This is a genomic window from Acinetobacter sp. UBA991, assembly GCF_002292065.1.
GTDB classification, from domain to species: domain Bacteria; phylum Pseudomonadota; class Gammaproteobacteria; order Pseudomonadales; family Moraxellaceae; genus Acinetobacter; species Acinetobacter higginsii.
The window spans coordinates 1-57671 of record NZ_DBBF01000035.1; the positions used below are offsets into that span (position 1 = coordinate 1).

The window sequence follows — 57671 nt, forward strand, 5'->3', positions numbered from 1 at the left end:
ATGCTTAACTTCCTAAGCCCCAACGATAATAAGGAGAAAAACATGCAAGCTGTAGTTTACCATAGCCGAAGTATCCAAGCATGGGAGCAGTGTTGGTTTGCTCAGCAAAACTCATCTTTAGGGCTCATGCAGCAAGCGGCTTGGACAATTACACAACAGTTAATGCAACAATTTCAGCAAAATAAAACTCAAAAGATCGCAGTTTGGTGCGGGCAGGGTAATAATGCGGGTGATGGCTATTATATTGCTGCGTTTCTTAAGCAATACGGATTTAGCATTACGGTATTTGCAACAGAACTCGGACAATCCGTGGATTTAAAACAAGCCGCAGATTTTGCCCAGTCTCATCAAGTCGATATTCAAAGTGTTGATTATCTTTTATCTGAAAATGCTGTCCATCAAGAACTGCCCACTTTTGATTGTCATATTGATGCTTTATTTGGCATTGGTCTCAACCGAATGCTAGATCCAAACTGGCAAGAAATTATTCAATTGTATAATGCACAAACAGGCTTAAAAGTCTCAATCGATATTCCTAGTGGTTTACAGGCCAATACAGGACAAGCTTTGCCTTGCGCAGTACAAGCCGATCAAACCTTTACGATCTTAGGCTACAAAGCAGGTTTGTTTACGGGTCAAGCTAAGCAATATGTGGGGAAACTACATTTGCTGAGTTTGATTCCGATTGACCAAGAATTAAAACCACTTGCTTATCTGTCACCTGAAAAAATCGTTTTACCCAAGCGTCAAGCCTTTGGACACAAAGGTAATTATGGGCATGTGCTTGTTGTTGGTGGTCATGCAGACATGGGCGGTGCAGTGATTATGGCGGCTGAAGCGGCGTTTCATGCAGGAGCTGGTAAAGTCAGTGTCATTTGTCATGTAAAACATCATCAAGCCATTTTGGCACGTTCACCAAATATTATGGTGCGAGACATTAATGCCTTAGATCAGCAAGCCATTCAGCAGCTATTAATGCAAGTGGATGCAGTCTGTTTTGGTATGGGCTTAGGTCGAGATGAATGGGCAGAGCAAATATATTTACAATGGTTTGATTTACTCAAGCTAAACTCACATTTAGAGGTTGTACTTGATGCAGATGGCTTGTGGTTTCTGGCCAAGCATCCGCAACAATTAAACCAGCATCTCTATGCAACGCCACATTCAGGTGAGGCAGCAACACTCTTGGGGTGTACTGCTGCGGATATAGAACAAGACCGTATCGCTGCCATTCAACAGTTACAACAAAAATATGCAGGGAAATGGGTGTTGAAAGGTGCAGGTAGTTTAATTTTAGAAGAACAATTATTTATTTGTACGCAGGGTAATGCTGGAATGGGAACTGGAGGAATGGGAGATGTGCTGGCAGGTATGATTGCCAGTTTAAAAGCTCAATTTCATCAACAGATTGCATTGCATGAGATCGTCAGCCTACATGCACAGGCAGGCGATCTGCTGGCTGAAAAGGGTATGAGGGGATTACAAGCGCATGACATGGCAAAAATGATATATAAAGTCGTGAATCAAAAGGTTTAACGGCGTCTGCTACTCGAACGGCTACGGCCGCGTGCCATACCACCTAAAGCATTGAGTACTGCCATTTTACTCATACTACCTGACGCATGAGCATGACAAATTGCTGCGGCAAGCGCATCTGCTGCATCCGCTTGAGGTTGGATGGTTAAATTAAGCAAACGCATCACCATGAGCTGAACTTGTTCTTTTTCTGCTGCGCCGTAACCGACAACAGACTGCTTGATTTGACGTGCTGTGTATTCTGCGACTTGTAAATCTAGATTCACCAGTGCAGCAATTGCCGCACCACGGGCCTGACCGAGCTTAAGAGCCGAATCGGGGTTTTGTGCCATGAATACTTGTTCGACCGCTGCTTCTGTTGGACCATGAAATTTAACGATACGTTCGACACCCGCAAAAATACGTTTCAAACGTTCAGGCATTTCTTGTGTTTCAGTACGAATGGTTCCTGCATCAACAAACCGCAGCTTATTGCCATCTTTTTCGATAATTCCATAACCTGTTAAGCGTGAACCAGGGTCAATACCAATAATTAATGACATGCAGCACTATATAAATGAAAGGGTGATGATATTGTTACATAATGGGCTTTTTACTGCATAATATTTTTGTAGAATTTTGAATTATAAAGAAATAGTTGTTTTATTGAACGAATCTTAATTGATTTATTGAATATCTGAAAATTGAGAACTCATTTGCAAGATTAACTCAGGCCCATTGAATAAGAGTGAGTTTTGATCACTTTGTGTGTAATTTAGACATTAATTGATAAATTAAGCGATTTTTATAAAAATAATTTGCATTGTGGGGAAGATGTGCGTATAAAGCTAACTCGTCGGTGCGGGATGGAGCAGTCTGGTAGCTCGTCGGGCTCATAACCCGAAGGTCGTTGGTTCAAATCCAGCTCCCGCTACCAACCGAATTAAATTAGTTATGCTCTGTGATGTATTTAAGGTTACTGTCTAAAAAGAATAGACAGTAATAAAGTTAGCTGAAATAACCCTAAATAAAGCTAAAAATTATTAGATTCTAGAAATGTAGCTATCCTCTCTCATCTATCTAGTGTTATAGTAAATCAAAATCGATCACTTGAGCTCAGAAATGAGTGATTTTGTGTTGAAAATTATTAATGAATGGCGTGTAGCCAAAGCCAGTAATGGCAATGAAATTTGTGTGAGAATCATCCCTTTAAAGCGTCAGCAAAATACGCTGAATGGTTTTAAATGGGTAGAAGTAGGAAAGAAGATCCTGTTGGAATCAGGTCAAGAAATTGACTTTAATTTGGACGGGAAAAGCTTTTATACCGATGTTAATCAACTTTATCGATTGACATAAATGGTTCACATACTTGTAGTATCTATTCAATAAGGATAGATTGTATTAAATCATGATGTAAAAATTTTGATTTAATTCATAAATGAACAAAGTTTAAAAGGTTTAAAGGTATGTCTGATACAGTTACTGGTACTGTTAAGTGGTTCAACGAAACTAAAGGTTTTGGTTTTATTCAAGCTGACTCTGGCGAAGATGTTTTTGCTCATTTCAGCGAAATCCAAAGCAAGGGCTTCAAAGTATTGAATGAAGGCCAACGCGTTTCGTTTGTTCTTGGTCAAGGTAAAAAAGGCCCACAAGCAACTCTAATTACTGTTATCTAATTACTTTAGACCAGTGAAAAAAAAGCTCACAACAGTGGGCTTTTTTTGTGGCTAAAACAATTTGAACTGAGTGAAGATAGCGAATATTTGAGAGTAAAAGAAAATGAAATAATATGTTAAAAATTTATATAAAAATCATAATTTAGAATTTAGATGAAAATATTTAAATTTAAGTGTATGAAAATTAATTAGAAAAATTATTTTCTGTTTATTCGTAGTCTTGAATAACCTGCGGAAAAAAGACGTAGGGAGTAGGATTGATAGATAGAGATTGCGTGAAAAATGTAAAGTCGTGTATAGTGAAAGCTAACTAGAAGAATAACGCTGTTGATTCAGAAAATCTTGCATCTCATATAGTTGTAGATAAACCTTTCGTTTTATCAGATTTCCTCTCAGAGTTTATGATTCCAAGTTGCTCGCTGCTAAGCGCCCCAAATTTTTTAAAATAGGTTTAAATATATGTCTAATACTGTGACTGGTACAGTTAAGTGGTTCAACGAAACTAAGGGTTTTGGCTTTATTCATGCAGACTCTGGACAAGACGTTTTTGCTCATTTCAGCGAAATCCAAAGCAGTGGTTTCAAAGTACTACATGAAGGTCAACGTGTGTCTTTTACAATTACTGAAGGTAAAAAAGGCCCTCAAGCAAGTGGTATTACTGTCGTTGCTTAAAACTAAGCGCGATATTTAAAAAAAAAGCTCACTTTGGTGGGCTTTTTTTATGTCTTGATGTAAAGCAGGCTCTTTTTTAAAATTATTTTGTATTAAGTGTCGATTTTTGTCATAAATTCACCATTTGGTTGAAGAATTGCACTAGCGAGATATACGACTTTTTGCTAATTTATTCCTATTGATTTGTTAGGCAAATTAATAAGTGTAGTACATTTAATGAGCGTTAAAGTTATGGAAAACTTGGAGCCGTATGCTCAAGGGTTTGAGCAAGAAGTTCATGTACATTGCAAGAGATCTTTAGGTACATTGTTATTCAGCTTTGTGGTATTGATTGCAACTAGCCTATAAGAGAGAAAAGCACCTTCGGGTGCTTTTTTAATTTCAATTATTGATTTTTATTGAATCACCTCATTTTTATCGTCGATGCTTGAAGATCTGGGCACATCAAATTTAATTGGTTTTCATAATCTGAGTATATTGATGGAATGTTCGGCTACGGATATACCTATCAAAATTATTGAAAGATTCTGGTTTTGTTACTCAATTTTTCTGCGATAAGCTGCTTGCATTAATCGGTAAAAAATTGTTTTAGGTGAATTTAGAATGTTTGGTGACATAGAGAAACCAGCGCATTTAGATGATGTTGTTTTTAAAGAAAGTAAAGCATATAAAAATTCGAGTGAGTGGAATTGGGTTAATCCGAAACACGGTCAATTTGATCATCCTGCAAACTATTATGAGAGTTCTTTAGAGGACTGGCATTGTTTTGATGCTTTATCAGCAGATCAAGAATGTGATGTTGTTGTGATCGGTGGTGGATTGTTAGGTGCCTCAACAGCATTGCATTTGGCTGAGCAGGGTGTTGATACGATTCTGGTTGAAAAGAATCGCATTGGCTCCGCAGCATCAGGTCGAAATGGTGGGCAGCTTACTCCAGGTTTGGCGCGTTGGGAAGCTGAGGAGATGATTAAGCGCTTTAGTTATGAAGATGCCAAGAGACTTTGGCATTTTACCTCTACGGAAGCAATGTCTTTAATTGATCAAATTGCTGAAAAGTATGCTGTAAATTTGGCACGTAAACGTGGACATATTACCGCTGCGGTACATGAGGGACATTTGATTGCCTTGACTCAAGGTGCAGATGCTCGGAAATATTTGGGTGAGGATCACACGAAAGTGGTGGGTGAGTATGAATTAAAAGAGTTGATCAAGTCCAACCTGTATAAAGGTGGTTTGGTCGATAACTTGGGTGGCCATATTCATCCATTGGCACTTAACCGTGCTTTGGCACATGGCTTCTGTAAGAATGGCGGGCGGGTGTTTGAACAAACGGAAGTATTGTCGATCGCTGAACAAGCTGATGGAGTTTATGTACAGACGGCATCGGGTGTGATTAAAGCACGTAAAAGTGTCGTGATTGCAGTACATCACAATGCATTTAAGTTACTCCCTGAAAAGAAACAAACAGCAATTCCATTTCATACTTATATTGCAGTTACGGCGCCATTAGACATGCCAATGACTGAATTATTACCACACGATCATCCTGTCTACGATACGCAATTACAGATTGATTATTATCGTGGTGTTTCTAAGAATAGATTGCTTTTTGGTGGGCAAGGTACAGGCATAAGTTGGGCAGTAGGCAGAATGAATCAATATTTATTAGGCCGAATTAATAAAGTTTTTCCGCAGCTTGAAAATGTCGAAATGGACTTTTGCTGGAGTGGTGTCAGTGATTTGACTATGAATGGCGCAACTGATAATCGAAAATTTGGCAATAAATTTCCAATTTATGCGGTACATGGTTGGAGTGGGCATGGTGTGGCGCAAACCGTCCGTATAGGTAAAGCAATTGCAGATGATTTTTCAGCTAAGAACACCGATTATGCAATGCTCACTAAAATTCAGCACAACGATATTTTATTTGGTCGTTTATTGGCGCCCTTAGCGATTCCAATGTCAAAAGGTTGGTATGGTGTTACTGGAATGCTCAATCCTGGCAAAATGGTTTCGTTTTAATATTCGATTTTCTTCATTTCTAATAAAAAATGTCTCCACCCTGTGAGACATTTTTTATGTTTCTTAAGCTTGAAAGATGAGTGGTGTATAAATGACTTATTCGACTTCAATTTGTTCTATATATGAATAAATATAATATGTTAGGCTAAATAAAAAAGGATGAAGTCCATGGATATTATACAAGTTAAAGATTTTTCAGCGGCAACGGGGTACACGCAAGCTATTATGGCAATGGATGAGTGGGTGGATACACGACCTTACTTTTATATTATCAAAGAGCATTACTTGATTGATCAGGCTATTCGGTTGGAATACATCATTATTCAATAAGCGTATCTTTATTCTATTGGATAAGTTTGTGAGTGAAAAAGTATGGGTTACATCCTTATGCAGCCCATGCTTTTTCGCCTAAGTTCTTTTTGTTTCAAATCATAGACATAATAATCGACATTATTTTGTTATCTTTGCCTTTTCACTTTATCAGAATTCAAATTATGAAAAAGATCTTACTCTTAGGTGCAATTGTAGCCTCATTGGCGGCGTGTTCAGCAACACCAAATAAAGATATGACCCCGCCAAAAATTGGTATGGCGAACCCTGCAAGCAAATATTGCGTAGAGCAAGGTGGTCAGTTGGAAATTAAAAATGAAGCCAATGGTCAGGTTGGGTACTGTAAGTTACCAAATGGACAAGTAGTTGAAGAGTGGGAGTTGTTCCGCGCAAGTCAGCCAAAATGCCTAGCAGATGAAGCGACAAAGTTAATTGGTCAGTCTGGATTAAGCGAAGATCAAATCAAACAAAAAACTAAGTCTGAGATTGTTCGCAGTGTAGGACCAAATCAGCCTGTTACTATGGATTATCGTGAAAATCGTGTAACAGTAACGATTGATCCGCAGTCTAAGAAGATTATCCAAGCGACTTGTGGCTAATCGATAGAGATTATTGAGGCTCTCAATTAGATCAAATTTAATTGGGAGCTTTTTTATACAAGCTATCATATCAGACTTGATAAATTGAGAAATGTACCCATCAATTAGATTATTGAGTTTATTTTATTTGTTGTGTCAGGATTGATTCTTCAAGATTGCACAAGGTTTTAATTTTCGAGATTTGACATGAATCTACTTCTTATCGTGGTATTTGGCACAATTGCCGAAGTTTTAGTTTGGATTGGCGTGGGTGACCTCGTTGGAAGTATGTGGTATGTCTTTTTCTGGTTCATTATCGCATTCTTCATTGGCTTGAATATGGTTCGTTCAAGTACATCGAGCATCATGCCTCAATTGCAGCAAATGCAGATGACAGGCCAATTAGGCGGTGATCCAGCAGTCACCAAGAAATTGGCGCTAGCGATGTCTGGTTTTCTATTGATGGTTCCTGGTTTAATTTCTGATGTATTGGCAGTGTTGGTTTTAATTCCACCTGTTCAAACGGCGTTTCGTAATGCATTGATGAAAACGATGGCAAAACGTCAGCAAGCCATGATGGATAAAATGATGGGAGGCATGGGCGCTGGTAGTGCTGCAGGGCAGAACCCATTTGCTGATCTGATGCGTCAGATGCAGGATATGCAGAATCAACAAGGTGGTGGTCAATATAGAGACTCAACCATTATTGATGGCGAAGCGCGTGAAGTAAAACCTGATCAAAAGAAAATTGAGTTTAAAGACGTAAACTGATTTCAATTGGTTTAAAAAAGCACACCAATAGCGTGTGCTTTTTTATGTCTTATCTTTTTGCTCTTGTGGATTCTGAGCTGGTTCTGGAGTGGCAGGCAGATCGGCTTCTTTGTTTTGTGGCTGATAGTGGCTTGGTTGAAGAGTTGTAATCTCATTTTCGGACTGTTTGTATTTACGGCTACGATTTGCACGTTCTCGAAATCCACCTTTATTAATTAATTCGGTCATGATGTATTCCACAGTTTCAAAAGATTATTTTATCAAATTATGTGAAAGATCAAAATAATATTAAGAACTTAAAGATTTGTTTAAAATCGAGATTCTAATCAAATTGTCATAAAAAATTGTTAATTTGAATGAATAGGTCAGAAAACTAGATTGAATTCTCAGTTTTTTTTTCATAGGATAAAAGTGCAACATTTGAAATTGTTGTAAAAAGAAAATAAAAAATAAGTGGTAGGAGGAATTAATGATGTTATATCAATATCATTGTGCATGTTGTGACAAGGTTGTTGCATCAACTGATAAAGAGTGTCCACATTGTGGCTCTCATCATATCCGTAGTCCGTATGGTCTATGGATGTTCTGTGTTGCCGCATGTCTAGCCGTTGTCGTTGTTATTAAGCTTGCGCATTTGTATACGCAACATCATCAAGAAGATCAGCCCGTTCAAAGCAATTCACTGTTTGAGATGTTTAAGCAAGATAATACAGATTCTGCTAAATAATTTTGGGGTAAATAAAAAAGCTCGCATTTGCGAGCTTTTTTATAGAAGAGCACTATGGATTACAATCCAGCTGCATCTTTAAGGATTTCAACTTTATCTGTTTTTTCCCAAGTAAAGGCAGAGTCTGAACCTTCGCGGCCAAAGTGGCCATAAGCTGCAGTTTGCTTATACATCGGTTGAATCAGGTTCAACATACGTGTAATACCATACGGGCGTAAGTCAAAGTGTTCACGTACAAGTTGAATAATCAACTCATCTGATACTTTACCTGTATTGAAGGTATTAATAGAGATCGATGTTGGCTCTGCTACACCGATTGCATAACTTACTTGGATTTCACATTTATCTGCTAAACCAGCAGCAACAATGTTTTTTGCCACATAACGACCCGCATAAGCAGCAGAACGGTCAACTTTCGATGGATCTTTACCAGAGAAAGCACCACCACCATGACGTGCCATACCGCCATAAGTATCTACAATAATCTTACGACCAGTTAAACCACAGTCACCTACAGGGCCGCCAATTACAAACATACCTGTTGGGTTGATATGGAATTTAGTGCCTGCATGGAACATTTTAGCTGGGATGATTGGCTTAACGATCTCTTCAATAATCGCTTCTTTAAGCTGAATTTGAGAGATTTCAGGATCGTGTTGTGTTGATAATACAACTGCATCCAAACGAACAGGTTTGCCATTTTCATAAGCAAATGTCACTTGGCTTTTCGCATCTGGGCGTAACCACGGTAATGTACCTGAACGACGTAATTCTGCTTGACGCTCCATTAAACGGTGCGCATAAGAGATAGGAGCAGGCATGAGAACATCAGTCTCACGGCTTGCATAACCAAACATTAAACCTTGGTCGCCAGCACCTTGATCTTCTGGCTTTTGACGGTCAACACCTTGTGCAATCTCAGGAGATTGTTTACCGATCATGTTGATGACGGCACAGGTAGAACCATCAAAACCTAAATCAGAATGGTGATAGCCAATACCATTTACGGTTTGACGTACAATCGCTTCAAAGTCCACATTTGCTGTTGTTGTGATTTCACCAGCAAGAACAACCGCACCTGTTTTTACTAATGTTTCACAAGCGACACGCGCATACGGGTCTTCTTTTAGGATTGCATCTAAAATTGCATCGCTAATTTGGTCAGCCATTTTGTCTGGATGACCTTCGCTTACAGATTCTGAAGTAAAAACAGCATACTCGCGCATGAACGTCCTATCATTGGTATTTTCAAAAAGACAGAGTATGTTACATCGACTTGACGCAGAGGACTAGCATAAGCTGACTAAAAAGCATGAATTTATTTCATTTTCATTATGTTTTTATTGATATGTGTATCAGGGAAACTGATATTAATGCCTTTTTATATGAATAAATCTGTAATTTAGGGCCTAAAATTGTGTCTAGCGAAGAAGTGTGTTGTCTATCACATGAACATTTGCTCCCAGAATCCCAAATGAATGCGTGAAAAATAAGAAATATCGTGTATTGGACTTTACCCACTGGCGTTTTTTTAAGACAATAGTCGCATCTTTTGAAAGATGATTTCTCATCTTCTCTCATCTTATTTGATTTAATCGGATTCTGACTTATGACAACCCCTTTAAATGAACGTCGTATTGCAAATGCAATTCGTGTCTTGGCAATGGATGCTGTGCAACAAGCAAACTCAGGGCATCCAGGTGCACCAATGGGGATGGCAGATATCGCTGATGTTGTTTGGCGTGAATTTTTAAATCATAACCCGACGAACCCACAATGGGCGAACCGCGACCGTTTCGTATTGTCGAATGGTCATGGTTCAATGTTGCAATATGCATTATTGCATTTGACTGGTTATGAGTTATCTATTGAAGATTTAAAACAATTCCGTCAATTACATTCTAAAACACCAGGTCACCCTGAATATGGCTATGCACCTGGTATTGAAACAACAACTGGCCCATTAGGTCAGGGTATTGCAAATGCAGTTGGTTTTGCATTAGCTGAAAAAACTTTGGCAGCGCAGTTCAACAAAGACGGTTTAAATGTTGTTGATCACTTCACTTACTGTTTCTTAGGTGATGGCTGCTTGATGGAAGGTATTTCTCACGAAGTATGTTCACTTGCAGGTACTTTGGGTCTTGGTAAACTTGTTGCGTACTATGACGACAATGGTATTTCAATTGATGGTGAAGTAGAAGGTTGGTTCAGCGATGATACTGAACAACGTTTCAAAGCTTATGGCTGGCAAGTTCTTCGTGTAGATGGTCATGATGCTGATGCAATCCGTCAAGCGACTGTAGAAGCAAAAGCTGAAACTAATAAACCAACCATTATCATCTGTAAAACGATTATTGGTCTAGGTTCACCAAATAAACAAGGTAAAGAAGATTGCCACGGTGCGCCATTGGGTAAAGACGAAATCGTTTTAACTCGTGAAGCATTAGGCTGGAAAGAAGATTCATTTGTTATCCCTGAAGATGTTTATGCAGCTTGGGATGCAAAAGCAAAAGGTCAAACCTCTGAAGCAGCTTGGAATGAATTGTTTGCTCAATACCAAGCAAAATATCCAACTGACGCAGCTGAATTATTACGTCGTATTAATGGTGATTTACCTGTTGAATTTGCTGCACAAGCAGATGCATTCATTGCTGAAACAAATGCAAAAGCAGAAACCATTGCAACACGTAAAGCAAGCCAAAATACTTTACAGGCATTCGGTCCATTACTTCCTGAATTATTAGGTGGTTCTGCTGACTTGGCGGGTTCTAACTTAACGCTTTGGAAAGGTTGCCAAGGCGTACAAGAAAACCCAGCGGGTAACTACGTGTATTACGGTGTTCGTGAATTCGGTATGACTGCAATTGCGAATGGTGTGGCTTTACACGGTGGTTTCGTTCCTTACGTTGCAACATTCTTGATGTTTATGGAATATGCGCGTAATGCAGTACGTATGTCTGCATTGATGAAGCAACGTGTGATTCATGTTTATACGCATGACTCGATCGGTTTGGGTGAAGATGGTCCTACGCATCAACCAATTGAACAAATTGCATCGTTACGTGGTACACCGAACCTAAATACATGGCGTCCATGTGATACAGTTGAAGCTGCAATTTCTTGGAAGTCTGCTCTTCAACGTAAAGATGGTCCATCTGCACTTATTTTCTCTCGTCAAAACTTACCATTCCAAGCACGTAATGAAGCTCAAATTCAAAACGCTGCAAAAGGTGGTTATGTACTTGCTGAAGAGAAAGGTGAATTGAAGGCAATCATCATTGCAACAGGTTCAGAAGTTTCATTGGCAATGGAAGCATATGCACAACTTGAAGGTGTGCGTGTAGTGTCTATGCCATGTGCTGAAGAGTTTATGAAGCAAGATGCTGCGTATCGTGAAGCGGTATTGCCTGCGCATATCCGTGCACGTGTAGCGGTTGAAGCGGCTCATGTGGATTACTGGTGGAAGTTTGTTGGTTTAGACGGCAAAGTGATCGGTATGACCACTTACGGCGAATCTGCGCCAGCAAAAGACTTGTTCCAATTCTTCGGTATCACCACTGAAGCGGTTGTTGCTGCGGTTAAAGAATTGACTGCTTAATTGAATTAAGTCGTATAAAAAAGCGTCCTGATTAAGGGCGCTTTTTTTATGATGATTAAATGGAATATAAAAATGAGCGGTTTGCATTATTATAATTGGAAGATACCTGTACCCATGAATATGGTTCAAGGAAAACACGCTCAACAAGAAATAAAGGCTGAGTGTGCTCAATATCTTATGAATGCTTGTCAGTATTTAATTGAAGCAAAACCTCAAGGACTAAAATTCTGTAAAGTGGCGTGTGTTATTGTGCAACCAGATATGTTTGCTAGTGAAATTTGTTTATATTTAGATGAAGATTATTTTAATGCCCATACCTTATCGGCAGGTTCTTATGATCCCCAATATCTTTTAGCGGACAGGCTAAGTTTGGCCAAAAATTGGAGGCTACAAATTCCTGATCACATGAGGAATACATATTCATTATATTGATCCAAATGATGAAGCAGCTAATTATATAGCTGATCAGTGGTACTTTATTGAAATTTAATAGATTGAGGTATTGTGATGAGGACGGAATTCGAACTTCATGCTTTTGATGAAATATTAAATGATATTAAATATAGGTATTTGAAAAATTTAAATAAAAAAGAAATGTTTTGGCAGTGCGCACAATATAATTTTTTATTTCGCGCATTACAAGAACGTTTCAAAAATGGAAAAGGTGATCAAACATTGGGTGGTGGTGATTATGCTTATCGTATGCAGACTTATTTTGAAGAGGCTATTCAAGCTCGAGTTAAATATCATCACTTACCAAGTTGGACAAAGTTAAAGGGCAAAATATTAGTATTTGATGTGCACTCATCAATGTTTGACTGTTTAGGTGAAAACGAAACAGGTGGGTTTATAGATGGTTCTGACACTCCACCACCTGAATTTTGGATTCATTTCGATGGGGAAAATTTATATTCATTTATTCCAAATGAGCTCACAAATATTGTCGACCGAGCAATAGATATTTCGATGAGTGGCTCATTGGAATGGTATACGAATGTGATTGAAATTTAGTGTAAGGGCTACTTAGCCAATACTTAATTCACTCTGAATCGAAATATTTGACGTTAACAATTTATGAATTGGGCAGCTTTCAGCAACTTTTAATAAACGTTTATGCTGATCTTCGGTAAATTCACCTTTTAAGATAATTTTACGTTCAATATTGTTGTGACCTGATTCTGGTTCACCATTGGGATTTAAGGCTAAATCAACCTGAACATGATCAAGCTTAATCCCTTTGTGATTGGCATACATTTCTAAAGTAATCGTTGTACACGCCCCTAAAGCTGAAAGTACCAACTGAACAGGGTTGGGTGCAGTATCTTGACCACCTTTATCTGCAGGCTCATCTGCATACCAAGTATGGCCAGCAGGATCTGTCAATGTAACGCGATAAGGTGTTGTTGTACTGAGTGCTTGTGCTGTATGTGTCATGTTTTACCTTGTTGTTTATCGTGAAGTATCTAAATCAAAATATACCCATTGATCATGTGATCTTGCTGATCAATTGTCCAGTATCGAATGGTCTTATGATATTGATTTTTGATAAGCGCTGTAACGCTTTTATTGTTGCACTGGTGAAACATATCGTTTTATAAAGACTAGTGAATAAAAATACATGATCTATACACTAATCACTATATCAAACAAGGATACGAAAAATGCAATTTAAAACATTAAGCCTCGGTTTAGTAGTCGCTTTAGCGAGTTCTGTAACGTTGGCTGCGCCAGTCGACTATAAAATTGACCCAACGCATACTGCGACCGTATTCAGCTGGAATCACTTTGGTTTCTCTACACCAAGTGCAAATTTCACTGACATCCAAGGTACGATTAAAGTTGATAATGCAAAACCTGCAAATTCATCTGTAGAAGTGATTATTCCTTTAAGCAGCGTAAATACCAATGTTGCTGCTTTGGATAAAGAGTTCCAAGAAGAAGCTTGGTTTAATGCTGCGAAATATCCAAACATTACCTTCAAAAGTACTAAAGTAGAAACCAAAGACAAGAAACACTTCAAAATCACGGGTGATTTAACTGTTAAAGGTGTGACTAAACCTGTGGTATTAGATGCTGTACTGAATAAACAAGGCGAGCATCCAATGGCGAAAGTACCTGCAATTGGTTTTAATGCAACAACAAGCTTTAACCGTTCTGCATTCGGTATCGGTAACTACGTTCCGAACGTAGGGGATAAGATCACTGTCAATATTACAACTGAAGCAACTGCTGCGAAGTAATATGACGTTGAACAAAAAAGCCTAGATCATCTAGGCTTTTTTATATGAATTTGTTTGATGGTATAAATAATTAACCTACTAATATTAGCTTTGAATAAGAATACTAATAAATAAGCCTTTATCCATTAGCTATGTTTGATCTTCGATCGACGTTTGGATTGGTAAATATAGCGAATGGAATCGACCACTTCACCGACAAAAATACATTCTTCATCCAGTGGAATGATGTTGGGTTTGAATTCTGGATTCAGTGCTTGCAGATATCTTGAATTATCAGTTTCGATCACTAGGCGCTTAAATGTTGCATCTTCATGCTTTCTCACCACAATCATGTCACCTGACTGCATATCACTATATTGCACGGTTGGATCAACCAAGATGTAATCACCCTCATGAAAAACAGGATAATTACTGAGACCTTGTACTTTTAAATAGAAGCAGTGATCGCAATCATCTGGCAATGGCAGCCATTCTTCAACTTGTGTGATATCAACCGATTCCACATTGGTAAAAACGCCCGCTTGGACCCAGGAGAGTACTGGAGCCATATTGGCTTTTACAGGGGAGATATTTGAAGTATCTTCATGACCAGATTCTTTCGGTGTGGCATGCCCTTGACCCGTTTGTAACCAATAAGCATCTACACCTAGAAAATTAGCAATCGAAGGCAAATGTGATGATGAGCTTACCAGTCCTGTTTCAAGCTGGCTAAGTGCAGATTGTGTAATGCCGACAGCAGCAACCACATCTTTTTGAGACTTCTTGGCTTTTTTTCTTGCTTCTTTGAGCCGATCTTTAAGCATTTTAATGCACCTTAAATCAATAGATTAAGAATATTAGCAAGCTAATGTGAAGTCAAATTAGTATTCTTATTGAATAAATATTAGTTTACTAATATAATTGTCTTATTCATTAGGTTAAATGCTGGAGGTGCGGCATGAACAAGACAATCAATCCAAACATGCATATTAAGCAAAATCTTGATGCGGAAATTGAAGCATGGTTGGCTCAAGGCAATGTAATCACAAAGATCCAAAATACATATGAGCAGCGCTTGAAAGCAAGGCCAAATCATATGACTAAATTTGTATCACCAGAAAAAACCCAAAAAGAATTAAAGAAAAGTATAAGAATCGCCAATCAGGCAACAGATGCCCAAATTCAGATGTTTAGTCAGTGGTTGGATGCGCATAAGGGACGGGCAAAAGCATTGGTGGGTATTTTGGGCTGTGCACATAGTTATATTTCCCAAATCAAAAGTGCAACTCGGCCCTGTACTAAAGCTCGATTTGAAGAAATTCATCAGGCCATGAATATTGTTGAAGCGAGAGAAAAGTATCACTAAACGCAACAAATACAATGATCGCTAAATCACAAAATATATAAATCAATAAGAGGTGAAGTTATGAATGCAAATGTAGCAAAGTTTGAAAAATTTGAATGGTTAATGCAGGGGCTAAGCTTGCGTTCACCAAATTTAGAGCCTTTTGTGCGTGGTACAGGTGAGAGAACCTTGAGTTATGAAGATCGTTTGGGTGTGATTGCCTCAATGCAAAGCCAATTGGCAAAGTCGGTCACGGCATTGATTGTGTTCGAACATAAAAGCAAGCAAGACTATGACGATGTCCGTCAACATTTGGCTAAAGTATTTATTGAGCAAGCCGTACAAGATAAAAAACGAGAGCCTGAACGTATTGCGATGTACCATTTGGCAGAATTGATAGCACGGATGGTATTGGATTTTGTATTAGATCCTGATTTAGAGGAAAACTATACTGCAAAAGGACGTTTGGCTTATGCTGGGATCAGCCGCCATCAAATGAGTCTTGATTGTTATAGAAAGACATGGAAATGTTATGAGATTAAACTCATAAATGTGCTTGAAAATGCAATTCAAGAAGCAGAAATTGCAATAGAAAAATATAGGAATGATACTTATAAAATAATGAAGGCATGATATTTTATAGATGTAATTGTCAACTTCATAATTATATTTATTCTAATTTTGCTGTTAAAATATTCTTGATTAAAAGCTCATTTTTATGTGGGCTTTTAATATGTGGATAATATAAATATATCTAAGAAGAAGGAGGCTATTAATGTTAAAAAAACATTCACCCATTTTGACTTTAATCGTTATTGTCTGCGGCGGAATTTTCTATTCAATATATAGCTCGAATTCATTGTTTCCGAGGAAGCCTGTTCGATTAGATTCTAGATGCTATGATGTTGATATTTCTAAATCAATAAAATACAATTAGATGGAAAATTTTTGCTCATGTGTCCATGTTGGAGGGCATGTAAGCAAAGAGGAAAACTACAAATATTGTGTAAACCTTTTTAGTTCTAAATAAGAATGATATCAAAAAGCGTATATAAATGATTTAGTGAATGAACTTTGATTGAGGTCTATTAATTTTAGTATTCATACATTAGTTTTAAGAAAATTAAGGAAAGAAATATTTACAAAGAGCTAGTGATTTAATGATTCCATTTTTTAGGAAACTAAGTTATAGTTTTATTACACTGGTCGTAATATAAAATTTTCGATCATAATTAAAAAGCTCATTTGATAGATGGGCTTTTTTATTGCCTAAAAACTCGGTTTCTTATTGATGCCGAGTTTTTTTATATCTACAGATTGTTGGTTGTTGTCTATTGATGGCGGCTTAAAGCCGAAAATAACTGAAGGTGATTAAAATGAATTGTACAAATAAAATGCTGCTAGGCACTTTCTCCATTAAACACTTAGATATTCTTTCTTATGCCGAGATTGTGCCTGCGATTATGCAAACAACAGCTGATCTCACAGCGACTGCATATATTGAAGGGAATGCTCAATTAGGTTCTGTCAAAGTGAAGGATGCGTGCCAAGTATCTTTATCTGCTTATTTCCAAGCACAGAAAGGTCAATTTTCTTTTAGCAGCGCAAATACAGCGCAACGGTCAATTGTCATTTTAGGTGTGGATCAGCAACCTGAACATCAGGTGAAGTTAAACCAAGTTGAGCGTGGATTTGTCATTCATAGCTATTTTTTGGATGATAAATTTGTGGTGACTTTGGGCGAATATAATAGTCTGAATAACGTCACTTTTATTGAAGCTAACCCCTCAGAAAACCCAATTGTGACCTTTGAGATTACTGGCTCTCAATCGATGAAGGTCTATGTTGACTATGAACTTGTTGGAGAGTGGCATTCAACCAATTCCCTAAAATTGCCGAAGTATTATCACATTGTTGCACAAGAAGATTTAAAGCAACTGGATTTTGATCTGCGAGAGGCCTATGTCAGCTTGGATTATAAAATGCCATCAGCACTTGAAGACAATATCTATTATCACTTAACCAGTAAAGGTGAAATCTTGGGCTTACAAGTGAACGCAGGTGATTTTGTGCAGTTTCATGCTCAGCAAAGTTGGATGACGCATTATCCACAATAGTATGAATTTAAATTAAATAATTAAGCAATGGTGATCAAAATGAATTGAGAGTAGTCGGTTATGTGGTTTTGCTTAAAATGTCAATCGAGGCCTTAACTTTGAATAAGTTAGGGCCTTTCTATTTATGGAGGAAAAATAATGACAGAGTTTGTTTCAACGGGTGCAGGGATTGCAGCCGTAATTAAATCTTATGGAGTTTTTTTTATTGTCATGATGGCACTCACTTTTATGTTTTTGGCTTGGATGGTTGTGATTATGACACGGTTACCCAAGTCTCGACGTGAATGGGTGGTTTCACTCATTTCAACAGCAGTTGGCAGCATTGCCGGAGGTGCTTTTGTGATTCAGCATTTTGGCTTGCAAGAGTGGAGTCAAAACCCATATGGCGCATTTGCCTTGGGAGGTCTGTACTTTCTTTGTGGTTTGCCAGTATGGGCGATTATTCGTTGGACCTTTAATTATATTAATGCACGAGAAGATTCAACCATTTTGGATGTAGCAAAAGAGGTGAAAGACTTTAAAGACAAATTCTAAAGAAAAAACAATCCAATGCCGCCTTCGGGCGGTTTTTTATTATAAAGAGGAAAATGACATGAAAATAACACAAGACGGTTTCGATATTTTGCGCCACACATTTGGAAAATTAAGTCAGTTGCAGGTCGATGGAATCAATTTTCTGGTTTCAGTGCTTGATGAAGATGGGGCGATCACATCTGCCCAAGCCGCTTATATCTTGGCAACGGCTTGGCACGAAACGGCTAAAACGATGCAACCCGTGATTGAATATGGTTCAGAAAAGTATCTAAAGTCTAAGCAATATTATCCCTATATCGGCTATGGCTATGTACAACTGACATGGTTGGCAAACTATAAGCGAATGGGGGATTACTTAAAAATTGATTTAGTGAAAAATCCGAAACTGGCTTTACAAGCGGATATTGCAGCTCGTGTCATGATTGTTGGAATGAAAAAAGGGATGTTTACCGGTAAGAAATTGTCTGATTACATCTGCCAAAATAAGAAAGATTATATAGGTGCTCGGCGAATCATTAATGGAGCGGATAAAGCTGAGTTGATTGCAGGGTATGCAGAGACATTTGAGGCAGTCTTGCACGCTTCAGAAGTCACGATTTTGTCTTGTTGAAAGAATAGAAGTTCACATCGATTCGATACGAACTTCTACTTTCATGTGATTTAGTCTGTGGAATTATGCTGTGGCATTAAATGCATCCGCATAAACCACTTCACCTGTCGGGACATCTTCTGTAAATGGCAAGATCTGGAAATATTCGGCAGGGACACCAGCTAATACCAGTCTTGAATCTGCTTTGAAACCGAATCGGCCGTAATACTGCGGTTCACCTAATAAAACACAACCAACCGCATCCAAATCTTTAAGCGCTTCGATACCAGCATGCATCAGTTTAGAACCTACTCCTTGACCTTGATATTCTGGAAGTACCGAGATCGGACCAAGTCCATACCAACCAGTTGTGCCATCAGAAATCTGCACGGGTGAAAAGGCAATATGACCAATAATCTTATTGTTACAATCCGCGACTAAGGAAAGCATGAGCTGATTGGAATCACGTAAAGCATTCACAATAAATTGCTCGGTATGGCTTGAATGCTCTTCTGTTGCAAAAGCAGCTTGGGTTAAATCAAAAATGCTTTGAATGTCAGATGGGTTTTCATCGCGAATGTGCATATTCATCTTCATTTTCTCTTGTGTTTCCTGATCTAAAATTGCTCGAATTTGTTTGAGTAGTGGAGAATCATTTGTATATTTCTCTCCATAACTTAAGTTAAATTCATAATCAAAATCAGGTGAGTTGATTCCTTGATTGTGTTGAAGGATCGTTTCTAGCTTATCTAGTGCCTTAACGATTTTTGCTTCTGGTGTTTTTGCATCTTCATATTCTTGCCAGAGTGATCGAATCAATATTTGAGGTTTATCATCTAAACATTCGGTTAATTGATAAAAATCCTGTTTTTCCTGCTGATTCTTAGTTGGAAATTGATCTTTCAGAATGGCTGGAATATCACCATGAATGGCTTCGCCAAGATCATGAATTAAACACATTTTTAGTAATTTCTCCAAATCAATGTCTTTAAATTGATCTGCAAAAATCATCGCCATTAAGCATAAACGCCAACTATGTTCAGCGGTACTTTCTTGGCGACCATTGGAAGTATGTGAAAATCGCAGCACATTTTTTAGTTTTTCCGCTTCTCGTAAAAAAGCTAAGCGGTTTTGAATTACGTCTAGTTCCATTTTCTTTCTCAAAATAAACCATATGTAATTTGGATAAACCCGATCTAAGATTAGATTGATAGACATCATCTAAGTACAACCAAGGATTTATCCAAACCGATGGTTGTGTGTTAACGATTGTCTAACTGTGGGCGTACTGATCTAAGCCCATGTAAATTAATTTGATAGGGCTGTCCATTAATGGATTTAATCAGTTTTTTCTTTCTTAGCTTGTTAAAAACGGCAAGGTCGCAATCGGACAGCAAGAAACCTTCTCGGCTATAGCACTCTACAGCGATGATTTGACCTGAGTCATTACGAAGTTTTACGATTTTTCCGCCTTTTGCTAAGACGTGCAGTGTCCGTTGTTCGGACTTAGATAAGTTCATGTTGTTATCCAGATAGAAATAATCAGAGGCAAAGTTAGGCTTAAAGCCCAAAAAATCGCGCAGATAACCAATTTCAATGTGCTATTGAAATTTAGTTACCAGATTACTGCTATCTCCAACATAAAACCCTCGATATGGATGCGATACGATATGTACCGAAGAAAATATTAATGCAAGTTGAATTAAAAATCAATCATGATATTAAAAAGAGGTTTTGAGTTGAGAGAAGTTGATGGTTATTTCTTTGAATGCTTTTGTTTGAGTTGTAAGTAGGCTGGTACCGATTTCTTAGCTTGCCGACGCAGCATCATTTTAATGTATAACACGATTGCAAAGCATGCCGTTGCTACTGTGAGCATCAACCCATTCATATAACTCATAACTGAGCTGACGTAACCTATAGTCGCAAGGCGACGCTGCATACGTTCAACTTGAGTGCTGGATTCAATTCCTGTAATCGCCCAAGTACATAAGTGTTCACAGTTGTTAATGATGAGGTGGTAGTGATTTTCATGCATACGTGAACGCATACGCCGTACCACAGTTTTGGCTTGGTAGCGTGGAGATTGATAATTCCTGATATAAATTGGCTTATCACGTGCAAAACGCTGGATAGACGTCATTTCAATCGGATGCTTTTTAAAAATATGGGCAAAACCAGAATAATGAATGACTCGTCCACGGCCTGCATAAATGCCGTGGTGACTATAACCAAAGTGTTTTACGATGAGGTGTGCGCCAATTGGGAAACGCGGATGTTTTTGCTGCATGCTGATACAAGGTTATTGTATTTACACTATTATTTTAGTGAAAAAATGTGAATCAATCGAGCCTATTTGCAGTGTCCAGTTCATGATTATGTGTGGTGTTTGTATCTGCTATTTTGCAGTATGCCTTGCTATGGGACAATGAAGTAAATCTAGGCTTAACTTCGTATTTATGATGAAAAAATGGTTTTTCCTATCGTTTGCATTTTTAGCGAGTTCGTCTGTGTATGCAATGCAGCATGAAACCTTGCAATTGAATCAACAAAAATATGATGTGATTAAAGTTGAGCATCTAAATCAGTTGCAACTATTTTTAAAGCAACCTCAGAGCAATCGTTATTATCAGAAGTTTGCAGCTATCCAAAAAGAGCTATCTGCTTGTGAGGAGCTTAATTTTGCAATGAATGCAGGAATGTATCATGCAGATTTTCAACCCGTAGGATTGTATATCGAAAATGGCAAGGAGTTGGCTAAGCTTAATGTCGCGAAGGGCTTTGGTAATTTCTTTATGCAGCCTAATGGTGTAGTTGCTTGGAATGACCAACAGGCTGTGATTAAAACCACTGCTGATTATACGCATGATCAATTTAAAGCAAAATTTGCAACACAGTCAGGGCCAATGTTGGTCTATCACGGGAAAATCAACAGCCAGTTTATTGCTGACTCGAATTCATTAAAAATTAGAAATGGGGTGGGTGTTAAAGGTAATCAGTTGTATTTTGTGATTTCACAGCAACGTATCAGTTTTTATCAATTTGCCCAGTTTTTTAAGCAGCAGTTGAAAATAGACAATGCATTGTATTTAGATGGCTCGATTTCCAGTGTGTATTCAGCACAAACCAAACGCCATGATAAAACTTTTAATTTAGGGCCAATTGTTGCAGAAGTGAATAGAGAGAAATGCATGTAACACTGAAGACCCTAATCTCTTAATAGAAAGAGATTAGGGAGGACTTATTTTTATTGGATCGGTGGCTTGATCATCGCAAGTAATTCTTTGCGGCTGTAACCTCGAGAAATCAGTACTTTCTTGATGCCTTTAATGACATCTTCATCTGTTGCTTTAACTAAAGCATCCAACAGTTGTTCATTGGTTTTGCATGAACAATCATTTTCAACGCAAGAAGTTTGGTTCTTGTGTTCGTTATATTGTTCATCTGCATTGAACAGTTTTTGCCAAAAACTCATAGAGCCTTCATATACAACCTAACATAGGTCGAAATATAGCCGCTTTAAAATAAAATACAAGTCAGCTTAAGTGATAAAAGCAGCAGTTAAACTTCAATTTTTTCGATGAGTCTTTTAAAGTTCAACGAAATTATGACATTTGAATGACTTGACCTTTGAAAAATATCATTTTTTTATAAATATACTTCGAATAAAAATAAAGGGTTACTCGAACCCTTTATAAATTACTGTTACGTTGAAATAATTTGTTTAAATCTTTTCAAGCAAAACACCTGATTCCACATGATGGGTAAAAGGGAATTGATCGAACATGGCGAACTTCACAATTCGATGGGTTTGGCAAAGTGTTTTTAAGTTGTCATGCAAGGTATCTGGGTTACATGAAATATAGAGAATACGTTCAAAACCTTGTAATAGTTTGAGCGTTTCATCATCGATGCCTGCACGCGGTGGATCAACAAAAACCGTGTCAAAGTCGTAGCTTTGCATGTCGATTTCAGCTTCTTGTAAACGTCTAAATTCACGTTCACCTTGATATGCCTGAGTAAACTCTTCGGCAGATAAACGCGCCACTTGAATATTCTCAATCTGGTTTTGCTCAATGTTCCATTGCGCTGCGTAGACTGAAGATTTAGCAAGTTCAGTTGCGAGAACACGCTTAAATTTCAAAGACAGTGGCAAAGTAAAGTTACCATTACCACAATACAATTCTAAAAGGTCTTTTTCGGACTTCTGTGCAGCATCACAAGCCCACTCCAACATATGTTGACACACTTGCGCATTAGGTTGGGTAAAACTACTTTCAATTTGTTTATATTTAAAGGTGCGACCGTGAACATTAAGTTGTTCAACCACATAATCATCGCCAATAATCACTTTCTGGCCACGGCTACGACCCATGATTTTAATATTCAGTTTTTCAGCTAAGGCTTTGGCCGCTGTTTCCCATTCAGCATCTAATTTACGATGGTAAATCAGGGTGACCAGCATCTCGCCACTTAGGGTTGAGAGAAAGTCTGCTTCAAAAACACGTTGCGATAGAATCGGGACTGCTTTTAATTCATCTAATAAACGTGGCATCAAATCATTGATGCTTTGATCTGCAATCGGAAACGCATCCACGCGGATAACTTCTTTTTGTTTTCCATCTTCAGCACGTTCAAACATGGCATAGAACAAATCATCCTCGGTATGCCAAATACGAAATTCTGCACGCATACGGAAATGCTGTTCGGGCGATTGAAACACTTCTAAAGCTGGTGGATTGAACGATGCAAACTGTGTAGTAATACGTTCAACTTTCTCTTGAAGTTGCTGTTGGTAAGATATGGTCATAAAAAAGAAAACTACAGGTGAAATCTAAACGGGAATGGTATCAAAAAAGCACGCTAAGGTGCAGGAAATTGTGATATTCACTTATTTATATGCTTAGCCTAGGGCGAGTACAGATTGGATAAAATCTGCTTTAATTTGCCGATATTGGTCTTGAGATAAGCCAATACATCTTTGTTTGAGCTGATTATATTGTTGTGTCAGGCTAGGTGAGTTTCTTAATAGATCCCGAAAGGTGATGAAATTGCAAAACTCTGAACCTGTCACCACGATTTGCAATGCCACATCATGTTGTTGTGATTCCAGCATACAAAGTTCATGAGTACGTAGTGTATCAAGTTTTTCTTTAAAATTAAGCTGTTGTAATTTTTCAATTGAATCTAAAAATTGATGGGCGGGTACTTCAATATAAATATCGAGATCACCTTTTGAAATTGCATTGGGAATGGCGGATGAACCAATATGCTCAACAATTGCAAAAGGAATAAGCTGCTGGATTTTATTTTTATAATCTTCAAAATGCTGAGCGCAGTTGGGTTGATATTCAGGGGCTGAGAAGAAATGCATCTAAATGGTCTCATTTTATAATAGGAATAAGGCGATCTAAAAAATAATAAAAAACCCGAACCATGTAAACATGATTCGGGCTAGGATGAGGAGCGTTTGAAGCTCCGCAAGGGATTTAAAAATTAATCTTCAGATAAAGTCATTAAGCTTGCGTTACCACCAGCTGCAGCAGTATTCACACTGATTGCACGTTCGATAACAAGACGTTCTAAAGGAATTTGTTCATTGGCTTGTAACTGGGTAATCCCGACAATCGCACCTGAACGATTCGCAACTTTAGTTTGCAAGTCTTGCAACTGTTCAACAGAACCATGATGAAGCACTGCATCAAACGCATCTTTTTCAACACTTGAAATCACAGTGATTGCATCTAAGACATCTTTTGGTAAAGATGCTTTGTGTTTTACTAAGAATGCATTGTCTTTCAACACAGCCGCAGTACTGCTGACGGAGAAAATCGCAAGTAATTGTTGAAGCTGGCTTGCTTCATCATTCGCAATTGAAAGCACACGATGACGAGGTAAGATAATGTATTGGTTGCTTTCACCCGTAGGGCCTTGCAACTCGTAGAACTTACCTACACCAAATGCTGGAATCGCTGTGATTGCTTGCGGCATGTTTTGGTTTGCCCAAGACAATAAGCTTTGATAAGCAACATTTGAAACTGCATCAAACTGAGAGATTTCAGCTTTCACCGCAAATGGGGTCGCCAATACTTTCTCTGAACAATGTTCCATCAAGCGGTACATATAAAGTGGACCACCCGCTTTAGGACCAGTACCCGATAAACCTTCACCACCAAATGGTTGAACGCCTACAACTGCACCCACGATGTTGCGGTTGATATATAAGTTACCCACTTCAGCACGCTGGATCACAGTATTAATGGTTTCATCGATACGTGTATGCAGACCCATGGTTAAGCCATAGCCTTTGGCATTGATACGGTCGATCAATTGCTCAAGCTCACCATATTTATAAGTGATGATGTGCAATACAGGACCAAACACTTCGCGTTCTAGATCGTCAAGGTTTGGCAATTCAATCGCTGTTGGCGGAACAAATGTACCTTGTGCAAGCGCTTGTTGGCTTACCGCATCGTTAAACATCAATTGATGAACAGGGTAGCCCTTAGATTTCATCTTTTGAATGTGCGTATCGATGGTTTGTTTTGCTTCAGTATCAATTACTGGGCCAATGTCAGTTTTTAAGATCGCAGGGTTGCCAACGATCAACTGTTGCATTGCACCTTTCAACATTTTGATGACTGTTGCAGCGCTGTCTTCTTGCACACATAAGATACGAAGTGCAGAACAACGTTGACCCGCACTGTCAAATGCAGAACTGACAACATCGAGAACCACTTGTTCAGTCAACGCAGATGAATCAACGATCATCGCATTTTGACCACCGGTTTCCGCGATTAACGGAATGGGTTGACCGTTTGGAGACAAGCGTTTTGCGACAGTCTTTTGCAAAATTTTTGCAACTTCAGTCGAACCTGTGAACATGATGCCTTGAACACGATCATCTTGGCTTAATTGCGCACCAACGGTTTCACCGCGACCTGGAAGAAGTTGAACAACGCCGTGTGGCACGCCAGCTTCCCAAAGCATTTGAACGGCTTGAGCTGCAATTAACGGTGTTTGTTCAGCAGGTTTGGCAATCACACAGTTACCACTCACCAATGCCGCTGCAATCTGACCAGAGAAAATCGCAAGAGGGAAGTTCCATGGGCTAATACACAATACGGTACCTAATGGCTTGACTTGTGCATTTGCAGGCAAGTTTTCGATTTGAGTTGCATAGTAACGCAAGAAATCGACTGCTTCACGAACTTCTGCAATAGCATTGGCATAGGTTTTACCACTTTCACGGCAAAGTAAGACCATCAACTCTTGAATGCGAGTTTCCATCAAATCTGCAGCGCGTTTTAAGCAAGCTGCACGTTCTACTTTGTCTGTGGCAGCCCAGCTTTGTTGTGCTTGTACCGCTGCTTCTAGCGCCAGTTGTACATCTGCGCTGGTTGCTTCATTGACATGACCAACAACTTCACTGTTTTGTGCTGGGTTTGTAATTGCAATCGCATTGCTTTGATCGTGGACTGTTGATTCAAATCCAAGTAATGGTGCACTTTTCCACACGTGATTACGAAGTTTTTGTGCAGTTGCATCTAAGTCTGTTAAAGGTTGATCGTTATTTAGATCAAAGCCATTTGAGTTTGGACGTAATGGGTAAAGATCATGCGGAAGTGGAATCGCAGGGTGTTTTAAGCCAAGCTGACCTTCATCTTTCGCAGAAGTTTGAATATCTTTGATTGGAGACTGAATCAAGTCTTCAACTTTTAAAGTCTTATCAGCAATACGGTTTACGAATGAGGTGTTTGCACCATTTTCAAGTAAACGACGGACTAAATAAGCCAATAAAGTTTCATGGTTACCAACAGGTGCATAAACACGACATGGAACACCTAATTTGCCATCTTCTTTAGAACCAACCACTTGTTCATACAATGGTTCGCCCATACCGTGCAAGCATTGGAATTCGTATTGACCAGGATAGTATTTGCTTGGATCAGCCAAGGTATAGATCGTTGCAAGTGATTGCGCATTGTGTGTCGCAAATTGCGGATACACTTGATCAGGTGCAGCAAGTAATTTTTTCGCACAAGCAATGTATGACAAATCAGTGTGTACTTTGCGGGTAAACACAGGGTAATCCGTCATACCATCAATTTGAGCTTTCTTGATTTCGCTATCCCAGTATGCACCTTTCACCAAACGGATCATCAGGCGCTTGTTACTGCGTTTTGCAAGGTCAACGATGTAATCAACAACGTAGAAACAACGCTTTTGATAAGCCTGAATAACGAAGCCAATGCCTTTCCAGTCAGCAAGCTTAGGTTCAAAACATAAACGCTCAAGCAATTCGAGGGAAATTTCTAAACGTTCAGATTCTTCAGCATCGATGTTTAAACCGATGTTGTATTGTTTTGCCAAGCAAGCAAGTTCGAAGACTTTGTTGTAAAGTTCATGATGAACACGTGCAATTTGTGCACGTTGGTAGCGTGGGTGCAAAGCAGAGAGCTTGATTGAGATACCAGGGCCATCATAAACGCCACGACCATTTGATGCTTTACCAATGGCATGGATCGCTTGCGTGTAGTCGTTGTAATAGCGGTCTGCATCATGTTCAGTCAGTGCAGCTTCACCCAACATGTCGTATGAGTAGCGGAAACCTTTGTGTTCAAATGGTTTTGCATGTTCAAGCGCTTCTTCGATGGTTTCACCTGTAACGAATTGCTCACCCATCATACGCATGGCAACGTCAACTGCTTTACGGATGATACCGCGACCACTACGCGCTAAAAGACCAGTCAAAACACTCGATAAGCTGGTTTGCTTTGGAGTTTCCATTAACTTGCCAGTTAACATTAAGCCCCATGCAGCAGCATTTACGAACATCAGGTTACTTTGACCGACGTGATCTTTCCAGTTACCTTGGTTGATTTTGTCACGAATCAATAAATCGCGTGTCGCTGTATCTGGAATACGAAGCAAAGCTTCAGCCAAACACATCAATGCCACACCTTCCTGTGAAGAAAGCGAGAATTCTTGGAGTAAACCTTGAACAATACCTGCTTTACCCGCCGAGCTTTTACGTTCACGTAAATTATGCGCTAGGCTAAACGCAAGTTCATAAATTTTCTGATCAAGTTCTGGGGAAATGTTGGCTGCTTCAGCAAGTACAGCCACTGCTTCAGGCTCTGCACGTCGCCAAGCCGTATTAATGCGTTGCTCAAACTCACTTTTTTCTTTAAATTCGGTGATATAACCGTCGATGTGAGCTGTTTCCATTTGTGCGGGAGTATCCAATGTATTCATACTAAATTCCAATAACAATCTCTAGAACATATTGAGTAGAGAGGTTTAGATAATTTATGATTACAGAATGAATCCCGAGTAACTCACTATAATTTACCCATTTTTTAGAGGAAAATTCAGTTGAATGGCCCTATTTATACACTAGATCGAACTGACCTAAAAATTCTGGATATTCTTCAAGCAGATGGGAGAATTTCTAATAGTAAATTGGCAGAATTAGTGAACCTGTCACCGACTGCGGTGATGGCACGTGTACAGAAACTGACAAAGGATGAATTTATTTTAGGGTATGAGGCAAAGCTCAATCCGAATAAGCTTAATGCAAATTTTTTGGTCTTTGTGGAAGTGTTATTGGATAAGACCACACCGCACGTGCTAGATGATTTTATTGATGCGGTGAACCAATATCCTGAGATCGTGGAATGCCATATGGTCAGTGGAGGTTTTGATTTTCTGATTAAACTACGAAGTGCGGGGATGGAGGAGTTTCGCCGTATTGCAGGGCAGATTTTATGGCAGCTCCCGGGTGTGAAGGAAACACGCAGCTATCCAGTCATGCAGGTGGTGAAAGACAGCTCTAAAATAAAAATTAAGTCAAAAACAAAATTTTAGATAAAAGAAAAGGGGCTCGAAAGCCCCTTAAATTTTGATCAAAATTATTTCATTTCACGCGCATAGATTTCATCAGCTTGTTCGAAGCGACTTGTCACCGCTGCATTTGGTGCTTTACCAAGTAAGCTCACCACAACGATGCTGATCAATGCAAAAACGAAGCCTGGAATAATTTCATAGATGCCGGTGTAACCGAAGAAATTTTTCCATAGGATGACTGTCAAAGCACCCACAACCATACCCACCAATGCACCGTTTAACGTCATACGTTTCCAGAACAATGAAAGAATAATCAATGGACCAAATGCTGCACCAAAACCAGCCCAAGCATAAGCAACTAAGCCTAGTACTTTACTTTCTGGGTTTTGTGCAAGAACAAGGGCAAGCATTGCAACCGCGATCACCATTGCACGACCAATCCAAACCAGTTCTTTTTGAGATGCATTCTTACGGATAAAGCCTTTGTACAAATCTTCTGTCAAAGCACTAGAACATACCAGAAGCTGACAGCTTAACGTACTCATGATTGCAGATAAAATCGCAGCAAGAATTACACCCACAACCCAAGGGTTGAACAAGATTTTGGTAAGTTCCATGAATACAGTTTCAGGGTTAGCCGTTACTGCTGCTGCAAACTCTGGGTGCATTTGGAAATAAGCGATACCGATAAAGCCTGAACCGACTGCACCTGCCAAACATAAAATCATCCATGTCATACCGATACGGCGTGCAGCTGGAATTGATTTTACCGAGTCGGCTGCCATAAAGCGGACAAGGATATGCGGTTGACCAAAATAGCCGAGACCCCAAGCTGCAGCAGAAAGAATCGCAACAACGCTTAAGTTTGTCGCAAAATCAAATGCATGTGGACGTACACTTTCAACAACTGCAGTAAACTCTTCCATACCAATGCCTAAAGACATGTAGGTCACGATTGGAAGCAGTAATAATGCAAAAATCATTAAGCCTGCTTGGAAAGTATCAGTCCAGCTGATCGCAAGGAAACCACCAATACACACATAACCAATGGTTGCGAATGCACCTAACCACAAGGCTGTGCTATATGGCAAGTGGAACAATGTTTCGAATAATCGTGCACCAGCGACCATGCCAGAAGCACAATAAATCGCAAAGAAAACAAGAATAATCAATGCAGATGTGACGCGTAGGATTTTCTTCTGGTCATCAAAACGACCAGTAAAGTAATCTGGTAAGGTGAGGGCATTGTTTTGTACTTCAGTGTGTACACGTAAACGTCCTGCAACCAAATACCAGTTTAACCAAGCACCGATAATCAAACCGATAGCAATCCACGATTCAGATAAGCCAGTTAAGTAAATTGCGCCAGGTAAACCCATGAGTAACCAACCACTCATGTCTGATGCGCCCGCAGATAAAGCGGTTACAAAACTGCCTAGACTTCGGCCTCCAAGAATATAATCGTCAAGGTTTTTGGTAGAAAAATAGGCGTATAAACCGATGCCAAGCATGGCCAGGATATAGACCACGAATACAACAACTGTGGGATTAGAAAAATTCATAATGGATGCCTGTCCTTACATATCCATAATTTGCAATCACACCTGAATAGCTAAAAAAATGATTTACTATTCTTGGGATTGATAAGGTCACAGATTCAAGCACAAATGATTTTTAAAATACTGTTATGTTTGTGTATTTTATTTGTATATTTTATGTAATTTAAAATAAGTGTATGAATCTTAATTTTTTAATTCAAAAAATAGGATTTTTTTTCATCAAAATATGAATGGTCTGCGTGCAAAAAAAACTCAAAATGTATGCAAAAGTTACAATTCATAAAATGTACAGATGTAGATTAAATTAAATCAGTTAAAAACTAGGCAGAAGTTTTGACATATAATGTTACAACAGCAACAATTCAGTGAAATTTGAATATAAAAAAATATAATGTTAAGCGCTTTTGCTAATGAAAAATTGCTTGGAATCTCTCATATTATTTCATTGCACCATTAGGGTGCATTGTCTGAGAGAAATGGAAAGTGGAAACGGTTCACACGGCAACGATAAGAATAGAGCATGATTTGCTCGGTGCAAAAGAAGTCCCAGCTGATTGTTATTATGGAATTCATACTTTACGCGCCATTGAAAATTTTAAGATTTCTTCGCAAAAAGTTGGACAAAATAGCTATTTTATTCGTGCATTGGCGCAAGTAAAGAAGGCTTCAGCTCAAGCGAATTTAAGTTTTGGTAAACTCACTGAAACTCAAAGTCTGACGATTCAACATGCTTGTGATGCTTTAATTACTGAAACTGAAAAATGGCAAGACTCATTCCCGATTGATATTTATCAGGGGGGTGCAGGCACTTCAATTAATATGAATACCAATGAAGTGATTGCTAATATTGCACTTGAATCATTAGGCCATCAAAAAGGTCAATACGATGTGATTCATCCAAATGATCATGTTAACAAGTCACAATCAACCAATGATGTCTATCCAACAGCGATTCGCCTATCAACTTACTGTTCTTTGGATGCTTTATTCACGCAAATGGATAAGTTGATTACTTCATTTGAAAATAAAGCGATTGAATTCCGCTATGTGTTAAAGATGGGCCGTACTCAGTTGCAAGATGCGGTGCCGATGACGCTCGGGCAAGAATTTCATGCTTTTGCGACCTTATTAAAAGAAGATGTGCGTTTGATTAAGCGTACCCGAGAAATGTTACTTGAAGTGAATTTAGGTGCGACTGCGATTGGCACAGGTGTTAATACACCAAAAGGTTATGCCATCAAAGCTGTATCCTGTTTAAAAGAGATTACAGGTTTGAATCTGGTCGGTGCAGAAGATTATGTTGAAGCAACCAGTGACTGTGGTGTATTCATTATTTTATCGAGTGCTTTGAAGCGTCTAGCATGTAAGCTTTCAAAGATCAGTAATGATTTACGTTTACTTAGCTCTGGACCACGGACAGGTTTAGGCGAAATTCAATTGCCTGAGCTGCAAGCTGGTTCTTCGATTATGCCTGCAAAAGTAAATCCTGTGATTCCTGAAGTGGTGAATCAGATTGCATTTAAAGTGATTGGTAACGATTTAACCATTACTTTTGCGGCAGAAGCAGGGCAATTACAGCTTAATGTGATGGAACCTGTGATTGCAATTTCATTGAATGAATCAATTGAACTGCTTACACATGCAATTCAAAGCCTAGATGAAAAATGTGTACGTGGCATCAAAGCAAATGAACAAGCTTGCCATGATGCAGTGATGCGCAGTGTCGGGATTATTACCTTGCTTGATCCACTCTTGGGGCATGCATTGTGTGATGAAATCGGTAAACAATGTATTGCTGAACATAAAACTATTCAAGAGGTGGTTTTAGAGCGTGATCTACTGACTCAAGCGCAACTGGATGAAATTTTCTCTTTTGAAAACTTGGTTTCTGAAGTCGATGGTATTCACGTAGATGATGTCGCTTAAATCCTGAAAATTAAGCTGTGATTAAAGCCCAGTTCAAATTGAATTGGGCTTTTTTGATTGCACTGAGAAATAATGGATTGGTGCAATAATTTGATCGGGTCATCATAAGCTTTTATTCCTGTGATCAAGTCAACTGACGTATTACAGATCATTACAGAGTAGGTGGTTGTCTTGTCTCGGCGGCTCACCTATGGTCTAAGAGGTGTCTTAAGAACACCAATGCTTAACAACAATAAATAAGTTAAATGACAAAGGTAGAATAAGGATGATGCATCACTTTATTAGACGCAGTTTAATCTCGATGGGAATATTGGTACTACCGATTATACCTTCATTGGTTTTTGCACACGGCTATGTACTGAAACCAGAATCTCGAGCCTATGCCTGTAAGTTAAATAAGAATACTCAATGTGGCAGCATTGTATGGGAGCCGCAGAGTTTAGAAGCTCCGAAAGGTTTTCCGCAGTCTGGACCACCAGATGGTCAAATTGCCAATGCCAATTTGAGTCAATTTTCAGAATTGAATGCCCAATCACCGACACGATGGGTCAAGACAAATTTGCCCACAGGTGCAAATGACTTTACTTGGCAATTTACCGCACAACATGTGACTCAAGGCTGGCGTTATTTCATCACTAAACAAGGGTGGAATCCTTCAGCTCCATTGGCACGTGGCTCTTTTGATCTGAATCCTTTTTGTACGGTGGATGGTAAGTACCAAAAACCTGCCAGCGTGGAAACACATCGCTGTTATGTACCTGCTGACCGAAGTGGTTATCATGTCATTTTAGCGGTTTGGGATATCGGTGATACCAGTAATGCCTTTTATAATGTTATTGATGTAAATGTCGGTTCAGGTCGTCCAACAACACCCGTGGATCCGCAACCACCGAAACCAGTTCAAAGCTGGAACGATATTGGTGATATTAATCCGCTTGATGACCTATCGGTAAATGATCGTGTATCGACACGAGTTTTTGATACCAATGGCGAAAATCCAAATTTAAAAACAGAATTACGAATTAGCAGTACTGCCAATGGTAGCCGAAATGTTTGGCCACGTTTATTAGCGGAGGCGATTAATCGAGAACATAGTGCCTTGCGCGCAGGTATTAAAAATGCACAGGGGGAGATTGTACCTGTAAGTGGCAAAAATGATGTTTATAGCAGTTTAAATAGTGGTATTCAGCGTGTTGAAATCAAAATTGAGCGTGCCCCGATCAGTGGTGATGGTTCTTATGATTTTGTTTATCCGAAGAATATCAGTACATATAAAGCAGGGACCACGGTATTGGGCAGTGATGGACGCACATATCAGTGCAAGCCTTTTCCTTATAGTGGTTGGTGTAGCATTCAAGCACATCAATACGTACCCGGCACAGGCTCGAACTGGCAGGATGCTTGGCTTTTAGTGAAATAATCAATGTTCTAACAAATAAAAAACCGAGGGTCTAACTCGGTTTTTTAATAGATCAGTCTGATTTATAAAAATTATAAACCTGATTCGTATTCGCTATTTGAAAGCAATTTTTCAACATCAGCCATATTGTCTGGCTTGATTTTGTAAATCCATCCTTTGCCATACGGCTCATCATTAACAAAATCAGGATCATCTTCAAGGTCAGTATTCACTTCAACCACAGTTCCAGAAACAGGCGCATGAATATCAGAGGCTGTTTTAACTGACTCAACAATGCCTGCTTGTTCGGTTGCGGTGACATGGCTACCCACTTCAGGGGTTTCCACATAGACTAAATCACCCAACTCATCTTGTGCATGATCAGTAATCCCTGTAACAACGAGGTCGCCCTCAATTCTTACCCACTCATGCGTACGTGCATATTTCAATTCTGCTGGATGATTCATGACAACTCCTTAACAATCTGTCGTATCATTTTTATTTGGTTTATACATGCTTTTCAATAAAAACAAAAGCTTTCGTGAACTTATAAATAAGGGTCTTTACGCCAGTTACTTGGGCTACGACCACTCCAACGCTTAAAGGCTCGGCTGAAATTCGCGACATCGGAATAACCGAGTTCATCTGCAATTTGTTCCAAACTATAATCGGTTCGAGACAGCAAAGAGGTTGCATGTCGGTAACGCACTTCATCCACGAGTGTAGAGAAGGATGTACCTTCCGCAGCCAATTGGCGTTTCAAGGTACGATCTGACATATGCAAGCGTTCAGCCACACTTTCAATACTCAGATAGTGCTGTTCTGAATTGGTTAAAATATCACGTACCCGCATTGCTAAACGACGACGTTCGCCTAGCGCTGAAAGTTCAGTTTCGCATTGGTTAATTGCAATTTGACTGGCAATGGGATCTGCATTGACCATTTTCAAGCCGAGATATTTTTTATCGAAGCTTGAAATCAGATGGGGCTGATTAAAACGCACTGTACTGGTTAATCGATCTTTATATTTTTCAAAGCCAGCAGGTTCAGGAAAGTCCAGATCAACTTCACCGCTGAGGTCATCAATGCCTGTGAGGGCTTTGGCCATGGTCATAATACCAATGGTTAAGCCTAAAATGATTTCAGTACGCAATGGCTCAACTTCAATATCACATTGTAGTTGTAAAGTTGCTTTAGGCCCGAAAGTCGAGAAATAGAGCTGTAAAAAGGGAAGGCGTAACTGAATGAAACGGCTTGCCAGAGCAATCGCATCGGTAATGTCATGCGCCGTCATAATGGCATAACCGATAAAGCCATGAATGGAAATACGCATCTGCGTACCTAGATGAAAGCCCAGTGTGCTTTCACCGGTAAGGCGTAAAGAGTGTTTCACCAATTCATTCGCAATCGGTGTTGGAATTCGATAGTTCGGATCAGCCAGTTGTTCGCTGGTTAAGTGAAACGGTGCAAACAATGTTTCATCGCTATATCCCCAGCGAGAAACGACATCTAATAGCAATAAGCCATAGACGCCTGGTATTCCTTGATCTTGACGAGTTGAGGTTGTTTTCATGTGCTTTCCGTGGCGCTCATCAATTTTGCCAATATCTTTTAAACATTTAAGTCTTAAACATCTTTACATGAAAAAAAATAATCAATCATAAAAATTGTTGGACAAAAGAGTCACCGAATATTCAAGAATCAAGTTGGTTTTCTAAAGACCATAATTTTGGTTGTTGATATTAATAGCACATCACCATATTGGTTCAAAGCTTGTGTTACGTAGCTGACGATACCACGATCATTTTTGGTTTTAGATGGCACAATTGCAGTAATTTCAATCTCTACGTGAATTTTATCGCCAACACGGGTTGGGCGAGGCCAGCGTAAGCTTGATTCAGTACCTAACAGGCCACCTGCAACAGGAAAGCATTCCGTCCATAAGCGCATGGTCACTGCAGAAGTATGCCAACCACTTGCGGCTAATCCTTGAAATATAGGATGTTCTGCTGCTGCTTGCTCATCCAAATGAAAAGGTTGGGGATCGTATTGACCTGCAAATTGTTTCACTTCTTCAAGTGTCATTTCATATTCGCGGCTGCTAAAACGATCACCAATATTTAAGTCTTCTAAATACAACATTATTCTGTGTCCTGAGTCACTCGCTGTTCAACTAAAAAACCACCTGTTTGGCGTTTCCATAATTGTGCATACAAGCCATCATTAGCAATCAGTTCCTCATGTGTTCCTTGTTCAGCAATTCGACCTTGATCAAGGACAATAAGGCGATCCATTTGAGCAATAGTAGATAAACGGTGTGCAATTGCAATGACTGTTTTGCCAACCATCAAGTCATTTAAACTACTTTGAATGGCAGCTTCAACTTCCGAATCAAGCGCACTGGTTGCTTCATCAAGGATGAGAATCGGTGCATCTTTGAGGAAAACACGCGATATTGCAATACGTTGACGCTGTCCACCAGAGAGTTTCACACCACGTTCACCAACGTAGGCATCAAATCCAACACGACCTTTTTGATCTGTCAGTTGGGGAATGAATTCTTCTGCTCTGGCTTTTTTAACCGCAAGTTGCACTTCCGCTTCAGTCGCATTTGGGCGACCATATTTAATATTTTCAGCAACAGTGCGGTGTAATAAAGAGGTATCTTGCGTGACTAATGCAATATTGGCGCGTAAGCTGTCTTGGGTAACATCATGAATATTTTGACCATCAATCAGAATACGACCTTGGTTGATATCGTAGAAATGAAGTAGTAATTGAATCAGTGTCGATTTACCTGCACCAGAACGGCCCACAACGCCAATTTTTTCACCAGGTTTAATGGTTAAGTTAAAATGCTCGATGACATTTTTTTGGTTATAAGCAAAGCTAACGTCCTCAAATCGGATTTCACCATGCTGAACTTTTAATTCAGTCGCATCTTTCTTATCCTGAATCTGGATCTGTTTACCTAGGGTGGTCATACCATCCTGAATGGTACCGACATTCTCAAATAGCATGGTGACATGCCACATTAAAAACTCAGCCATACTGTCTAGCTTCAGTACCATCGCCGTGGTTGCTGCAATCACTCCAATGGCAGCTTGCCCTTGTGTCCATAACCAAACTGATGTGCCAATGACACCAATATATAGAAATGCACTGAGTAGACGAATGCTGATTTCGTATTTGACCCCTAAACGCATTTGCTTATAAACCGTAACCATAAACTCTTGCATGGATTCTTTGGCATATTGGCTTTCACGGCCTGCATGCGCAAAAAGTTTTACAGTTTGGATGTTGGTATAAGCATCCGTTATACGGCCTGTCATGACAGCACGTGAATCCGCTTGTTTTTTGGAAATTTTACCTAAACGGGGGATAAAATAGCTGGCAATCACAATGAAAAAAACCAGCCACAACATTAAAGGAATAATAAGTACAGGAGAAATGGAGCCTAAGACCACACTAATCGTAATGAAGTAGATCAGTACATAAACCAGCATGTCACCTAGAATCATCCAGAATTCGCGCACAGCCAAAGCAGTTTGCATCACTTTGGCAGAAAGACGCCCTGCGAAGTCAGTATGGAAGAAGTCTAGACTCTGTTGTAATAACAAGTTATGGAAGCGCCAACGCATACGCATTGGGAAATTACTAAACAAAACTTGATGTTTCACTACAGATTGCAGGCTGACAAAGAAGATATTGGCAAAAAGGATGCTAATCAGGATGGTGAGGTTTTGTTGGTTATTTTCTAAGAATGTACTTGGGTGACTTTGTGTCAGCCAATCGACCAATTTGCCTATATAAGAGAAAAATAGTGCTTCGAAGCTTGCTGCGGCTGCAGTACATGCAATCAGAATAAAGAGATAAGGGCGGATGCCTTTGGTTGATTGCCAAACGAAAGCAAAAAAAGTGGTTGGTAATGGTTTGTTTAAGTCTTTCGTTGGATAGGGATCAACTAATTTTTCAAACCATTGCAGCATGCCGCATTTCCTCTAATTATACAGTACGATTCAGCTCACCCCTGTAGGATAGCAGAAAAGCTGCCAGAAGATGGTAAAAGAAAATAAATGATGAGAAAGGAAACAGACAATAGATCAAGCTTCTATTTTAAGTGAAGAAAAACTATTAGATGAATAGATGATAGAAATAGTAAGGATGTAATTTATAAAGATAGTGAGGTTGTTTTAATCATCAAGCTCAAGAATTACACCCTTGATAATATACTACTTTTTTATGAATTAAATGGCTTCACTAATAGGTAGAGGCAGAAACGAATAGCCAAAATAATAAAATAAATGAATTAGAAAATGAAGATCAGCAGCCACAGAGTTCGGTGGTGAATTCAATTAATGTTAATCCAGTAGATTTAGTTGAAATTTTTGTTGAGATTGGAAGAGATGCATTAGATGTGGCTTCATCAATTATAGAGAATATTGATGTGACTTTTTGATTAGAAAGTTTGTCTTATAACTAAGTGTAGTTATTTAAAATAGGGAGATATTAAATAAGGTTTTATTTAGTTATTCTTCATGCTTTGTTTTATGTTTTTAAACGTATTGGTGTTTGATTTTAAGGCGGTTTTTTGTCCAATATGATGTTATAATAAGTGAAAATTAATATATATAGAAACGGTGATGAAAATAATATCTATAGTTATACTTATGTTTTTATTCGGTATATGTCGTACAGCAGATGCTAAAAACTTTAAAGATGATTACGTTAATTTATCTGATGTTTATTTCAAATCTATAGATGATCAAATTCAATTTGAATACGGCTTAAGAGGAAAAGTAAAGTCGAAAAATGAGCAGTTAGAGGCAAAGCAAAAAGAATGCTTGGTTGAGAAGAGTAAAGTAAATCTACACAAGCTCATTATGGAACATTATTTAGAGTATCAGGGCTATATGCAGGATGCTGCTGAAAGTGTGATGGCCAAAGATGAATTTAATTTTACTCAAAATGAAGCACAAAAAAATTATGCAGTACTTAAAAATGAGTTAAAACAAACTAAATTTCCTTGTTAAGTAACTGTTAGTTATTGTTTCTACCTGCTGTATGTTTAAGCTCAAGTCTTGAAGAAAAACACCCTTAACGAATTAAGGGTGTGAAATTGAAAAGTATGATACTGATGAAGGATATTGCAAAAAAATTAACTTGCTACAGGCGTCTTGCCTGAGTTTTGAGTCATTTGTTCGAAATATTGTACTGCTGGTGAGCGGGCCATATATGCCAATGCCTGTTCAGTATCGCCTTCATGGACTGGGTTAAATTTTGGAGATGTCCAACGTAAAGTTGCTTTCCATAAATATTTAATGGTTGGCAGATTATCTGTTTGTGTTGCAGTTTTTTCAAATTCACGGATAAATCTAAAGAATCCGCGACGCATTAATTTTTGGATATCTTGATGCTCTAGATCTTGTTGTCCAAGGCTACGCGCAAAATCTGCAAGGAAGAAAATAAACAGAGGGAATACACCCATCATGATCACTTGTCGAGAGACATAGAAACCAAATTTGTTGGTGAGTAAATGCTCAAAAAGGTCATAGGCAACGCAACGATGCTCAACTTCTTCGGCAAGATGCCAGCGAAATAAGTCAGTCATAGCTGGATCTGCTGTATCCCAAGACTTGCTATCGAGTGTCCATTGTCCAATGGTTCCAGTAAAGTGCTCGATTGCAGCAATAACACCAACTCGGAACAACAACCAGTATTCCTCCAACTTTTCACTCTTGAGGAACGGTATCCCTAAAGGTTTGTCACCGAGAAGAATATTAAAAATAAAGTGAGCACGATTTAATGGATCTTGAATGTCATAACCATTTTCTCTCAAGAAATCTTGTGCTTTTTCGTGGGCACGGGCATGAGCAGCTTCTTGACGAACAAATCCGATAACTTCTTGTTTTAGGTTTTCATCAGTTACATAAGGGAGTGCTTTATTAAAAACTCGACAAAACCAAAATTCACCTGCAGGTAGCAACATATTGATACCATTGGCAATGTGAGAGCATAGCGGGTCATTTGGCATCCAACAAACAGAAGATTCCGAAAAATCAAAATATACTTTTCTTGCTTTTAGTTGATGATTTTCTGTGATCATACCTGTCACCCAATATAAAATTACGAATCAATTTGAATCAGTAATTTTTAGCATTGAGTAAAATTGTTCACCATGTGCTTATAGGACAAAAATACCTGATCTAGAGATTCTAAAGATAAAATAGCAAGAACTTCTCACTTTGAAGCTTGAAATGCCATACATAAAAAAACCATATCTATTGAAGATATGGCTTTAATAAAATCAATCAAGCAGTCAATCTATGACTTAGCAATTAACCAAAGATTTGTAAGATACTTTGAATAACAACAACGTTTACCAGATCAATAAAGAATGCACCGACAAGAGGAACAATCAGGAATGCTTTATGTGAAGGACCATACATGTTGGTAATGGCTTGCATATTTGCAATCGCATTTGGAGTTGCTCCCATACCAAAACCACACAGACCAGAAGCCAGTACTGCTGAATCGTAGTTTTTCCCCATCACACGGAAGGAGATATAAACAGCAAAGACCCACATTGCAATAGACTGAGCAATTAACAAAATGATCATTGGAATTGCAAGGTCTGCGAGTTGCCAGAGTTTTAATGATACCAGTGCCATGGCGAGGAAAAGCGCGAGGGCAGTGTTACCAAATACATCAATTGAACGATCAAAGATTTCTTGTTTTAAGCCTGTTTCTAACACATTACGTAACAGAATACCGCCGCCCAATGCCCAGACAAAGGTAGGCAATTCAATTGCAGTACCAATCGTCAGGTTCTTCATTGTTTCTGCAAACGCTAGCGCAAATGCAAACATACCTAAGGTGACAATTGCGTTGTCTGCAGTGATCAAACGAACTTTCTGTGGTGCTTCAAATGTGTATTCGCTATCAGTAAGCGGGGCATCTTTATTTTCTTCGCGTATTTCAGCGTTTAAAGGTGACGCCAGATTATGCTTACGAATAAGATAACGCGCTAATGGACCACCCATTAAACCGCCAACCACCATACCAAAAGTTGCACTCGCAATACCCATTGGTAATGCGCCTTCAACTGCGTATTTGGTTTCAAAAATTGGACCCCAAGCACCCGCAGTACCTAAGCCACCGACTAAGGCAATTGAACCTGCAACAACACCCATCAATGGATCAAGGCCTACGGCAGAGGCAATTGCCATACCAACGCCATTTTGAATGATGACAAAGAAGGAAATTGCAATTAAGAAGATGATTAATGGTTTGCCACCTTCTTTGAGTTTGGCGAAATTAGCACTTAAACCAATGGATGCGAAAAACATCAGCATAAAAGTGTCTTGCATTGGCTTATTTACAGAAATTGTATAACCCGCAAATTGATGGATTAAGTAAAAAATAATTGCGCCGACTAAACCGCCTGCAACAGGCTCTGGGATATTGTATTTTGTTAAAAACGGGATGTGCTTGTTTAAAATGCGTCCTACGTAGAGGACCAACACCGCTAGCATGAGCGTATATGTTGGATTAAGAATGAAATCCATAGATATCCTTAAAGTATGAACCGTTAAGAGCATAAAAGGCTCTCTGAGGGCGCTAGATTAAATTAAAAAAAACAGCTTTAAAATATGTGATGTGGTTAACAATTAAACATTGCTGCATCTAAATAGTTGTTGCAAAATATTTAAGTAAACAAAGAGTAAAATTACAGTAAATTTAAGCATTTAATTTAATGATTGTTTATTTGAGAAGGCATGTTGCTGCCATGGATTTCACATGAAATTGAGAAAAATTATTTTTTTGTCTGAATGGGATCTAAAAGGGTACTTTTTATACGCTTGCTGCAGCAAAATTTAGAATTTCAATCATGAATACGCTAGAGAAATGCAATATCAAGACGCTCTTATCGCGCAGGAACCATAAAGTTGCTGAATTCATAAGAAGTTACATTTCGTAGCTTAAATCCCGCAAAGCGCTCTACAATAAAAACAGAAAACGAATCGTTTATTTTGAAAAAGTGAATATATTTATTTGCTTAATTTTTTATTGGTTGTCTAGGTTACTTAAATGAATAAAAAGCATATTATTTTATCTTTACTTATCGGTTTAGTTATTGGTGGTTTAATCGGTTCATTCGGTTATTCAAAGACTACAGCACGTTATGATGCAATGACTACAGCTTGTGTCATGATGAATCAAGCGGTTGAAAATGAATTATTAACGCCACAACAGGTTAAACAGTTAGGCACACTGACTGGACAAAGTCTTAAGAAAGACTATCAATCGGTTGCTTCCAAATTTCAGTTTTCTGAAAAACAGCTGGCAAATGCTTCTGCAGGTTCAAATTGCAGCCAGTTTATCGTTGGGGTAAACGAAGCGAAATAATTTTAGTTCAAAAAAGCCCACTTCATGTTGGGCTTTTTTGAATTTTAGAAATATATGTTGGTTTTATAGTGCAATAGAAAAAGAAAATGCCCTAATTTACTGAGTAGGCGTATACTGTTTATACGTATTAGAATCATAAGGATCCAAAAATGCTTGTTAAATTTGCAGTTCGATTCATGGGTGTTCTATTTGCGGTATTGGCTCTGGTCGCTCTTGTGATTCATTTCTTCTTTTCTAGTAAGTTGACTACGGATTTATGGATTATCATGGTTCCGATTATTCTTGGTGTTCCAATGCTCACTTCCGTCATTGTTGCTAAAGATGATGAATTAAGTATCCAATAGAATTTATGTTTAATTGTACAAAAGCTTATCAAATGATGGGCTTTTTATTTTTATGTGGTATAAAAATAATTCCAATAATAAAGGAGCATAAAGTGTTTTTTTCTGAAATTGTTCAAACTTTAGATCGAGAATATGAGCTATTCATAAACTCTCAAAGCTATCAATCCTATAAAAACAGTGACATACAAATCAAAGCATTATTTTTGAGAAATGCGCTAAAAGCAATTAAATATCCGCATACTGGTTTAATCCCTTTAGGTGGTGGAGTGTATAAGCTACTGAATTTTGATCATTTTGAATTGGATATTAACTTATTCAATACACCCCAATTTCGTAATAAAACAGCTTTTATTGACTGGGTTTCTAGACGCTTAGATAAAGAGATCTGCCCATAACAAAAAACAGATGAACTAAATGTTTAGAAGTAATTTGATTTAGGTTCGAGTAGTGGCACTTGAAAATTAAAACGCTCATTTTCATCATTGATTTTGAGCGTTTATTCATTCTAGTTGCTTAGAAATGTGTTCTTGATGCTTAGTTGCTTGCGCTTATGCTATTTTTTTCATATGTTCCAAGCAGTCAATTGCGGTCCTACTTGTTACACTGAGTTCTCTAGCTAAAGTTTGGGCTTGATCCCAACCAAATATCTCTAATTTGACCAATAATAGCAGCGTCATTTCAAGATGATTTTTGCTCTTAATGATTTCATCAGAATTGTCAAGATCAATTAACATATCAATTTCAGTTTTGATATAGTCGATTGCTGCATCTTTTTGCCGTTTTTGATACATTTTTTTTCTCCTATAAAAGGTATCTCAATAATTAATAGAATACGGAAATAGCTTAATGATTTATTAAATTAAAATTAATTGAATATTAAATAAATAAAATGCTATAGGTATTCATTAATGTATTTCTCACTGCTTGCAGCGCGTCACTTTTATTTATAAGTTTGAGCTGAGAATAACTCTAAAATTGGCAATACTGAATCTTGCATCATTATTTTGTCAACTTTCAGGTTTAAATTTCACAAATAAATGAAAAATACTCTAATTTTATAATGCAATTTGTAAGCTTTAGTCAACTGACGGTTACATTTCGATTGGCCTTTTTTGTGTGTTTTGTGACAAGCATTAATAATTATTTATTTAATTCTGTTTTTAAGTTTTTATTTAATTTAATCAATAACTAAGTTTTAATAATAAATTATTTTTTGTATACTTTGAAATTGTAAAAGCCGACCCTAAATTGACAATTATGACGTTTTTTTGCAGTAATAAAATAGTGGGGTAGCAAAAATGAACGCAATGGAAGAATATTTGTCATTTTTTTCCTATATAGGTTATATGAAAAAAATATGTTTTTTATTAATGAATTAGCATGTGGCTTAATACAACATAAAAAAATTGAACTGTAAAGTTAACGAAGATAATAAATCTCTTGGAGATATTATTCAGTGTGTCTATGAGACAACAATACGGTGAGTTTAGGGCTGAACATGGTTTTGTGTTAAAATTACACAAGGATATAAGGGCGACCAGATGTCGGTTTCTTGTTTTTATTGATAGTCTTTAAAAAAAAATGATTTTTAAAAAATTGAAAATAAATTATTCTCTAAGCTCTTAAATTCAAATAAAAATAGGCATTAGGATGAAAAAAATATTTGTCGGGGTGATGGGAGTAGCAGTATCTCTCATGGGCGTAAATGGGTGGGCAGATACACCTTTACAAGTCAATTATGGGACACCTCAAGAGCTTGGACAGCGTACAGTCCAACCCATAGATCAGAATTATCGTAGTGAGACGAGCAGCGGAATTCAGACTTCTGTATTTGCAGAATATTATGGCTCTAGATTGCAGTCGGATGCGATTGATGGTCATGAGAAATTAAATGGCTTTGGTACAGGCGTTACATTTACAGCCTTGGATACCTTAAGTACAACATTTGGATTGAATTACCAAAAAAGTTCAGATTGGCACAGCACTGAAATCAATGTTAAAGGTGGCTATAAATTTTATAATCAAAATAATACTTATGCGAATGCAAGTATTGGTATTGGTTATGCATGGCTTGATGCAGATGACTATGATACTAAACTGCGTTATGTAACTTTGCCGATTGATTTTGAATTAGGTCACTATATTCAAAAGGATATTGCAGGCTATGTGGGACTTGGATATAAATGGCTGTACATCGAAAACTTTGACGATGCATGTACAGGTTATTTTTGTGAGAGCACCGCGTCTGATGTGTTAGATCTAGATGGAATCACTTATAAAGTGGGCATTCGTTACAATTTCTAAGAATCCGTTTTTGCAATAAAAGAGCTCGTCACAAGATGAGCTTTTTTATTGATCTGATTCAGTTTAGCTTTACATAAAGTCGAAATAAATGCGTACTTTTTGATCAATCCTTACTCATGCAAACAGTCAAAAAATCACGATCGCTTAAGATAAAGATTCAGTGATTAATGAGAGCATTTAAAAAAATGACAAATACTTTTGAATATAAACAAAAAAATTTAAAAACAACTCCCGGAATTAGCATCCAAACCTCAATGATTAATCGTTTTAGTCCAAAGTACTGGCGCATTGATGGTCCACAGACCATGTCGTTTGCAATTACCAATTATGGGAATGGCTTTGAAGCATCATTTCGCTCACGTACCACAACCGATCTTGCAGGGATTATTTGGGATTCATATGATGCGAAAGATCATAAGTTTTTGGCTTATGAAACTAAATATGATTACAGCGGTGTGATTTGGGATTTTGATATTGAACTCTCGGCATCTATGCCAATGTTAAATAATCCAACATTAACACCGACACTTACTGTGCAATACAAAGCCAATGGTGAGGACAAGGTTGCTTACATTGTCTTGTTTAACTATGCAAATCAGCCAGCATCTCGCTCGGCACATATTCATATCAATTGGAATACAGTCAAAGCGGGGTTTTCAGCAACAGAGTCTTTTCCTGTCACCAACATTCAGCGAATTTCGTTTTCAGGTTTTACGAGCAGTTATAATGGGCATTCTACCCAGCCTTTAGCCCAAGTCGAAGATGGCTATATTCGTTTAACGAATTCGGTAACCACAGGGCCAAATGCCAAACTTACGCTCAAGCGCGTTTCTGTTCCACAACATGACTACGGCATCTGTACCAGCTACGATGACCATTATGATCTGAATCCACAGCGCTTGGTCGATAATATGCAGGCTTTGGGTTATCACGGTTTGATCAATCATTATTGTGGTATGTCAAAGTATCCTGAAATGTCTTGGAACAGTAGTATTAATAAATGGCAAATTCCAGATACGTTGGTGACCAATCAATCTGTTGTAAATCCATGTACACGTAAATGGCATGAGCGTTTTGCTCAAGCATTGCAAAATGCTGGGATGCAGCCTGTATTTGGTGTCAGTTTTGAAATGTACTCATTGGGCGCAAATGAATTCTGGGCACAGCGCGATTGGAATAGTAATTTAGGCCGTACGGGGTATGAACCGCCAAGTTATTTCTTTAGCCCGTGTGATCAAAATGCACTTGCTTATCTACATAAAGCGTTTATTGAGTTTGCTGATACGATGGCTGTAGGCGGCTGCCCTGTAAATATGCAAATTGGTGAACCTTGGTGGTGGTATAATCAGGGTACAGATTTACCATGTGTCTATGATTATCCAACTAAACTGGCATTTAACGCAGACACGGGATTGTATGCACCAGACTTGGGCACGATTTATGATGCAGTAAATAAAACAGGCACACCATATGATGAGTTTAAGGCTTGGTTACGCAATAAACTAGGACAGACATGTCGAGATATTCGTATAGTGATTAAAACCAAGTATCCAACAGCAAAAGTGTGTCCACTGATTTTCTTTCCAACGATTCGCACACCGATTGAAACCTTGGCGACAGATATCAATTATCCAAGTGAGCACTATAGTTATCCGAATTTCGATTATATCATGACGGAAGCCTATGACTGGATTTTGGAAGCGCGTTTAGGCTTGGCTCATCAGGCGGTTTCAGAGATTCCTACACAAGATTTGAACTACCCAGCTGATAAAGTGGCTTATTTAGCAGGATTTGTTCCTGATTCCTCAATTGCTCACCTCTATGGATTTGATAAGACTAAGCCTTATCGAACACCAATTTGGCAGCGTGTATTTGGAGATATGAAGAATAATAATCCTTTAGGACTGATGAAGCAGTTTATCTGGGCCTATCCGCAAGTGATGCAGGATTCTGTGACGATTGATACTGTACAGGCACCGAATGGATTCTTTGTCGAAAATACACTGTATACGCCAATTAGCGATGATACGCCGTATCCACCTGAGATTTATTTATAATTAATACTTAGACTGGAAGTGGTTTTTTAAATTAAAAGCCACTTCTATTTTCATCATTTACCTAATTTTTTAATAGAATGATTTGAATCACGAAGTGAGTACTGGCGGAACATCCATAGAATTTTTTTTTGATCATACACTGTTAAATTTTTCTTACCCAACTGGTACAAAAGATATCTGCGGTGTCGTACTTTAATGATAAATTAGAACAAATGACCCGCAATGGCGGATTTCTATGAATTTATCGTATGCAGCATTGTTATGAAAATCAGAATTCTATCTCTAGGCTTAATCTCCATCTTATTTGTTGGTTGTAACAAGCAGCCTGAAGTTAAAAGTGAGAAGGCGCAAGAAAGTTTTGAAGTCGTGGACAATAAAATCTCCGAATACATGGACATCTTGGATAATCCAGATACACCAAAACAAGAGCAGACACGTGTACTTTGCAAAGATTATCCTAATCTATATGAATCAAAGTATATTCCTGCTTTACTAAAACTTGCACCTAAGGACTATAGCAAAGAGAAGTTGATGTCTGATTTAAAAGTATCGACTGATTATTATGCTGAAAAACTGGATATCAATTGTCAATAGACTGGCTTAGAGAGGAGATTTTCCTCTCTTATTTTTACCCATCAGGAATTTTCGCATATTTAGAGTCAGTATTTACGCTCATTTAATTATTTCAAATAAGAATTAATCTCATCTTGTGCTAAGATCAGCCGTTTATAAATGCATTGATCTAAAATAATATCATGATGAAGAAAATTGTTTCGATTACATCAATTTTGATGTGCAGTACATATATTTATGCGCTTGAGTCTGACTTTCAGCAGTCGATTTATATTGAAGCTACAGATACGCTTTATAGCCCAAATCAAAGTTCCTTTTCGGCTTCTAATATCCAAATTAAACAAGGTACGATTGATATCCAAGCGGCTAAAGCCATAGGAACTTTGAAAAATGGCCAGCCTTATCAACTTGCGCTTATGGGAAGCCCTGTCAGATTTCAGCAAAAAGTGAGTGAAGAAAAGGGAATGGTTTATGGTAAGGCCAACCACGTTGAGTACAGCACTTCAGCAACTGAAATTGTATTAAAAGGTAATGCATCCATTATCATGGATGGCTCCAGTATTTCAGGTGAAACGCTAAGATATAATTTAACCATAGGTGATGTTGAGGCTCGTGGTAGCTCGAATAAACGCGTTCAGATGGTTATTCCACCACAGAAAAATGTGCAAATGAAGCCGCTGATCAGAAGTCAGTAGGCGAGTCAAAGTACTTCCATTTGCTTATTTAGCTCATAAAATTGTTATTCTTGTATTTGCGCGCCAAAATCTGTCGTTTAGTTGACTTTATGGACTTGAAAAACTGGAAATAGAACATATTATAATTTTTTTCTTATTCTGATATTACAGGCGGAATACGGTGAACGAAGAAGTTTTGTTACCTGCATCACGAGCGACTGCAATTTCTAATGCAAATGTTAAAAAGTTAACAGTAGATAAAATTCTCTCAAAAATTTCCAGTACGATTAAATTAAGAGCCAGTGACGGTGATCGAGATGCCTTACAACAATTTTCAAAACATGAAGTCAGTAGCGAAGATGCGGATATTGTTGTAACTGAATTAAAGGAAGCAGGTTATAGAGTTTTCTTAAATCCTAATTTTACCAATACCAATATTCAGTTTCAGCTAGAGTGGGACTGATTCCTAAAGACCGTAAAAAGCTCCAAATTTGATTGGGGCTTTTTTATGCGCCATTTTCTTTTCTAGAAGTAAAACTTATCCCTAAATGTTTAATAAATTTGTTTATAATGTTGAAAAATCAATTTAGAGCGATGGATGAGTTTAAAAGGATTGCTCTTTGTCATGTTAGGGATGGCATTGGCTTTTGCCAGTTACTTCTACTGGGATTATAAAAAAACGGGTGGTTATCAGAAGAATAGTGATGGCTATTATGGTTATTTTTTTCCGAGAGACAATGGATTAAACAATCCAGCAGATTGTGAATTAGCAAATACAGAAAACCCAAAAGAGCCACCAGTATCAGCGGAGTGGATGCAAGGGTGTAAGAAGTACTTTGAGATCAATCAATAAAAAAGCACCTGACGGTGCTTTTTTATTGAGCTAGATTAGGCTTTATCGGTTTGTTCAGTAGAGAGTAACTGAAAATCGTGACCTGATGGTGCTTGATAAATTCTCAAGCCAAATTCAGGAATAATTGCAATCAAGTGATCAAAAATATCAGACTGAATTGCTTCATACGAAGCCCATGCAATGGTATTGGTAAATGCATAGATTTCTAATGGTAAGCCTTCACTGGTTGGTTGCATTTGACGTACCAAAATAGTTTGGTTTTGGGCAATCCCTTGATGCTGACGTAAGTAAAATTCAACATAAGCACGGAACGTCCCAAGATTGGTTAAACGACGTTGATTATACTGAGACTGATTACTCAAGTGATTGTTGAACTCTTCAATTTCAGATTTCTTAGCATCGAGGTACTGATCAAGTAACAAGAAGTCTTTGAGCTTTTGTTGTTCGGCATCAGACATGAAGTGAACACTGCTTTGATCTAGGAACAGTGAACGTTTAATGCGACGGCAGCCAGACTCACTCATCCCACGCCAGTTTCTAAAGGTGTCAGTCACCAGTTTGTTTGTTGGAATGGTTGTAAACGTCTTATCAAAGTTCTGTACGGTCACCGTATGTAATGACATATCAATGACATCGCCGTCTGCATTTAAAGATGGCATTTCAATCCAGTCACCAATACGAACCATGTCATAAGAAGCGATTTGAACACTGGCAACCAAAGAAAGAATGGTATTTTGGAACACCAACATCAATACCGCAGCCATTGCACCGAAGCCTGCAAGTAGGGTAAACACATCTTTTTTTAAGAAGGTTCCCAAAATCATGAGGCCACAAACAACGAATAAGATCAGTTTAACAAGTTGCAGATAGCCCTTAATCGGCTTATTTCTAGACTTGGGATTACGTTGATAAATTAAGTTAAAAATATTCAGCGCTTCACTGACAGTAAGTGCTAGGGTCAGGAAGATAAAAGCCTGCGCACCCATTTGTACAAAGCTGATGAATTTCTCTGGTAGATGTGGAATCGTGGTAATGCCATTCATGATGACAATCGCAGGGACGATATTGGCAAAACGCTGAGTCACACTATGTTGTGCGAAAATTGATTGATTTGGAGATTTAAATTTTGTAACTAAATGGCGAATACCACGGACGATAATTCTTTTCGCAATAAAGTTGGCAAGTGCCGCAAACAAAATCAAAATGATGAATGCAATCGCTGTTTCTAGCCATGGGTAATGGCTTAACTCACTACGCAAATACTTTAAATAATCCAAACCCAAAACACCTTATAAATTCTTTGAGCGGGAATTGTAAGGTGTAATGGTGTTTTATATTAACTTGATCACAGTTTATATACGATTTGTAAAGGCGTCTTTACATAACTGTTGGATGATTTACCACATTAGATCATCAGGAATCACATATGCTGCATATGGATCTTCCTCATCGGTAGTTTGATCATTTTTCTCGGTATTGTTATTTATCAAGATAAAACCTTGCATTTTTTGATCAATTTTTTCCGCAAGCGCTTTAGGTAAATAAGCGTAACTGTCTTGATCTTTGGCAATCACAAGTGAACCTGAAACAAGGGCATTATACACTTGCTGTGAAAGATAGACTTTTTTGATCTTGCCCTCATCAATAAATTGATAAGTTACGTCACCTTCAATTTCTTTTACTTTATGATGTTTAATCATCTGGATGATCGAAGCTTTTAGGGCTTTCTCTTCCAGTACAGCTTGCTTTTCTTGATTCAATGCTTGGTCTTTGGCTAGTTTTTCTTGTTTGGCACGGTCGATTTCAGCTTTCAATGCCGCATCATCATTTTGTCCAGTACGTTGGCCATGTTGTGCTTGCTTCGTTAATTTTTTTGCTTTCTTATTATCAACCAAGCCCGCTTTTAACAATTGAGCTTGCAATGCATTTTTAACCATAATTCAATCCAAATTTGAGTTTGATGAAGAACGAAAATAGAAAATCCAGTAGGCGACACTCATTGCTAAGCTTAATGCTGCTGGAATGAGAAAGGTCTGTAAGTTTAAATAAGGATAAAGCAGACTCGCAATAAGTCCACCACATAAAAAACCGATAAAGATGAGAAGATGCAGAAAAATACGGCGTTTTTCTACTTTTAAGCCACGTGCTTTATAACCTAATGCTAAACCGATATCGGTCAGGACGCCAGATAAGTGCGTTGTGCGGATAATTGCACCTTTGTAGTGGCTCACCATGGCATTCTGTACGCCCATGGCAACACAGGCCCATAACAGGCCGTAGCGCGGGAAATAAGGCAGTAAGAGCCAAGTGAGAACCAGAAAGATCGCGACTAAACTAAGCGGCAAGCCATAACGTCGACCAAATGCAACGCTGCCATTGCCAAGGATTAAGCCACTATAAAAAGAGCCAATCACAAAGCAAAGGATAACCAGACTGAGGTAGATAAAATGCTCAGGCTGCCAGTCAAGCAAACTCATTGCTAACATACTGACATTGCCTGTCATGTGTGAAACGGACTGATGTAGGACTGTAAATAAGCCCAAAACGTTTACCATTCCTGCATTCAGTGCAAGGAAGAAAGCACCGAGTTGAATCCAGTTAGGTAAACGTTGAAGTGGCATAGCAACCTATGATCTTGGATGGTCTCTAAAATCAACAGCAGCGGTAAATAATACATCTGTCGATGAATTCAATGCTGTTTCCGTTGAATCTTGCAATACACTGATAATCATACCAATCGCAACAATTTGCATGGCAATTTCAGATGATATACCAAACAAACTACAAGCAACAGGGATTAACAATAAAGACCCACCTGCAACGCCTGAAGCGCCACATGCAGAAACCGTTGCAACCACCGATAAAATAATCATGGTACTCAAGTCGACAGGAATATCGAGTGTATGCACAGCAGCAAGGGTAAGTACCGTAATCGTGACTGCTGCACCTGCCATATTGATAGTCGCACCCAATGGAATTGATACGCTTGCAGTTGCTTCATTGACACCTAAACGCTGAGCCAAATCTAGGTTTACTGGAATATTGGCAGCTGAACTACGGGTAAAGAAAGCGGTGATACCACTTTCTTTTAAACAGGTAAAGACTAAAGGATATGGGTTAGCCTTCATGGTAATCGCAACCAAAATTGGATTAATCACCAGTGCAACAAACAGCATTGTGCCGATTAGAACCGCTAATAGGTGGGCATAACTGGTCAGTGTTGCTAGACCTTCGCTTGCAAATGTCACTGCAACTAAACCAAAAATACCAATCGGAGCAAAACCAATCACGGTATGAATGATTTTATTGACTGCTCCAGCCACATCAGTCAAAACTTGCTTGGTCGTGTCAGAGCTATGACGTAAAGCCAGACCTAAACCAATTGCCCAAGCCAAGATACCAATAAAGTTGGCTTCACCAATTGCTTGAACAGGGTTTGCAATAAAACTTAAAAGTAAATTCTTTAGAATCTCTGCAAGGCTACCTGGTGCTTGAAGGCCTGTTTCTGCCGGTAAATGTAAAAACAGTTGGCTTGGAAACAAAACACTTGCAGTTACTGCACTGAATGCGGCAAGTAACATCCCGACTACATATAAAACCAGTACAGGTTTGATATTTGAATTCTGACCAATCTGGAAATTTGCAATTGAAGATAGAACTAAAACAAAAACTAAAATCGGTGCAACAGACTTTAATGCTTTAATGAATAATTCACCCAATAAACTTAAGTAGGGTGTAAAGTTAGGAAAGAGCAAAGCGACGCCAATCCCTAAAAAAATAGCGATAATAATTTTGCTAACTAAGCTCAAGCGAGACAGTACATTAAACATATAAAGGCCTTATAAACCTATGCACGGTTTAAGGTTAAACAAGCGCGGTATTCTATACCTAAGAACCGTGAATAATAAAATTTTTTTTGCAATTCAATTACTTTAAAAATACCGAAAAAATTAACACAATGTTTTTTAAAAATAATTATGAAAACATGATACATCCTTTTGTATAAAAAAAATCCAATAAAAGCTGCTCATTCTACAAGCATTTCAGGCGAAAGTGTTTGTATTGCTTGATAATGTGATAAAAATATTTGGCCTGTAAGCTCATTTTTGAGCTGGGATTTACATAGTCGCTCCATAACAGGGCTCTTCACTTCGGATAAATGTAATTGGATAGTCAGCTGAGCTAATTCTCGATTTAGGTCTTCTAACATTTCTAATGCACTGAGATCGATATTGCTAATGCTTGAGCAGTTGATCACAACATGTCGCAACAGCGAATTCTGGCTAACTTCTGTAATCACATAACCTTTCAGAACATGGGCATTTAAAAAGTTAAGGTTTTCATCAACACGGAAAGAAACCACAGTTGGAGTTGTAATGACATTGTAATTTGAGATGTTTCTAAAGTGTTGAGTTCCTTCAATTAAACCAATAACAGCAATATGAGGGCGGCTAATACGCCAAAGCAGTAGAATAAAGGTCAGTACAATACCAATGATCAGTCCTGTTGAAATATCTATACAGGTTACACCAAAAAAGGTAACCCACATTGCCAGTCCGTCAGCTTTTGAATATTTCCATGTTTCAATAAATGGAGTCAGTGTTATCAACTTCCAGATAGAAACAAAAATTGTGGCAGCTAATACAGCGAGTGGTAGGTTTTGAAAGAAGCCTGTAAAGTAAAGGCTGACTGCAATCATCAATAAAGATGAAATAACACCAGACATCGGGGTTTTCGCTCCCGCATCAGCGTTGACAACCGTACGAGATAGGCTACCAGAGACTGCAAAACCGGAATTAAATCCCGCAGCAATATTGGCTAAGCCTAAAGCAATCAGTTCTTGGTTACTGTCTAAGTCATCGCGCTTTTGTAGTGCTGTGGCTTGCGCAATGGCCAGCGATTCTACAAAGCTAATCATTGCAATCATAAATGCGCTTGGGAGTAGTTGCAGAATCAGCTCAGTGTTCCATGTTGGGAAATGAAAATTGGGCAGGCCTGTTGGGATGACTCCAACTGTTTTGATTGCCTGATCATCGTTTCCAATAAAGGTGATGACCGCGATAGAGAGCAAAACCAGTAATAAAGGTAATATTTTGTTCAGAAAATTGGACCGAATCAGTTTTGGAAGCATAAACAGGAGTAAAACAGAAATTAGCCCAAAGCTTATGCCTGTCAAAGTCACTTGGTGCAAGTTTTGAGATAAGCTCAGTAAAAACTCAGGAATATTGCCTGCTTGTAACGGGATATCCAGTAAAAACTTAAATTGTCCTAAGGCGATCAGTAACGCGGATGCAATGATAAAGCTTTGAATAACAGGATGGCTAATAAGCTGAATAAGAAAACCGAAACGCAATAAACCTAAAAGCAGAGAAATGATCCCGACAAGTAGCGCTAATAAGTAAGCAGCTTCGATATAGGCAGTTGATCCAGCAGCAAATAGTGGGTCAAGTGCTGTAAATACCATCATCGAAATAATGGCGACAGGACCAATCGAAAGGGTGGTACTACTTCCTGTAAAGGCATAGATAATCATGGGTAGTATACTGGCGTATATCCCCATAATTGGCGGAAGCCCTGCCAACATTGCATAAGCCATACCTTGTGGTACCAACATAGCCAATACAATGCAGGCTGCAATCAGATCAGACTTTAGGCTGGAAAGCTGATAACGACTTAACCATTTTCGCGCAGGAAAAAGTTTAGATAGGTTTAGGTTTAGCAATTTCATGCGCAATAGTCTAAATCATAAATTTATATATATTATGCAGAAAAAATGCTAAAGAGGGTACGGTTGAATTTTTTTTGAGAATTATGCCTGAGGGCAGTAATGCTCATACAGCGTATTCAAAACCACTTGCAACTTTGGATCTAAAATTGAGTAAAAAATTTGTTTGCCATCGCGACGGGTAGAAACAACATTACTTTTTCTTAACATCATCAATTGCTGTGAAAGCGTAGGTTGGAAGATTTGGGTTAATTCTTCAATTTGTGAAACATTAAGTTCTTGTTTAGCCAAATGACACAAAATAATTAAACGATCAGTATTTGCCAGAGATTTCAGTACAGTCACAATTGTACCAGCTGACTCTCTCATGGCGTCGATCTCGAAATCCTTTTGCATGCATATACTCTCTAGGTTACAGCCGAGGCTAGTATAAAGTCACGCAATGAAAAAATTGTAGTAAAACTGAATAATTGCAATGGTTTTTAATGAAAATGTATATCAGTAAAAGTAATAAGAAGGTGTTATACTGTTGATTAATCGGTTGTTTGAGTGAAATTCGTGATTAAATTCACATTATCGTGGTTTTGAGAGATTTATATCCAGTTTGACGCCATTAAGATTCGATATCCTTTGCTTTATTCTTTAAAAATACTAAATAATAAAATTAAGTGGTTAATATAATTAACGAATATAAAAAACTAAAAAAAAGATTGTGCTTTACAAAAAAACATATATAATGAGAAACAAGACAGAACGATCTGTCTGCATAAGAAGGATCGGAAGTGCGAAAGTGCAACCGCCAGAGGGTAATAATATTTATTATTCTTTTTACACTCAGACGCAAGCGTGAGCCACAATAATAACTATAAATCACGCTTTATTTTTTTATGCAATGATACCTGATTTTTCAAACACTTTTAATAAAAAAATATCCCTTTATTTATAAAGGGATATTTTGTATTTATGCCAAAGCTTTTTCAAAACTGATTAAGTGCTCAACGCGTTTCCAGTATTCATCCATTTCAACTGAGTGCTTATTGACATGGGCTTGAATCGTCATACCATCTAAAATGCTGACAATCAATGTTGCAAGATGAGTCGGGTTACGAATATCCAAACTTTTCAATAAGTTTTCAATTAAAGCTGTTAACCAAATTTTATATTGGGTAGCAGGTTGCAACGTAGAAGGATAGATTTTAATCACTTCTTCTAACGCTTTCTGAAACATACAGCCATTAAAATCTTCGCTGTTAAACCAGGCTGCATACCATCCAAAGATTGCTTTAAGTTGGTCAAGATGATCCTCTGGATCACATTCTGCCAAAGTTGCATTTAAAGAAGTTTGGAGATTAATGTTACGTTGCACTAAGCATTCTTCAATTAACTTTTCCTTTGAAGGGAAGTATTTGTAGAAAGTCATTTTTGCAACGCCCGATTCACTAATGATTCGATCTACACCGATCGAGTTATAGCTATGCGAATTAAAAAGTCTTAATGCAGTGGTAATAATATCTTCTTTTTTTGACATACAACGCCTCTAGTTCGCCCATCGCCAAGAGCATCATGTTGCATTTCATCATGCAATTTTGGCAGGGATTTTACATGGTATTTTGAAAATATCATAGGAAAAAATAACATTATTCATTTAAATGATTCTTTTGTCCGTATTTTCAAGTACAGAGTTTGAAATGAATGTTTATATCTATAGAAAATAACTATTAATAAAATCTTAAAATACGATAAAAGATTAGAATAACTTAAATTTATTTGATCCGTGATTATTCATCTAATTGTTTTCAAAGGATAACTAGTTTTATGGGGTGTTTAGATTTAATTATGATGGTTATGTTGAGATTTATTCTTGTTTGTAGGTTTGTGTATATTTAAGCAACGCTTCTACTTTTAATGCTTACTCTGGAATCTATTTTGAATAAATACATAATATAAAAGCCAGTTAGTTATAGTTAAAATAAATAACTGACTTTCATCGTATAATTTTCTATTTTAAGATTTGTTTTGTTGCAATGGTAGTGTTGCAATGAGCTTTATAAAATTATGGTAAAGCATCGATTGTTGGCTTGGGGTATAGACAGAACGTTTGATGTTGCCTTTATCTGTTTCGATCGAAAGTTCGACATTTTTTGCTTTTTTCAGCTCGTACAGGAATGTACTCGGCAGAATGAAGCTATTCGATGAGCGTCTTGTAATCAGTCGATTGATGTCTTTTTGCTGCGTTGGACCAACGGGCTGATAAGTAAAAGTCTTATCATCAATTAAGAAAGTAAGGCTTTTGATATCATAATAATCATAGCTACTGTTGAGTACGGTCTCGACTCTTAATTGCTCTTTGTGTTGTTTATCCCATTCAACAAAAACATTCGGGCAAAGTTCGTTGGCTTTGCAGTTCAAAGAGCCTGCGGTTGCGAGATTGTCTGTTGAGTTTGCAGAAGAGTCAGGTAAGGTCGCGCAGCCACTCATCACAATACAAAGGCTCAGTAAACTTAAAGTTTTTTTCATCTTTTTAACTCTCTAGGATGTACTCAATATTTCAGTGTTAATGATGTAGTTGTGGACCAAGAAATTCAAATGGTTTTGATATTTTAAATTGATTGGTTGCATCACCAGCAAAAGTATTCTGTTGATCTTTGCCAAGATCAAGTTTACGCGTTAAACCATCTTTAAAGTTAATTTTCTTTAAATCCACCCAAAATACATTGGGGGAGACTGCAGATTCAAAGAAATAAAGTTGTTGTTTGTGGTCTGCAACGGTTCGCCAGCGTGTCGATGAAATATTCGGTTCTTCTGCTGTATTGAGGCCATAAGGAACAGATGCATTACGAATCACACTAAAAACAGAAGCTAAGGCATCTTTAGGATTGTCATTTTTTGGAATCGCATTGATATAAAAAGAGGCACGTGCAAAGCGGTCAGCAGCACGATTGGTCCCTGGTAACATGACTGTACCACCAATTTGTTGCCAGTAAGTGTTGAGTGCCAGTTGTTGATCAAATATTGGTGAGTTGGTCATAACTTGATATTTTTTATTGTGGTGAATAACTTGCTTGCCCCCAATATATTCGATAATGGCACTATCACCGGTTTTGTCTGAAATAGATAAATGCAATGTCGCGAGGCGTTGTTCGCCTGGCACGCTGTCAGTAATCAGATCGAAGGGTTCTTTTTCTAAAGCACTGACAGCTTCTGCAACGCTTGCATAGTTATCAAGTACATATTGCGCCCAAGCCGAAATGCTGAGTTGCGGTTTTTTAGATTGTTTGGTGTCTGGATATTGAGATTCAACCAACC

The 57671-nt window shown here is 38.2% G+C and carries 60 protein-coding genes, 1 tRNA gene and 1 pseudogene (1 of these 62 running past the window's edge); 33 read left to right on the forward strand and 29 right to left on the reverse strand.

Annotated features, from left to right (window positions below; translation table 11 throughout):
• The first annotated feature begins 42 nt into the window (after positions 1–42).
• Entirely contained in the window at positions 43–1536 is a 1494-nt protein-coding gene (locus tag B2727_RS14550; RefSeq protein WP_033133315.1) for a bifunctional ADP-dependent NAD(P)H-hydrate dehydratase/NAD(P)H-hydrate epimerase, read from the forward strand.
• Here the strand turns inward: B2727_RS14550 and ruvC are convergent.
• Complete coding sequence (ruvC, locus tag B2727_RS14555; RefSeq protein ID WP_004807778.1) at positions 1533–2078, reverse strand: crossover junction endodeoxyribonuclease RuvC; 546 nt, start codon at positions 2076–2078, stop codon at positions 1533–1535. The genes B2727_RS14550 and ruvC overlap by 4 nt on opposite strands.
• A 297-nt stretch (positions 2079–2375) precedes the next feature.
• Here ruvC and B2727_RS14560 point away from each other — a divergent pair.
• From B2727_RS14560 to B2727_RS14595, 8 genes are all read left to right on the forward strand, one after another.
• Positions 2376–2452, forward strand: a tRNA-Met gene (locus B2727_RS14560).
• A 185-nt stretch (positions 2453–2637) separates the two neighbouring features.
• Positions 2638–2871 (forward strand): hypothetical protein, encoded by a 234-nt coding sequence (locus B2727_RS14565; protein WP_004807776.1) that lies wholly within the window; start codon positions 2638–2640, stop codon positions 2869–2871.
• A gap of 110 nt (positions 2872–2981) precedes the next feature.
• Positions 2982–3191 carry a cold-shock protein gene (locus tag B2727_RS14570; RefSeq protein WP_004653101.1) on the forward strand — a complete coding sequence of 70 codons (210 nt, stop codon included), beginning with the start codon at positions 2982–2984 and terminating at the stop codon, positions 3189–3191.
• Between the two features lie 459 nt (positions 3192–3650).
• Entirely contained in the window at positions 3651–3863 is a 213-nt protein-coding gene (locus B2727_RS14575; protein WP_004807774.1) for a cold-shock protein, read from the forward strand.
• 603 nt (positions 3864–4466) lie between these two features.
• Positions 4467–5885: an NAD(P)/FAD-dependent oxidoreductase gene (locus tag B2727_RS14580; protein WP_033133314.1), complete on the forward strand. Its 1419-nt coding sequence runs from the start codon at positions 4467–4469 to the stop codon at positions 5883–5885.
• A 168-nt stretch (positions 5886–6053) separates the two neighbouring features.
• On the forward strand, positions 6054–6215 hold the full coding sequence (locus B2727_RS14585) for a hypothetical protein (protein ID WP_005316127.1): 162 nt from the start codon (positions 6054–6056) through the stop codon (positions 6213–6215).
• Positions 6216–6379: 164 nt separating this feature from the next.
• On the forward strand, positions 6380–6814 hold the full coding sequence (locus tag B2727_RS14590; RefSeq protein WP_033133313.1) for a DUF333 domain-containing protein: 435 nt from the start codon (positions 6380–6382) through the stop codon (positions 6812–6814).
• A gap of 186 nt (positions 6815–7000) precedes the next feature.
• Positions 7001–7564 (forward strand): FxsA family protein, encoded by a 564-nt coding sequence (locus tag B2727_RS14595; RefSeq protein ID WP_033133312.1) that lies wholly within the window; start codon positions 7001–7003, stop codon positions 7562–7564.
• 42 nt (positions 7565–7606) lie between these two features.
• Here the strand turns inward: B2727_RS14595 and B2727_RS14600 are convergent, their stop codons facing one another.
• Positions 7607–7792, reverse strand: coding sequence for a hypothetical protein (locus B2727_RS14600; RefSeq protein ID WP_004807762.1), 186 nt, complete (start codon positions 7790–7792; stop codon positions 7607–7609).
• A gap of 241 nt (positions 7793–8033) precedes the next feature.
• On the opposite strand from B2727_RS14600, the gene B2727_RS14605 reads away from it, so the two are divergent.
• Positions 8034–8291 (forward strand): hypothetical protein, encoded by a 258-nt coding sequence (locus tag B2727_RS14605; protein WP_004807761.1) that lies wholly within the window; start codon positions 8034–8036, stop codon positions 8289–8291.
• A gap of 59 nt (positions 8292–8350) precedes the next feature.
• Here the strand turns inward: B2727_RS14605 and metK are convergent, their stop codons facing one another.
• Entirely contained in the window at positions 8351–9517 is a 1167-nt protein-coding gene (metK, locus tag B2727_RS14610; RefSeq protein ID WP_033133311.1) for a methionine adenosyltransferase, read from the reverse strand.
• 383 nt (positions 9518–9900) lie between these two features.
• Here metK and tkt point away from each other — a divergent pair, with 383 nt between their 5' ends.
• The 3 genes and pseudogenes from tkt to B2727_RS14625 all read left to right on the forward strand — a co-directional run bounded on the left by tkt (position 9901) and on the right by B2727_RS14625 (position 12900).
• Positions 9901–11889 (forward strand): transketolase, encoded by a 1989-nt coding sequence (tkt, locus tag B2727_RS14615; RefSeq protein WP_033133310.1) that lies wholly within the window; start codon positions 9901–9903, stop codon positions 11887–11889.
• 87 nt (positions 11890–11976) lie between these two features.
• Positions 11977–12379, forward strand: a pseudogene (locus tag B2727_RS14620) (DUF3916 domain-containing protein); the annotation flags it as partial.
• A gap of 17 nt (positions 12380–12396) precedes the next feature.
• Positions 12397–12900, forward strand: a complete 504-nt coding sequence (locus tag B2727_RS14625) for a hypothetical protein (protein ID WP_033133309.1) — start codon at positions 12397–12399, stop codon at positions 12898–12900.
• 12 nt (positions 12901–12912) lie between these two features.
• Here the strand turns inward: B2727_RS14625 and B2727_RS14630 are convergent, their stop codons facing one another.
• Positions 12913–13323: an OsmC family protein gene (locus B2727_RS14630; protein ID WP_033133308.1), complete on the reverse strand. Its 411-nt coding sequence runs from the start codon at positions 13321–13323 to the stop codon at positions 12913–12915.
• 227 nt (positions 13324–13550) lie between these two features.
• Between B2727_RS14630 and B2727_RS14635 the strand changes: the two genes are divergently transcribed.
• Entirely contained in the window at positions 13551–14129 is a 579-nt protein-coding gene (locus B2727_RS14635) for a YceI family protein (protein ID WP_033133307.1), read from the forward strand.
• Between the two features lie 125 nt (positions 14130–14254).
• On the opposite strand, the gene B2727_RS14640 is transcribed toward B2727_RS14635, so the two are convergent.
• Entirely contained in the window at positions 14255–14932 is a 678-nt protein-coding gene (locus tag B2727_RS14640) for a LexA family protein (RefSeq protein WP_005316102.1), read from the reverse strand.
• A 134-nt stretch (positions 14933–15066) separates the two neighbouring features.
• Here B2727_RS14640 and B2727_RS14645 point away from each other — a divergent pair, with 134 nt between their 5' ends.
• The 5 genes from B2727_RS14645 (at position 15067) to B2727_RS14665 (ending at position 18714) form a co-directional block, all read left to right on the forward strand.
• On the forward strand, positions 15067–15474 hold the full coding sequence (locus tag B2727_RS14645) for a hypothetical protein (RefSeq protein WP_033133306.1): 408 nt from the start codon (positions 15067–15069) through the stop codon (positions 15472–15474).
• 60 nt (positions 15475–15534) lie between these two features.
• Positions 15535–16086: a hypothetical protein gene (locus B2727_RS14650; RefSeq protein WP_033133305.1), complete on the forward strand. Its 552-nt coding sequence runs from the start codon at positions 15535–15537 to the stop codon at positions 16084–16086.
• Between the two features lie 743 nt (positions 16087–16829).
• Complete coding sequence (locus B2727_RS14655; RefSeq protein ID WP_033133304.1) at positions 16830–17570, forward strand: hypothetical protein; 741 nt, start codon at positions 16830–16832, stop codon at positions 17568–17570.
• Between the two features lie 138 nt (positions 17571–17708).
• Complete coding sequence (locus tag B2727_RS14660; RefSeq protein ID WP_004807705.1) at positions 17709–18104, forward strand: hypothetical protein; 396 nt, start codon at positions 17709–17711, stop codon at positions 18102–18104.
• Positions 18105–18162: 58 nt separating this feature from the next.
• Positions 18163–18714 (forward strand): chitinase, encoded by a 552-nt coding sequence (locus tag B2727_RS14665; RefSeq protein WP_033133303.1) that lies wholly within the window; start codon positions 18163–18165, stop codon positions 18712–18714.
• A gap of 63 nt (positions 18715–18777) precedes the next feature.
• Here the strand turns inward: B2727_RS14665 and B2727_RS14670 are convergent, their stop codons facing one another.
• The 3 genes from B2727_RS14670 to B2727_RS14680 all read right to left on the reverse strand — a co-directional run bounded on the left by B2727_RS14670 (position 18778) and on the right by B2727_RS14680 (position 20983).
• Positions 18778–19845: a bifunctional HD family hydrolase/N-acetyltransferase gene (locus tag B2727_RS14670; RefSeq protein WP_081406942.1), complete on the reverse strand. Its 1068-nt coding sequence runs from the start codon at positions 19843–19845 to the stop codon at positions 18778–18780.
• Between the two features lie 110 nt (positions 19846–19955).
• A complete protein-coding gene (locus B2727_RS14675) occupies positions 19956–20213 on the reverse strand; it encodes a YjhX family toxin (protein WP_005285282.1) in 258 nt (85 codons plus the stop codon).
• Positions 20214–20449: 236 nt separating this feature from the next.
• On the reverse strand, positions 20450–20983 hold the full coding sequence (locus tag B2727_RS14680) for a lecithin retinol acyltransferase family protein (protein ID WP_033133302.1): 534 nt from the start codon (positions 20981–20983) through the stop codon (positions 20450–20452).
• Positions 20984–21152: 169 nt separating this feature from the next.
• Between B2727_RS14680 and B2727_RS14685 the strand changes: the two genes are divergently transcribed.
• Complete coding sequence (locus tag B2727_RS14685) at positions 21153–21890, forward strand: phosphodiester glycosidase family protein (protein ID WP_033133301.1); 738 nt, start codon at positions 21153–21155, stop codon at positions 21888–21890.
• Between the two features lie 50 nt (positions 21891–21940).
• Here the strand turns inward: B2727_RS14685 and B2727_RS14690 are convergent, their stop codons facing one another.
• The 4 genes from B2727_RS14690 to putA form a co-directional block, all read right to left on the reverse strand.
• A complete protein-coding gene (locus B2727_RS14690) occupies positions 21941–22168 on the reverse strand; it encodes a hypothetical protein (RefSeq protein ID WP_004653128.1) in 228 nt (75 codons plus the stop codon).
• Between the two features lie 249 nt (positions 22169–22417).
• Positions 22418–23503, reverse strand: a complete 1086-nt coding sequence (trmA, locus tag B2727_RS14695; RefSeq protein ID WP_033133300.1) for a tRNA (uridine(54)-C5)-methyltransferase TrmA — start codon at positions 23501–23503, stop codon at positions 22418–22420.
• 93 nt (positions 23504–23596) lie between these two features.
• A complete protein-coding gene (locus B2727_RS14700) occupies positions 23597–24067 on the reverse strand; it encodes a GrpB family protein (protein ID WP_033133299.1) in 471 nt (156 codons plus the stop codon).
• A gap of 122 nt (positions 24068–24189) precedes the next feature.
• Positions 24190–27951, reverse strand: coding sequence for a trifunctional transcriptional regulator/proline dehydrogenase/L-glutamate gamma-semialdehyde dehydrogenase (gene putA, locus B2727_RS14705; protein ID WP_033133298.1), 3762 nt, complete (start codon positions 27949–27951; stop codon positions 24190–24192).
• Between the two features lie 120 nt (positions 27952–28071).
• Between putA and B2727_RS14710 the strand changes: the two genes are divergently transcribed.
• Positions 28072–28563 carry an Lrp/AsnC ligand binding domain-containing protein gene (locus tag B2727_RS14710; RefSeq protein ID WP_033133297.1) on the forward strand — a complete coding sequence of 164 codons (492 nt, stop codon included), beginning with the start codon at positions 28072–28074 and terminating at the stop codon, positions 28561–28563.
• A 44-nt stretch (positions 28564–28607) separates the two neighbouring features.
• On the opposite strand, the gene putP is transcribed toward B2727_RS14710, so the two are convergent.
• A complete protein-coding gene (gene putP, locus B2727_RS14715; protein ID WP_033133296.1) occupies positions 28608–30104 on the reverse strand; it encodes a sodium/proline symporter PutP in 1497 nt (498 codons plus the stop codon).
• A 480-nt stretch (positions 30105–30584) separates the two neighbouring features.
• On the opposite strand from putP, the gene aspA reads away from it, so the two are divergent.
• Together aspA and B2727_RS14725 are read left to right on the forward strand one after the other, a co-directional pair.
• Positions 30585–32027, forward strand: coding sequence for an aspartate ammonia-lyase (aspA, locus tag B2727_RS14720; protein WP_033133295.1), 1443 nt, complete (start codon positions 30585–30587; stop codon positions 32025–32027).
• Between the two features lie 265 nt (positions 32028–32292).
• Positions 32293–33447, forward strand: a complete 1155-nt coding sequence (locus B2727_RS14725) for a lytic polysaccharide monooxygenase (protein WP_033133294.1) — start codon at positions 32293–32295, stop codon at positions 33445–33447.
• 71 nt (positions 33448–33518) lie between these two features.
• Here the strand turns inward: B2727_RS14725 and gcvH are convergent, their stop codons facing one another.
• The 4 genes from gcvH to B2727_RS14745 form a co-directional block, all read right to left on the reverse strand.
• On the reverse strand, positions 33519–33893 hold the full coding sequence (gene gcvH, locus B2727_RS14730; protein WP_005211933.1) for a glycine cleavage system protein GcvH: 375 nt from the start codon (positions 33891–33893) through the stop codon (positions 33519–33521).
• 80 nt (positions 33894–33973) lie between these two features.
• Positions 33974–34999, reverse strand: a complete 1026-nt coding sequence (locus tag B2727_RS14735; RefSeq protein ID WP_004807680.1) for an AraC family transcriptional regulator — start codon at positions 34997–34999, stop codon at positions 33974–33976.
• A gap of 128 nt (positions 35000–35127) precedes the next feature.
• A complete protein-coding gene (locus B2727_RS14740; protein ID WP_004807678.1) occupies positions 35128–35568 on the reverse strand; it encodes a MaoC family dehydratase in 441 nt (146 codons plus the stop codon).
• Positions 35568–37415, reverse strand: coding sequence for an ABC transporter ATP-binding protein (locus B2727_RS14745; RefSeq protein ID WP_005189223.1), 1848 nt, complete (start codon positions 37413–37415; stop codon positions 35568–35570). The genes B2727_RS14740 and B2727_RS14745 overlap by 1 nt, the downstream gene beginning before the upstream one ends.
• Before the next feature lie 681 nt (positions 37416–38096).
• Here B2727_RS14745 and B2727_RS14750 point away from each other — a divergent pair.
• Complete coding sequence (locus B2727_RS14750) at positions 38097–38459, forward strand: hypothetical protein (RefSeq protein ID WP_004807675.1); 363 nt, start codon at positions 38097–38099, stop codon at positions 38457–38459.
• A gap of 125 nt (positions 38460–38584) precedes the next feature.
• On the opposite strand, the gene B2727_RS14755 is transcribed toward B2727_RS14750, so the two are convergent.
• On the reverse strand, positions 38585–39532 hold the full coding sequence (locus B2727_RS14755; protein WP_033133293.1) for a metal-dependent hydrolase: 948 nt from the start codon (positions 39530–39532) through the stop codon (positions 38585–38587).
• A 232-nt stretch (positions 39533–39764) separates the two neighbouring features.
• Positions 39765–40994, reverse strand: coding sequence for a sodium/glutamate symporter (gene gltS, locus B2727_RS14760; protein ID WP_033133292.1), 1230 nt, complete (start codon positions 40992–40994; stop codon positions 39765–39767).
• A gap of 523 nt (positions 40995–41517) precedes the next feature.
• Between gltS and B2727_RS14765 the strand changes: the two genes are divergently transcribed.
• From B2727_RS14765 to B2727_RS14775, 3 genes are all read left to right on the forward strand, one after another.
• Positions 41518–41835, forward strand: a complete 318-nt coding sequence (locus B2727_RS14765; protein WP_033133291.1) for a hypothetical protein — start codon at positions 41518–41520, stop codon at positions 41833–41835.
• A 149-nt stretch (positions 41836–41984) separates the two neighbouring features.
• Positions 41985–42179, forward strand: coding sequence for a hypothetical protein (locus tag B2727_RS14770; RefSeq protein ID WP_005203190.1), 195 nt, complete (start codon positions 41985–41987; stop codon positions 42177–42179).
• 92 nt (positions 42180–42271) lie between these two features.
• A complete protein-coding gene (locus tag B2727_RS14775; RefSeq protein ID WP_005316041.1) occupies positions 42272–42574 on the forward strand; it encodes a hypothetical protein in 303 nt (100 codons plus the stop codon).
• Positions 42575–42727: 153 nt separating this feature from the next.
• On the opposite strand, the gene B2727_RS14780 is transcribed toward B2727_RS14775, so the two are convergent.
• Positions 42728–42970, reverse strand: coding sequence for a hypothetical protein (locus B2727_RS14780; RefSeq protein ID WP_005203192.1), 243 nt, complete (start codon positions 42968–42970; stop codon positions 42728–42730).
• Between the two features lie 859 nt (positions 42971–43829).
• Between B2727_RS14780 and B2727_RS14785 the strand changes: the two genes are divergently transcribed.
• From B2727_RS14785 to B2727_RS14810, 6 genes are all read left to right on the forward strand, one after another.
• On the forward strand, positions 43830–44483 hold the full coding sequence (locus B2727_RS14785; RefSeq protein WP_005316037.1) for a hypothetical protein: 654 nt from the start codon (positions 43830–43832) through the stop codon (positions 44481–44483).
• Positions 44484–44668: 185 nt separating this feature from the next.
• The gene (locus tag B2727_RS14790) at positions 44669–46540 is read left to right on the forward strand and encodes a non-contractile tail sheath protein (RefSeq protein WP_033133290.1); all 1872 of its coding nucleotides are present in this window, start codon (positions 44669–44671) and stop codon (positions 46538–46540) included.
• A 261-nt stretch (positions 46541–46801) separates the two neighbouring features.
• Positions 46802–47134, forward strand: a complete 333-nt coding sequence (locus B2727_RS14795) for a hypothetical protein (protein ID WP_032882365.1) — start codon at positions 46802–46804, stop codon at positions 47132–47134.
• A 161-nt stretch (positions 47135–47295) separates the two neighbouring features.
• Positions 47296–47808, forward strand: coding sequence for a lipopolysaccharide transport periplasmic protein LptA (gene lptA, locus B2727_RS14800; RefSeq protein WP_033133289.1), 513 nt, complete (start codon positions 47296–47298; stop codon positions 47806–47808).
• Positions 47809–47968: 160 nt separating this feature from the next.
• The gene (locus tag B2727_RS14805; protein WP_004653154.1) at positions 47969–48250 is read left to right on the forward strand and encodes a hypothetical protein; all 282 of its coding nucleotides are present in this window, start codon (positions 47969–47971) and stop codon (positions 48248–48250) included.
• 135 nt (positions 48251–48385) lie between these two features.
• Entirely contained in the window at positions 48386–48640 is a 255-nt protein-coding gene (locus tag B2727_RS14810; protein ID WP_005316029.1) for a hypothetical protein, read from the forward strand.
• Between the two features lie 35 nt (positions 48641–48675).
• Here B2727_RS14810 and B2727_RS14815 read toward each other — a convergent pair whose 3' ends face one another.
• The 9 genes from B2727_RS14815 to B2727_RS14855 all read right to left on the reverse strand — a co-directional run.
• A complete protein-coding gene (locus tag B2727_RS14815; protein ID WP_005316027.1) occupies positions 48676–49917 on the reverse strand; it encodes a mechanosensitive ion channel family protein in 1242 nt (413 codons plus the stop codon).
• 120 nt (positions 49918–50037) lie between these two features.
• Entirely contained in the window at positions 50038–50577 is a 540-nt protein-coding gene (locus tag B2727_RS14820; RefSeq protein ID WP_005203213.1) for a DUF2058 domain-containing protein, read from the reverse strand.
• 3 nt (positions 50578–50580) lie between these two features.
• Positions 50581–51261, reverse strand: a complete 681-nt coding sequence (locus tag B2727_RS14825; protein WP_005203216.1) for a YoaK family protein — start codon at positions 51259–51261, stop codon at positions 50581–50583.
• Positions 51262–51267: 6 nt separating this feature from the next.
• The gene (sstT, locus tag B2727_RS14830) at positions 51268–52470 is read right to left on the reverse strand and encodes a serine/threonine transporter SstT (protein ID WP_005316023.1); all 1203 of its coding nucleotides are present in this window, start codon (positions 52468–52470) and stop codon (positions 51268–51270) included.
• A 197-nt stretch (positions 52471–52667) separates the two neighbouring features.
• Positions 52668–54368: a SulP family inorganic anion transporter gene (locus tag B2727_RS14835; RefSeq protein WP_033133288.1), complete on the reverse strand. Its 1701-nt coding sequence runs from the start codon at positions 54366–54368 to the stop codon at positions 52668–52670.
• 81 nt (positions 54369–54449) lie between these two features.
• Positions 54450–54761, reverse strand: a complete 312-nt coding sequence (locus tag B2727_RS14840) for an ArsR/SmtB family transcription factor (RefSeq protein WP_004807645.1) — start codon at positions 54759–54761, stop codon at positions 54450–54452.
• A 565-nt stretch (positions 54762–55326) separates the two neighbouring features.
• A complete protein-coding gene (locus B2727_RS14845) occupies positions 55327–55893 on the reverse strand; it encodes a TetR/AcrR family transcriptional regulator (RefSeq protein ID WP_004807643.1) in 567 nt (188 codons plus the stop codon).
• Between the two features lie 476 nt (positions 55894–56369).
• On the reverse strand, positions 56370–56882 hold the full coding sequence (locus B2727_RS14850; protein ID WP_241345104.1) for a hypothetical protein: 513 nt from the start codon (positions 56880–56882) through the stop codon (positions 56370–56372).
• 37 nt (positions 56883–56919) lie between these two features.
• On the reverse strand, positions 56920–57671 hold the 3' portion of the coding sequence (locus tag B2727_RS14855; protein ID WP_004807638.1) for a linear amide C-N hydrolase. Its footprint extends 304 nt past the window's final position; 752 of the gene's 1056 nt are visible here — the last part of the coding sequence; its start codon lies beyond the right edge, outside the window; its stop codon occupies positions 56920–56922.

What these genes read in the sequence shown, in the direction of transcription:
- B2727_RS14795 (WP_032882365.1), top strand. Translation starts at nt 46,802, where the DNA reads ATGAAAATCAGAATTCTATCTCTAGGCTTAATCTCCATCTTATTTGTT.
- B2727_RS14640 (WP_005316102.1), bottom strand. Translation starts at nt 14,932, where the DNA reads ATGCTTAAAGATCGGCTCAAAGAAGCAAGAAAAAAAGCCAAGAAGTCT.
- B2727_RS14665 (WP_033133303.1), top strand. Translation starts at nt 18,163, where the DNA reads ATGAAAATAACACAAGACGGTTTCGATATTTTGCGCCACACATTTGGA.
- B2727_RS14670 (WP_081406942.1), bottom strand. Translation starts at nt 19,845, where the DNA reads ATGGAACTAGACGTAATTCAAAACCGCTTAGCTTTTTTACGAGAAGCG.
- B2727_RS14845 (WP_004807643.1), bottom strand. Translation starts at nt 55,893, where the DNA reads ATGTCAAAAAAAGAAGATATTATTACCACTGCATTAAGACTTTTTAAT.
- B2727_RS14770 (WP_005203190.1), top strand. Translation starts at nt 41,985, where the DNA reads ATGCTTGTTAAATTTGCAGTTCGATTCATGGGTGTTCTATTTGCGGTA.
- lptA (WP_033133289.1), top strand. Translation starts at nt 47,296, where the DNA reads ATGATGAAGAAAATTGTTTCGATTACATCAATTTTGATGTGCAGTACA.
- B2727_RS14850 (WP_241345104.1), bottom strand. Translation starts at nt 56,882, where the DNA reads ATGAAAAAAACTTTAAGTTTACTGAGCCTTTGTATTGTGATGAGTGGC.
- B2727_RS14690 (WP_004653128.1), bottom strand. Translation starts at nt 22,168, where the DNA reads ATGAGTTTTTGGCAAAAACTGTTCAATGCAGATGAACAATATAACGAA.
- gltS (WP_033133292.1), bottom strand. Translation starts at nt 40,994, where the DNA reads ATGGATTTCATTCTTAATCCAACATATACGCTCATGCTAGCGGTGTTG.
- B2727_RS14565 (WP_004807776.1), top strand. Translation starts at nt 2,638, where the DNA reads ATGAGTGATTTTGTGTTGAAAATTATTAATGAATGGCGTGTAGCCAAA.
- trmA (WP_033133300.1), bottom strand. Translation starts at nt 23,503, where the DNA reads ATGACCATATCTTACCAACAGCAACTTCAAGAGAAAGTTGAACGTATT.
- B2727_RS14810 (WP_005316029.1), top strand. Translation starts at nt 48,386, where the DNA reads ATGAGTTTAAAAGGATTGCTCTTTGTCATGTTAGGGATGGCATTGGCT.
- B2727_RS14735 (WP_004807680.1), bottom strand. Translation starts at nt 34,999, where the DNA reads ATGAAAACAACCTCAACTCGTCAAGATCAAGGAATACCAGGCGTCTAT.
- B2727_RS14630 (WP_033133308.1), bottom strand. Translation starts at nt 13,323, where the DNA reads ATGACACATACAGCACAAGCACTCAGTACAACAACACCTTATCGCGTT.
- putP (WP_033133296.1), bottom strand. Translation starts at nt 30,104, where the DNA reads ATGAATTTTTCTAATCCCACAGTTGTTGTATTCGTGGTCTATATCCTG.
- B2727_RS14755 (WP_033133293.1), bottom strand. Translation starts at nt 39,532, where the DNA reads ATGATCACAGAAAATCATCAACTAAAAGCAAGAAAAGTATATTTTGAT.
- B2727_RS14700 (WP_033133299.1), bottom strand. Translation starts at nt 24,067, where the DNA reads ATGCATTTCTTCTCAGCCCCTGAATATCAACCCAACTGCGCTCAGCAT.
- B2727_RS14655 (WP_033133304.1), top strand. Translation starts at nt 16,830, where the DNA reads ATGAATTGTACAAATAAAATGCTGCTAGGCACTTTCTCCATTAAACAC.
- B2727_RS14680 (WP_033133302.1), bottom strand. Translation starts at nt 20,983, where the DNA reads ATGCAGCAAAAACATCCGCGTTTCCCAATTGGCGCACACCTCATCGTA.
- metK (WP_033133311.1), bottom strand. Translation starts at nt 9,517, where the DNA reads ATGCGCGAGTATGCTGTTTTTACTTCAGAATCTGTAAGCGAAGGTCAT.
- B2727_RS14820 (WP_005203213.1), bottom strand. Translation starts at nt 50,577, where the DNA reads ATGGTTAAAAATGCATTGCAAGCTCAATTGTTAAAAGCGGGCTTGGTT.
- B2727_RS14570 (WP_004653101.1), top strand. Translation starts at nt 2,982, where the DNA reads ATGTCTGATACAGTTACTGGTACTGTTAAGTGGTTCAACGAAACTAAA.
- B2727_RS14605 (WP_004807761.1), top strand. Translation starts at nt 8,034, where the DNA reads ATGATGTTATATCAATATCATTGTGCATGTTGTGACAAGGTTGTTGCA.
- B2727_RS14825 (WP_005203216.1), bottom strand. Translation starts at nt 51,261, where the DNA reads ATGCCACTTCAACGTTTACCTAACTGGATTCAACTCGGTGCTTTCTTC.
- gcvH (WP_005211933.1), bottom strand. Translation starts at nt 33,893, where the DNA reads ATGAATCATCCAGCAGAATTGAAATATGCACGTACGCATGAGTGGGTA.
- B2727_RS14835 (WP_033133288.1), bottom strand. Translation starts at nt 54,368, where the DNA reads ATGAAATTGCTAAACCTAAACCTATCTAAACTTTTTCCTGCGCGAAAA.
- B2727_RS14635 (WP_033133307.1), top strand. Translation starts at nt 13,551, where the DNA reads ATGCAATTTAAAACATTAAGCCTCGGTTTAGTAGTCGCTTTAGCGAGT.
- tkt (WP_033133310.1), top strand. Translation starts at nt 9,901, where the DNA reads ATGACAACCCCTTTAAATGAACGTCGTATTGCAAATGCAATTCGTGTC.
- B2727_RS14585 (WP_005316127.1), top strand. Translation starts at nt 6,054, where the DNA reads ATGGATATTATACAAGTTAAAGATTTTTCAGCGGCAACGGGGTACACG.
- B2727_RS14625 (WP_033133309.1), top strand. Translation starts at nt 12,397, where the DNA reads ATGAGGACGGAATTCGAACTTCATGCTTTTGATGAAATATTAAATGAT.
- B2727_RS14725 (WP_033133294.1), top strand. Translation starts at nt 32,293, where the DNA reads ATGATGCATCACTTTATTAGACGCAGTTTAATCTCGATGGGAATATTG.
- B2727_RS14740 (WP_004807678.1), bottom strand. Translation starts at nt 35,568, where the DNA reads ATGTTGTATTTAGAAGACTTAAATATTGGTGATCGTTTTAGCAGCCGC.
- B2727_RS14675 (WP_005285282.1), bottom strand. Translation starts at nt 20,213, where the DNA reads ATGAACTTATCTAAGTCCGAACAACGGACACTGCACGTCTTAGCAAAA.
- B2727_RS14780 (WP_005203192.1), bottom strand. Translation starts at nt 42,970, where the DNA reads ATGTATCAAAAACGGCAAAAAGATGCAGCAATCGACTATATCAAAACT.
- B2727_RS14840 (WP_004807645.1), bottom strand. Translation starts at nt 54,761, where the DNA reads ATGCAAAAGGATTTCGAGATCGACGCCATGAGAGAGTCAGCTGGTACA.
- B2727_RS14645 (WP_033133306.1), top strand. Translation starts at nt 15,067, where the DNA reads ATGAACAAGACAATCAATCCAAACATGCATATTAAGCAAAATCTTGAT.
- B2727_RS14790 (WP_033133290.1), top strand. Translation starts at nt 44,669, where the DNA reads ATGACAAATACTTTTGAATATAAACAAAAAAATTTAAAAACAACTCCC.
- B2727_RS14580 (WP_033133314.1), top strand. Translation starts at nt 4,467, where the DNA reads ATGTTTGGTGACATAGAGAAACCAGCGCATTTAGATGATGTTGTTTTT.
- B2727_RS14590 (WP_033133313.1), top strand. Translation starts at nt 6,380, where the DNA reads ATGAAAAAGATCTTACTCTTAGGTGCAATTGTAGCCTCATTGGCGGCG.
- sstT (WP_005316023.1), bottom strand. Translation starts at nt 52,470, where the DNA reads ATGTTTAATGTACTGTCTCGCTTGAGCTTAGTTAGCAAAATTATTATC.
- ruvC (WP_004807778.1), bottom strand. Translation starts at nt 2,078, where the DNA reads ATGTCATTAATTATTGGTATTGACCCTGGTTCACGCTTAACAGGTTAT.
- B2727_RS14550 (WP_033133315.1), top strand. Translation starts at nt 43, where the DNA reads ATGCAAGCTGTAGTTTACCATAGCCGAAGTATCCAAGCATGGGAGCAG.
- B2727_RS14600 (WP_004807762.1), bottom strand. Translation starts at nt 7,792, where the DNA reads ATGACCGAATTAATTAATAAAGGTGGATTTCGAGAACGTGCAAATCGT.
- B2727_RS14685 (WP_033133301.1), top strand. Translation starts at nt 21,153, where the DNA reads ATGATGAAAAAATGGTTTTTCCTATCGTTTGCATTTTTAGCGAGTTCG.
- putA (WP_033133298.1), bottom strand. Translation starts at nt 27,951, where the DNA reads ATGAATACATTGGATACTCCCGCACAAATGGAAACAGCTCACATCGAC.
- B2727_RS14595 (WP_033133312.1), top strand. Translation starts at nt 7,001, where the DNA reads ATGAATCTACTTCTTATCGTGGTATTTGGCACAATTGCCGAAGTTTTA.
- B2727_RS14785 (WP_005316037.1), top strand. Translation starts at nt 43,830, where the DNA reads ATGAAAAAAATATTTGTCGGGGTGATGGGAGTAGCAGTATCTCTCATG.
- B2727_RS14660 (WP_004807705.1), top strand. Translation starts at nt 17,709, where the DNA reads ATGACAGAGTTTGTTTCAACGGGTGCAGGGATTGCAGCCGTAATTAAA.
- B2727_RS14765 (WP_033133291.1), top strand. Translation starts at nt 41,518, where the DNA reads ATGAATAAAAAGCATATTATTTTATCTTTACTTATCGGTTTAGTTATT.
- B2727_RS14575 (WP_004807774.1), top strand. Translation starts at nt 3,651, where the DNA reads ATGTCTAATACTGTGACTGGTACAGTTAAGTGGTTCAACGAAACTAAG.
- B2727_RS14650 (WP_033133305.1), top strand. Translation starts at nt 15,535, where the DNA reads ATGAATGCAAATGTAGCAAAGTTTGAAAAATTTGAATGGTTAATGCAG.
- B2727_RS14750 (WP_004807675.1), top strand. Translation starts at nt 38,097, where the DNA reads ATGTTTTTATTCGGTATATGTCGTACAGCAGATGCTAAAAACTTTAAA.
- B2727_RS14745 (WP_005189223.1), bottom strand. Translation starts at nt 37,415, where the DNA reads ATGCTGCAATGGTTTGAAAAATTAGTTGATCCCTATCCAACGAAAGAC.